General features: G+C 43.0%; 47 protein-coding genes and 1 pseudogene (2 of these 48 running past the window's edge). 14 read left to right on the top strand and 34 right to left on the bottom strand.

Annotation, left to right across the window (positions count from 1 at the left end):
* The 7 genes from AC4PGZ_RS00810 to AC4PGZ_RS00780 form a co-directional block, all read right to left on the bottom strand.
* On the bottom strand, nucleotides 1-1,435 hold the 5' portion of the coding sequence (locus AC4PGZ_RS00810; protein WP_492159198.1) for a type I restriction-modification system subunit M. 131 nt of this gene lie to the left of the window's left edge; the window shows 1,435 of its 1,566 coding nt (coding positions 1-1,435); it begins with the start codon at nucleotides 1,433-1,435; its stop codon lies off the left edge, out of view.
* Between the two features lie 125 nt (nucleotides 1,436-1,560).
* Entirely contained in the window at nucleotides 1,561-3,255 is a 1,695-nt protein-coding gene (locus AC4PGZ_RS00805; protein ID WP_492159197.1) for a [FeFe] hydrogenase, group A, read from the bottom strand.
* Between the two features lies 1 nt (nucleotide 3,256).
* The gene (locus tag AC4PGZ_RS00800) at nucleotides 3,257-5,134 is read right to left on the bottom strand and encodes an NADH-ubiquinone oxidoreductase-F iron-sulfur binding region domain-containing protein (RefSeq protein WP_492159196.1); all 1,878 of its coding nucleotides are present in this window, start codon (nucleotides 5,132-5,134) and stop codon (nucleotides 3,257-3,259) included.
* A complete protein-coding gene (nuoE, locus tag AC4PGZ_RS00795; RefSeq protein ID WP_492159195.1) occupies nucleotides 5,121-5,615 on the bottom strand; it encodes an NADH-quinone oxidoreductase subunit NuoE in 495 nt (164 codons plus the stop codon). Before nuoE ends, AC4PGZ_RS00800 begins: the two co-directional genes overlap by 14 nt.
* Nucleotides 5,616-6,047: 432 nt before the next feature.
* The gene (locus AC4PGZ_RS00790; protein ID WP_492159194.1) at nucleotides 6,048-7,742 is read right to left on the bottom strand and encodes a diguanylate cyclase; all 1,695 of its coding nucleotides are present in this window, start codon (nucleotides 7,740-7,742) and stop codon (nucleotides 6,048-6,050) included.
* 23 nt (nucleotides 7,743-7,765) lie between these two features.
* A complete protein-coding gene (locus AC4PGZ_RS00785) occupies nucleotides 7,766-8,566 on the bottom strand; it encodes a class B sortase (protein ID WP_492159193.1) in 801 nt (266 codons plus the stop codon).
* Nucleotides 8,563-14,241, bottom strand: a complete 5,679-nt coding sequence (locus tag AC4PGZ_RS00780) for a DUF7601 domain-containing protein (protein ID WP_492159192.1) — start codon at nucleotides 14,239-14,241, stop codon at nucleotides 8,563-8,565. Before AC4PGZ_RS00780 ends, AC4PGZ_RS00785 begins: the two co-directional genes overlap by 4 nt.
* Nucleotides 14,242-14,459: 218 nt before the next feature.
* Between AC4PGZ_RS00780 and AC4PGZ_RS00775 the strand changes: the two genes are divergently transcribed.
* Nucleotides 14,460-15,914, top strand: coding sequence for an AcpB/EbpR/MafR family transcriptional regulator (locus AC4PGZ_RS00775; protein ID WP_492159191.1), 1,455 nt, complete (start codon nucleotides 14,460-14,462; stop codon nucleotides 15,912-15,914).
* A gap of 12 nt (nucleotides 15,915-15,926) precedes the next feature.
* The gene (locus AC4PGZ_RS00770; protein ID WP_492159190.1) at nucleotides 15,927-16,637 is read left to right on the top strand and encodes a DUF6873 family GME fold protein; all 711 of its coding nucleotides are present in this window, start codon (nucleotides 15,927-15,929) and stop codon (nucleotides 16,635-16,637) included.
* Between the two features lie 87 nt (nucleotides 16,638-16,724).
* On the opposite strand, the gene ltrA is transcribed toward AC4PGZ_RS00770, so the two are convergent.
* A complete protein-coding gene (gene ltrA / locus AC4PGZ_RS00765; protein WP_492159189.1) occupies nucleotides 16,725-18,137 on the bottom strand; it encodes a group II intron reverse transcriptase/maturase in 1,413 nt (470 codons plus the stop codon).
* A gap of 395 nt (nucleotides 18,138-18,532) precedes the next feature.
* Between ltrA and AC4PGZ_RS00760 the strand changes: the two genes are divergently transcribed.
* Nucleotides 18,533-19,831, top strand: coding sequence for an IS110 family RNA-guided transposase (locus tag AC4PGZ_RS00760; protein WP_492157849.1), 1,299 nt, complete (start codon nucleotides 18,533-18,535; stop codon nucleotides 19,829-19,831).
* A 570-nt stretch (nucleotides 19,832-20,401) separates the two neighbouring features.
* Here AC4PGZ_RS00760 and AC4PGZ_RS00755 read toward each other — a convergent pair.
* The gene (locus AC4PGZ_RS00755; RefSeq protein WP_492159188.1) at nucleotides 20,402-22,243 is read right to left on the bottom strand and encodes a heavy metal translocating P-type ATPase; all 1,842 of its coding nucleotides are present in this window, start codon (nucleotides 22,241-22,243) and stop codon (nucleotides 20,402-20,404) included.
* 174 nt (nucleotides 22,244-22,417) lie between these two features.
* Nucleotides 22,418-22,783 (bottom strand): ArsR/SmtB family transcription factor, encoded by a 366-nt coding sequence (locus tag AC4PGZ_RS00750; protein WP_492159187.1) that lies wholly within the window; start codon nucleotides 22,781-22,783, stop codon nucleotides 22,418-22,420.
* 492 nt (nucleotides 22,784-23,275) lie between these two features.
* On the opposite strand from AC4PGZ_RS00750, the gene speD reads away from it, so the two are divergent.
* Genes speD through speB form a run of 4 tightly spaced genes read left to right on the top strand, consistent with a single transcriptional unit; the run spans nucleotide 23,276 to nucleotide 27,270 of the window.
* Nucleotides 23,276-24,121 (top strand): adenosylmethionine decarboxylase, encoded by an 846-nt coding sequence (speD, locus tag AC4PGZ_RS00745; protein ID WP_492159186.1) that lies wholly within the window; start codon nucleotides 23,276-23,278, stop codon nucleotides 24,119-24,121.
* Nucleotides 24,114-25,568: an aminotransferase class I/II-fold pyridoxal phosphate-dependent enzyme gene (locus tag AC4PGZ_RS00740; protein WP_492159185.1), complete on the top strand. Its 1,455-nt coding sequence runs from the start codon at nucleotides 24,114-24,116 to the stop codon at nucleotides 25,566-25,568. Before speD ends, AC4PGZ_RS00740 begins: the two co-directional genes overlap by 8 nt.
* Nucleotides 25,569-26,423, top strand: a complete 855-nt coding sequence (gene speE, locus AC4PGZ_RS00735; RefSeq protein ID WP_492159184.1) for a polyamine aminopropyltransferase — start codon at nucleotides 25,569-25,571, stop codon at nucleotides 26,421-26,423.
* The gene (gene speB, locus AC4PGZ_RS00730; protein WP_492159183.1) at nucleotides 26,416-27,270 is read left to right on the top strand and encodes an agmatinase; all 855 of its coding nucleotides are present in this window, start codon (nucleotides 26,416-26,418) and stop codon (nucleotides 27,268-27,270) included. The genes speE and speB overlap by 8 nt, the downstream gene beginning before the upstream one ends.
* A 34-nt stretch (nucleotides 27,271-27,304) precedes the next feature.
* Here speB and AC4PGZ_RS00725 read toward each other — a convergent pair whose 3' ends face one another.
* The 11 genes from AC4PGZ_RS00725 to AC4PGZ_RS00675 all read right to left on the bottom strand — a co-directional run bounded on the left by AC4PGZ_RS00725 (nucleotide 27,305) and on the right by AC4PGZ_RS00675 (nucleotide 35,591).
* A complete protein-coding gene (locus tag AC4PGZ_RS00725) occupies nucleotides 27,305-28,408 on the bottom strand; it encodes a hypothetical protein (RefSeq protein WP_492159182.1) in 1,104 nt (367 codons plus the stop codon).
* Between the two features lie 45 nt (nucleotides 28,409-28,453).
* The gene (locus tag AC4PGZ_RS00720) at nucleotides 28,454-29,038 is read right to left on the bottom strand and encodes an HDIG domain-containing metalloprotein (RefSeq protein WP_492159181.1); all 585 of its coding nucleotides are present in this window, start codon (nucleotides 29,036-29,038) and stop codon (nucleotides 28,454-28,456) included.
* A 32-nt stretch (nucleotides 29,039-29,070) separates the two neighbouring features.
* Nucleotides 29,071-29,481, bottom strand: coding sequence for a CGGC domain-containing protein (locus AC4PGZ_RS00715; protein WP_492159180.1), 411 nt, complete (start codon nucleotides 29,479-29,481; stop codon nucleotides 29,071-29,073).
* A gap of 44 nt (nucleotides 29,482-29,525) precedes the next feature.
* Nucleotides 29,526-30,218 (bottom strand): DUF5714 domain-containing protein, encoded by a 693-nt coding sequence (locus AC4PGZ_RS00710; protein WP_492159179.1) that lies wholly within the window; start codon nucleotides 30,216-30,218, stop codon nucleotides 29,526-29,528.
* An 82-nt stretch (nucleotides 30,219-30,300) separates the two neighbouring features.
* On the bottom strand, nucleotides 30,301-30,771 hold the full coding sequence (locus tag AC4PGZ_RS00705) for a flavodoxin family protein (RefSeq protein ID WP_492159178.1): 471 nt from the start codon (nucleotides 30,769-30,771) through the stop codon (nucleotides 30,301-30,303).
* 43 nt (nucleotides 30,772-30,814) lie between these two features.
* On the bottom strand, nucleotides 30,815-31,894 hold the full coding sequence (gene rsgA, locus AC4PGZ_RS00700) for a ribosome small subunit-dependent GTPase A (protein ID WP_492159177.1): 1,080 nt from the start codon (nucleotides 31,892-31,894) through the stop codon (nucleotides 30,815-30,817).
* A gap of 392 nt (nucleotides 31,895-32,286) precedes the next feature.
* Nucleotides 32,287-32,568 carry a hypothetical protein gene (locus tag AC4PGZ_RS00695; RefSeq protein WP_492159176.1) on the bottom strand — a complete coding sequence of 94 codons (282 nt, stop codon included), beginning with the start codon at nucleotides 32,566-32,568 and terminating at the stop codon, nucleotides 32,287-32,289.
* A gap of 116 nt (nucleotides 32,569-32,684) precedes the next feature.
* A complete protein-coding gene (locus tag AC4PGZ_RS00690) occupies nucleotides 32,685-33,200 on the bottom strand; it encodes a cob(I)yrinic acid a,c-diamide adenosyltransferase (RefSeq protein ID WP_492159175.1) in 516 nt (171 codons plus the stop codon).
* Nucleotides 33,201-33,235: 35 nt separating this feature from the next.
* Nucleotides 33,236-34,243 carry a phosphotransferase family protein gene (locus tag AC4PGZ_RS00685; RefSeq protein WP_492159173.1) on the bottom strand — a complete coding sequence of 336 codons (1,008 nt, stop codon included), beginning with the start codon at nucleotides 34,241-34,243 and terminating at the stop codon, nucleotides 33,236-33,238.
* Nucleotides 34,210-34,914: a TIGR04282 family arsenosugar biosynthesis glycosyltransferase gene (locus tag AC4PGZ_RS00680; RefSeq protein ID WP_492159171.1), complete on the bottom strand. Its 705-nt coding sequence runs from the start codon at nucleotides 34,912-34,914 to the stop codon at nucleotides 34,210-34,212. The genes AC4PGZ_RS00685 and AC4PGZ_RS00680 overlap by 34 nt, the downstream gene beginning before the upstream one ends.
* Entirely contained in the window at nucleotides 34,911-35,591 is a 681-nt protein-coding gene (locus tag AC4PGZ_RS00675; RefSeq protein ID WP_492159169.1) for a TIGR04283 family arsenosugar biosynthesis glycosyltransferase, read from the bottom strand. Before AC4PGZ_RS00675 ends, AC4PGZ_RS00680 begins: the two co-directional genes overlap by 4 nt.
* A 178-nt stretch (nucleotides 35,592-35,769) precedes the next feature.
* Between AC4PGZ_RS00675 and AC4PGZ_RS00670 the strand changes: the two genes are divergently transcribed.
* Together AC4PGZ_RS00670 and AC4PGZ_RS00665 are read left to right on the top strand one after the other, a co-directional pair.
* Nucleotides 35,770-36,981, top strand: coding sequence for an EAL and HDOD domain-containing protein (locus tag AC4PGZ_RS00670; protein ID WP_492159168.1), 1,212 nt, complete (start codon nucleotides 35,770-35,772; stop codon nucleotides 36,979-36,981).
* A gap of 141 nt (nucleotides 36,982-37,122) precedes the next feature.
* Nucleotides 37,123-38,859 (top strand): IS1182 family transposase, encoded by a 1,737-nt coding sequence (locus tag AC4PGZ_RS00665; protein ID WP_492159166.1) that lies wholly within the window; start codon nucleotides 37,123-37,125, stop codon nucleotides 38,857-38,859.
* A 189-nt stretch (nucleotides 38,860-39,048) separates the two neighbouring features.
* Here the strand turns inward: AC4PGZ_RS00665 and AC4PGZ_RS00660 are convergent, their stop codons facing one another.
* The 5 genes from AC4PGZ_RS00660 to AC4PGZ_RS00640 all read right to left on the bottom strand — a co-directional run bounded on the left by AC4PGZ_RS00660 (nucleotide 39,049) and on the right by AC4PGZ_RS00640 (nucleotide 43,136).
* Complete coding sequence (locus AC4PGZ_RS00660; RefSeq protein ID WP_492159165.1) at nucleotides 39,049-39,894, bottom strand: universal stress protein; 846 nt, start codon at nucleotides 39,892-39,894, stop codon at nucleotides 39,049-39,051.
* Nucleotides 39,895-40,022: 128 nt separating this feature from the next.
* On the bottom strand, nucleotides 40,023-40,331 hold the full coding sequence (locus AC4PGZ_RS00655) for a hypothetical protein (protein WP_492159164.1): 309 nt from the start codon (nucleotides 40,329-40,331) through the stop codon (nucleotides 40,023-40,025).
* 121 nt (nucleotides 40,332-40,452) lie between these two features.
* Nucleotides 40,453-41,868 (bottom strand): sensor histidine kinase, encoded by a 1,416-nt coding sequence (locus tag AC4PGZ_RS00650; protein ID WP_492159163.1) that lies wholly within the window; start codon nucleotides 41,866-41,868, stop codon nucleotides 40,453-40,455.
* On the bottom strand, nucleotides 41,868-42,554 hold the full coding sequence (locus tag AC4PGZ_RS00645) for a response regulator transcription factor (protein WP_492159162.1): 687 nt from the start codon (nucleotides 42,552-42,554) through the stop codon (nucleotides 41,868-41,870). Before AC4PGZ_RS00645 ends, AC4PGZ_RS00650 begins: the two co-directional genes overlap by 1 nt.
* A gap of 33 nt (nucleotides 42,555-42,587) precedes the next feature.
* Nucleotides 42,588-43,136 carry a guanylate kinase gene (locus AC4PGZ_RS00640; protein WP_492159161.1) on the bottom strand — a complete coding sequence of 183 codons (549 nt, stop codon included), beginning with the start codon at nucleotides 43,134-43,136 and terminating at the stop codon, nucleotides 42,588-42,590.
* A 168-nt stretch (nucleotides 43,137-43,304) separates the two neighbouring features.
* Between AC4PGZ_RS00640 and AC4PGZ_RS00635 the strand changes: the two genes are divergently transcribed.
* Nucleotides 43,305-44,288: a sodium:calcium antiporter gene (locus AC4PGZ_RS00635; protein ID WP_492159160.1), complete on the top strand. Its 984-nt coding sequence runs from the start codon at nucleotides 43,305-43,307 to the stop codon at nucleotides 44,286-44,288.
* On the opposite strand, the gene AC4PGZ_RS00630 is transcribed toward AC4PGZ_RS00635, so the two are convergent.
* Entirely contained in the window at nucleotides 44,285-45,439 is a 1,155-nt protein-coding gene (locus AC4PGZ_RS00630) for an MFS transporter (protein ID WP_492159159.1), read from the bottom strand. The two genes, AC4PGZ_RS00635 and AC4PGZ_RS00630, sit on opposite strands and share 4 nt — an antisense overlap.
* Nucleotides 45,440-45,566: 127 nt before the next feature.
* Here AC4PGZ_RS00630 and AC4PGZ_RS00625 point away from each other — a divergent pair, with 127 nt between their 5' ends.
* A complete protein-coding gene (locus tag AC4PGZ_RS00625; protein ID WP_492159158.1) occupies nucleotides 45,567-46,742 on the top strand; it encodes a cation:proton antiporter in 1,176 nt (391 codons plus the stop codon).
* A 59-nt stretch (nucleotides 46,743-46,801) separates the two neighbouring features.
* Here AC4PGZ_RS00625 and AC4PGZ_RS00620 read toward each other — a convergent pair whose 3' ends face one another.
* The 7 genes and pseudogenes from AC4PGZ_RS00620 to AC4PGZ_RS00590 form a co-directional block, all read right to left on the bottom strand.
* Entirely contained in the window at nucleotides 46,802-48,571 is a 1,770-nt protein-coding gene (locus tag AC4PGZ_RS00620) for a putative bifunctional diguanylate cyclase/phosphodiesterase (RefSeq protein ID WP_492159157.1), read from the bottom strand.
* 44 nt (nucleotides 48,572-48,615) lie between these two features.
* Nucleotides 48,616-49,041: pseudogene (locus AC4PGZ_RS00615) on the bottom strand (GGDEF domain-containing protein); the annotation flags it as partial.
* 120 nt (nucleotides 49,042-49,161) lie between these two features.
* The gene (gene tnpB / locus AC4PGZ_RS00610; protein ID WP_492159148.1) at nucleotides 49,162-50,235 is read right to left on the bottom strand and encodes an IS200/IS605 family element RNA-guided endonuclease TnpB; all 1,074 of its coding nucleotides are present in this window, start codon (nucleotides 50,233-50,235) and stop codon (nucleotides 49,162-49,164) included.
* A 5-nt stretch (nucleotides 50,236-50,240) separates the two neighbouring features.
* A complete protein-coding gene (gene tnpA / locus AC4PGZ_RS00605) occupies nucleotides 50,241-50,648 on the bottom strand; it encodes an IS200/IS605 family transposase (RefSeq protein WP_492158253.1) in 408 nt (135 codons plus the stop codon).
* 267 nt (nucleotides 50,649-50,915) lie between these two features.
* The gene (locus tag AC4PGZ_RS00600; protein WP_492159156.1) at nucleotides 50,916-52,040 is read right to left on the bottom strand and encodes a tyramine oxidase subunit B; all 1,125 of its coding nucleotides are present in this window, start codon (nucleotides 52,038-52,040) and stop codon (nucleotides 50,916-50,918) included.
* Between the two features lie 172 nt (nucleotides 52,041-52,212).
* The gene (locus tag AC4PGZ_RS00595; protein WP_492159155.1) at nucleotides 52,213-54,213 is read right to left on the bottom strand and encodes an oxidoreductase; all 2,001 of its coding nucleotides are present in this window, start codon (nucleotides 54,211-54,213) and stop codon (nucleotides 52,213-52,215) included.
* A 162-nt stretch (nucleotides 54,214-54,375) separates the two neighbouring features.
* On the bottom strand, nucleotides 54,376-55,269 hold the full coding sequence (locus AC4PGZ_RS00590) for a LysR family transcriptional regulator (protein ID WP_492159154.1): 894 nt from the start codon (nucleotides 55,267-55,269) through the stop codon (nucleotides 54,376-54,378).
* A 152-nt stretch (nucleotides 55,270-55,421) separates the two neighbouring features.
* Between AC4PGZ_RS00590 and AC4PGZ_RS00585 the strand changes: the two genes are divergently transcribed.
* The 3 genes in view from AC4PGZ_RS00585 to aroD are tightly spaced (at most 38 nt apart) and all read left to right on the top strand, a layout consistent with a single transcriptional unit that may run on beyond the window.
* A complete protein-coding gene (locus AC4PGZ_RS00585) occupies nucleotides 55,422-56,294 on the top strand; it encodes a shikimate dehydrogenase (RefSeq protein WP_492159152.1) in 873 nt (290 codons plus the stop codon).
* A 38-nt stretch (nucleotides 56,295-56,332) separates the two neighbouring features.
* Complete coding sequence (locus AC4PGZ_RS00580) at nucleotides 56,333-57,550, top strand: MFS transporter (RefSeq protein WP_492159150.1); 1,218 nt, start codon at nucleotides 56,333-56,335, stop codon at nucleotides 57,548-57,550.
* Nucleotides 57,551-57,574: 24 nt separating this feature from the next.
* A protein-coding gene (gene aroD / locus AC4PGZ_RS00575) for a type I 3-dehydroquinate dehydratase (protein WP_492159149.1) crosses the window boundary here: on the top strand, nucleotides 57,575-57,671 show its beginning. Its footprint extends 665 nt past the window's final position; only the first 97 of its 762 coding nucleotides appear in the window; its start codon is at nucleotides 57,575-57,577; its stop codon lies off the right edge, out of view.

Here is a 57,671-nt window from a genome sequence, read left to right as displayed (position 1 = left end):
CATAGGTTGATACTGAAAGGTTGTAATCCTGATCGGCGATTTCGCTGTTTGCCACTTTTTTTGCAAAATGCTCGTGATCATTTCTTTTCGTATAGGCATCTATTATGGCTTCAATATTTTTCTGTGTCAGCTTGTTGCTGTTGGTGACCTTGACACACTCTTTTGAGGCGTCGATGAACAGGGTGCTGTTTTCAGTTTTGGACTTTTTGAGCACCATTATACATGTAGCAATGCTTGTCCCGAAGAAAAGATTGTCCGGGAGCTGTATCACACAGTCGATGTAGTTGTTATCTATCAGATATTTTCTGATCTTCTGCTCTGCTCCTCCTCGGTACATTACCCCCGGGAAGCAGACGATAGCTGCAGTTCCATTTGTTGCCAGCCATGAAAGTGAATGCATTACAAATGCGAGGTCTGCCTTGGATTTTGGTGCAAGCACCCCGGCAGGTGAAAACCTCGGGTCATTTATCATAAGCGGATTGGCATCGCCATCCCATTTTATGGAATATGGTGGATTTGATACTATAGCCTCAAATGGCTCATCATCTCCGTGCATCGGGTCAGTCAGGGTATCTCCATGACCTATGTCAAACTTGTCGTAGTCTATGTCATGCAAAAACATATTTATACGGCAGAGGTTATAGGTGGTGATGTTTATCTCCTGACCGTAAAAGCCCTGTCTTACATTCTCCTTGCCGAGTATTTTTGCAAAATTGAGCAAAAGTGAACCCGAGCCGCAGGCTGGATCATAGACTTTGTTTACTTCCGTTTTATCTACAAGGGCTATTCGTGTAAGCAGTTCACTAACTTCCTGAGGAGTGTAGTACTCCCCTCCGCTTTTTCCTGCGTTGGACGCATACATTCCCATAAGAAATTCATAGGCATCGCCAAAGGCGTCGATGGTGTTGTCCTGATAATCTCCCAGTTTCATTTCGCCCACGCCATTCATGAGCTTGAGCAGTTTTTCGTTACGCTTTGCTACGGTTGCTCCAAGCTTGTTGCTGTTTACATCTATATCGTCAAACAGGCCCTTGAAGTCATCTTCGCTTGGGGCTCCCTGAGCTGAGCTTTCTATGTTGCGAAATGCTCTCTCCAGAGTCTCGTTGAGATTATCGTCTCCTACGGCCTTTTTTCTTACATTTTCAAAAAGCTCGCTTGGAAGCATGAAAAAGCCTCTGGTATGCACAAGGTCTGCCCGTGCTTCTTCGGCTTCGCTGTCCATTAGATCTGCATAATCAAAGTCCTGGTTGCCGGCTTCATGCTCCCCTCTGTTTATATAGACTGTAAGGTTTTCTGATATATATCTATAAAAAAGCATCCCGAGAACATACTGTTTGAAATCCCAGCCGTCCACGCTGCCTCTAAGGTCATTTGCAATGCTCCAGATAGTACGGTGCAGTTCTGCACGTTCCTGTTCTTTCCTGTTATCAGCCATTATTCTGTTTCTCCTTTTTCTTTCAATTATCTTTTTATCTCTATTATATCGTTAATCTGAGCAAATAACAATTGAATTGAGGACAAGAAAAAGGCATAACCGCTGTAAACGATTATGCCGAAATTTTATCTGTGTATATGCATTATGTGCTCGTTGTCCTTGAGAATTCCTTCGTAAAGCTCGTTTATAACATAGTTGTCCTTTGAACGCTTTAGCTTTTTCTTCTTGTCTATGCTGTACAGCCCTGCTGCTCTGTCTTGTCTTGTCTGTTTTGCCGGAGTTCTGTTTACAGGCTGTCCTCCACCTGATATACATCCTCCTCTGCATGCCATTACCTCTATAAGGTCATACTGTCTCTTGCCTTCCTTTATTTCTTTAAGGATCATGTCTGCATTCTTGAGTCCATGGATTACTGCCATTCTTATTTCCGCTCCGTCAAGATTTACAGTAGCTTCCTTAACTTCCTCAAGTCCTCTTACATCTTCAAACAGAATCTCAAGATCCATCTTGCCAAACTTGTCTCCGGCAACGTCTCTGAGCACTGCCTCTGTAACTCCGCCAGTATTTCCGAATATTATGCCGGCGCCAGATGCAACTCCAAACGGCATGTCCATAGAGTCGTCCTCAAGATCCGTGAATTTAACTCCCATTTCTTTTATCATTATTGCAAGCTCCTGAGTAGTTATAACCGCATCTACATCAGGCTCTCCATTTTTTGTGAACTCTGGTCTTGTTATCTCTTCTTTTTTTGCAGTACAAGGCATTACCGATACCAGGAATGATTTTCTCTTGTCCTGATTTTCAGTGTCTGCATTCTCGATCTCCTTGTAAACTGATCCAAATATCTGCTGAGGAGAACGTGCTGTCGAAAGATTGTGAACGAACTCCGGGTATTTGTTCTCAACAAATTTTACCCAGGCAGGGCAGCATGAAGTGAATAGCGGCATGCCTTCGCCTTTTGTGAACTTCGCAAGAAATTCTCCGGACTCTTCTTTTACTGTAAGGTCTGCAGCGATAGCAGTGTCAAATATCTGCTCTATTCCCATCTTTCTCATGGCCGCAACCATCTTGCCAAGAGTCATCGTTCCTGCAGGCAGTCCGAACTCTTCGCCAAGCGCTACTCTTACAGCCGGAGCTATCTGAGCCACCACCTTTGTGTTTTCATCAAATATAGCATCCCACACTCTCTGAGTGTCGTTCTTTATAGTGATTGCGCCTGTAGGGCATACGATCCTGCACTGTCCGCAGTTCACGCAGTTGCTCTCTGCAAGTTTTCTGCCAAATGCCGGAGATATCTCGACTTCAGAGCCTCTGTGTGCAAATCCGAGAGCTCCTACGCCCTGAACATCTTCGCATACCATTACACAGTCTCCACACTTGATGCACTTGTTTGGATTTCTTACTATGCTTGGGCTTGAGTTGTCTATTGCTTTTTCTTCATAATTGTTTTCAAATCTCAGCTTCTTGATTCCATATCTGAGCGAAAGCGACTGAAGCTGGCATTTCCCTGTTATCTCGCATGATGTACAGTCCTTGTCATGATTTGAAAGAAGCAGCTCAAGAATGGTCTTTCTGTATTTCTGGATTTTCTTAGTGTTTGTAAACACTTCCATTCCGTCTTTTGGTATCTCTGAGCATGACGCAATTATGTTTCCTCGCTTGTCCTCTACAGAACACATCCTGCATGCTCCGTATATGCTCAGCTCTGAATGATAGCAGAATGTAGGAAGATCTATACCTGCATTTCTGATTACTGCCAGAATGTTTTTCTCATCTGTGAAAGGTACTCTCATACCATCTATGATCATAGCATTGCTCATGTTATACCTCCTTGATTGCATCGAATGCACAAGCTTCAATACAAGCTCCGCACTTGATACATTTTTTCGTATCTATTGTAAATGGTTCCTTGATTTTTCCTGTTATAGCATCCGCCGGACAGATTCTTGCACACTTGCTGCAGCCTCTGCAAAGAACAGGATCTATCTCAAGCTTCATCAGTCCCTTGCATGTCTTTGTAGGACATACCTTGTCTATGACATGAGCCTCATACTCATCTCTGAACCATTCAAGTGTGCTCAGGATAGGGTTTGCTGCTGTCTTTCCAAGTCCGCACAGCGCAGTGTTCTGCACAGTGTCTGCTATGTCTTCAAGAAGCTCAAGGTCTGATGCTTCTCCGTTTCCATTTACTATCTTCTCAAGGATCTCAAGCATTCTTCTTGTGCCCTCTCTGCAAGGTACGCACTTTCCGCAGCTCTCGTTCTGAGTGAAGTTCATGAAGAATCTTGCAACCTCTACCATGCATGTATCCTCGTCCATTACAACCATACCGCCTGAGCCTATCATGGCTCCTACTTCGCTCAGTGAGTCGAAGTCAAGCTTCATGTCAAGATGCTGCTTTGTAAAGCACAGGCATCCTCCTGATGGTCCGCCTATCTGCACAGCCTTGAATTTCTTTCCACCTGCTATACCTCCACCGATGTCGAATATTACCTCTCTGAGTGTAGTTCCCATCGGAACCTCGATAAGTCCTGTATTGACTACGTTTCCTGTAAGTGCAAATGCCTTAGTTCCTGGACTTCCTGGAGTTCCGAGCTTTCTGAATTCTTCAACTCCGTTAAGAAGTATTACCGGAACGTTTGCAAAGGTCTCTACGTTGTTAAGCACTGTAGGCTTTGCCCATAATCCCTGCTCTACCGTTCTAGGTGGCTTTACTCTTGGCATTCCTCTTTCACCTTCTATCGAAGCTGTCAGAGCTGATCCCTCGCCGCATACGAATGCGCCTGCGCCCTGGTTTATGTGAAGATCGAAGCTGAAGTCAGTTCCGAATATGTTCTGTCCAAGGATTCCGCACTCTTTCGCTTTTCCTATCGCTATGTTAAGTCTTTCAACTGCCATAGGATACTCTGCTCTTACATATATATATCCCTGATTTGCACCTGTTGCAAATCCTGCTATCATCATTCCCTCGATTACCTTGTGAGGATCTCCCTCCATTATGCTTCGGTCCATGAATGCCCCAGGGTCACCCTCGTCACCGTTGCATACTACATACTTCTGGCTTTCCTTCTGCGCAAGCACCTGTTTCCATTTCTTTCCGGCAAGAAATCCTCCGCCGCCACGGCCCCTTAGTCCCGATGCCTCCAGAGTGTCGCATATCTCCTGCTGAGTCATCTGAGTGATAGCCTTTGCAGCCGCCTGATATCCGCCGTGTGAAATATATTCCTGTATGCTTTCTGCATCCATGTGTCCGCAGTTTTCAAGTACTACCCTGTGCTGAAGCTTGTAGAAAGGTATTTCTTCCTGCTTCTTGTAGTTCTTGCAGTCAAGCTCATATGTCAGCCTGTCCACAGGCTCATCATTTATTATTGATTTTTCGATTATCTCTTCGCAGTCACCAACCTGAACCTTCAGATAAAGGTAGTTCTCAGGCTCAATCCTCACAAGCGGGCCTGCCTCGCAGAATCCGTGACATCCACTTTTCTTAATGCCTACTCCTTCTTCCTCTTTTTCGAGATCTACATCAACAAGAAGGCCTTTTGCCTCAACGAGTCTCTTAAGCTCTGCATAAACATCTAGAGAGCCTCCTGCTATACATCCGGTACCTGCACATACCAGTATTTTCTTCTTCTGTTTGTCAAGAGACGATTTATAAAGCTCTGAAAGCTCTACTAACTTATCATAACTATTTATCAGCATTTTGCGCCTCCTCTTCTTTAATGTTGTTGATTATCTCTACTACATGTTCTGGCGTCATCTTTGGATATACCTTGTCATTTATCGTTATTACCGGTGCCAGTCCGCATGCTCCAAGGCATGATACCGTCTCAAGCGTAAACATCATATCATTCGTAGTCTTTTTCTTATCCGTGAGTGAAAGCTGCTTTCTGAGAGCTTCGAGTATAGGTATGGATTTTCTTACGTGACATGCCGTTCCATCGCATATCTTGATTACATATTTTCCTTTTGGGTCAAGGGAAAAGTTCTCATAGAATGTTGCTACCCCGTATATTTTTGCTTCGCTTATTTCCATTTTTTCTGATATGTATTTTAATGATTCCTCTGGAAGGTAGCGGTATTCCTTCTGGATTGCCTGCATGATGTTTATGAGCTGAGCTTTTTCCTTGCCATATTCTGCAAGAATTTCATCAACTTTTGTAATCATTTCTCCGTTGTTCATATTAATCTCCTTTTTATATCATTGTTAATTCTGTGACATAATAATGCTATTCTATCTTAATTCCCTTACAATTTCAACCCCTTTTTAATATATTTTTTTAATCTCTTAGAACTGATTATCTCTCCTCAAAGTCGTTATTGTAAGAAAATTCAGAACCGTACAAGTCGCTTAACTGTGGGATTTTTTATTAAATCCATTTTTTGTATTTACGCTTTAACCAGGTGCATAAATCTTTGCACCTGAGACCTCGTTTTGTATTGTTAAACTATAAACTATATCAGGGTTGTTTTTGCACGGCAAACAGTTTTTGATTTTCTTTGTAAAAAAACGTTTTTTTGTTAAATTCTGTTTTTTGCAGGAAAATCGTCTTTTTGTAATGTTTGCATGAAAAAACTCCGGAGGTTTCATGCTCCGGAGCCGAATTATCTTATTTTATCTGCTGCTTTTAAATATACTGAAGAAGTCGAAATCATGCTTTACAATGTGTCCAACTATCATGTCCTGAACAAGATACTTGGCTACGTCAACCGGCCTCAAATCGCCACGTTTAAAACTATCCTGCATGGCCAGAGCCTTTTCAAGGAACTGTTCATGTCTGTTCCTGTGCTCTTCAAGCTCTTCATAGTCAAGCTCGGCAAGTATATCCTCCTCATTTTTGAAGTGTCTCTGAGTGTCGGATATGAGCTTGTCAAAAAGTGCCTTAGTATAATTCTCTCTGCCCTCAACGAGGCAGTTTCTTATGATCTCATTTGATATGGTTATGAGCTCGTGATGGTCCAGATCCACCTGTATGTTTCCGCTACTGAAGAAAGGTCCCCATTCTATATTCGACGGTCCGCCGTTATGCATTATGGCTATCTCCTCATCGAATACTACCTTGTTCCTGCCTGTGAGCTTTGCGAGATAAAGCGAATTATCCGCCCTTCTGAATATCTTTTCATGATTGTCATCCTCCTGCCACTGCGTCACTCCAAAGCTTGAGGTGATTCTGCCTACGCTTTCAAATTCATGTCTCTCTATCTCATCCCTGAGCTTCTCCGCTACAATAAGGGCTTTTTCACTATCCGTATGCGGACACATGATAAGGAATTCCTCGCCTCCCCATCTGCATATCGTATCCGATATCCTGAGGTTTCTTGTGAGGATGTCCGCAATCTCCCTGAGCACATAATCTCCCCTTAGATGCCCATACTGGTCATTAATGAGTTTGAAGTGGTCGATATCCATGAGTATCACTGACATCGGCTCGCCGCTTCTTGCTGATTCTGCAGCCTTTTTTTCATAAAGCTCCATGAAATGATTTCGATTGCACAGACCCGTAAGAGTGTCACGGGTAGCCATATTGTAAAGGAGGCTGCTCTTGTGCAGATTCTCCCTGTTCAGCTTGTACTGCTTGAGGCATGATATTATCCTCAGCATGAACAGCTTTGCGTCAAGCGGCTTGAATATAAAGTCATCCGCCCCGATATTGAGTGAGTGCGTTATTATCTTCTGGCTTTCCTGCCCTGTAACGAGTATTATTATGGAATCAAGATTTTCTTCTCTTATATTGTAGATCAGATCTTCTCCGTCAAAACCCGGCATTACATAATCTACTATATATATGTCATAATTCTTCTCTGCCGCCATGAAATCGCTGGAATTCTGATAGTAATCGACATCCTTGATATCGTACATATCGAAGAAATTCTTTATCATTCCGAGCGAGAAGCTGCTGTCATCCACGACTGCTATCCGCAGATACTTCAGCTCATCTATGAGGCTGAGATCGTTTTTTATCGTCTGAATGTATTTTGCAAACCGCTTGTCGCTGAAAGGCGCTTTTGTAAGGTATGACATTATCCCCATATCAAAATAAACAGATTTTTTTTCGTCAGAGTGATCTTCAGATATTACAATGACCGGCGTAAGCGTGCTCTTTTCCAGCTTCAGCTTTTCGATGAAGGCCTTGCAGGAAATCCCATCCATCTGCTCAGTTATTATGACCAGATCAATCTTTATCCCTGTGATTATCTCGCCAGCCTTTTCATATGAATCGCTGGATATATAAACAACATCATTGTCCTCTACGATTTTCTTTATCTTTGCGGAAAAAATTTCATCATTATCAATGTGAAGAAGCCTCATTTCAACCTCCAGGCGCAACCTAATCAATTCAATCTGATTTCATTTGGATCATCTCTGTTTTCCATTTCCCTGCCTATGACTACAAATCGTCCATCATAGTCATGATATGAGCAGGTCACCAGAGTTATGAACCGGTCTCCATAGACCGGATTTGCCGTCATGGGATACAGTGATGCCTCAGAGATTCTTTCTGTAAACTCGTAAAACACCTCTTTATCCTTCAGTATAAGATAATTAAACCACGTAAAATCATTTCTGTCCATATACACATTTGAATAGAAGGCGGCAATGACCTGATACTTTATTTCTCCACTGCTGGTGGTCAGCGTGATCCAAGGATGCTCCCTCATATAGGCTTCCTCGCTGTAACGAGTGAGTTCAGAAAACATGCTTCCATTTTTCATGTTGTGGCCATAGACAATATAGTTATCGGTTTTTTCAGAAGTCCTTCCATCAATAAAAGGTGTCCCTGACATGGAATATTCTCTGCTGAAATCCCTGCGAAGATAATACTCAGGATCATCAGGCGTAAACATTACCGGATATTCTATCCCCGTACCTTCTACATCGATCCAGCCAAACATGTCTTCATTCTGAATCATGAGTGACTCCACTGCTCTTTGGGCAGATGAGCCGGGATTTTCAGTGCTCCCGCCTTCCCGGCTTTCTGCCTTCAGTTCATGGTACTGTGCGGATATTTCTAAAAAGGCCTGCTCAGCTGCTCTGCCCTCCTTCCAGTCTGAAATCAGATTGAATCCGCAGAATCCTGCCAGGAAAAGTAAAAGCAGTGCAGAATAGCTTCGCAGGTTTTTATGTCTCATCATTGCTCGGATTTTTTTCTTGCGGGCCTCATGAGCAATCCCGATCCTGCCAGGCAGGCCGCCATCAGAAGCATCCACATCCCGCTATGGCTCTCATCCCCAGTTTGCGGTATGCCTGGTGATCCAAGCGGCGATCCGTATTCGTCAATATAGATATACTCGCCGTCTGGTGTCTTTACTCTGCTGTAGATTCCTCTTTCAACCCCGTTCTCATTTATAAGAATGAACTTGTCAGGTCCATCCGCTGGTGCAGGCGGTATTATGAATTCTGGAATCTGAGGTGTCTCCGGCTGAACTGTCGGAGGCTCAGGTACCGCTGGAATCTCTGGCAATTCTACCGGCGGCTCTGGTGTAACTGGTATTTCAGGTGTAATTTCCGGCGGTTCTGGCTCAGTTGGGGGATTCCCGCCTCCACCGCCTCCGCCTGAAACATTACGGTTGTTAGTAAATACTACTTTTAAAGCTTCATTCACTTCCACTGTTCCCGAGCTGTCGCCGCTTAATTGTGTAGTATACCCATATAAACGATAATCATCTTCAGTGACAGAATATGCCAGGGCTTTTGGCAGATTTATGGAAAGCCTTTCGCCATGCTTTAATTTGAAAATCGCATGCCCATCCTTAAAATCAAGCTTTATATTATTCAGAATTCCTGATGTCGTATCCACGACTTCAGCCTCATATTCTCCGTCCTCAAGCTCTTGGACCTTCAGACTAAAATTGAATTCTCTTGATCTGTCTCCTCCGTTTCCGGTAACAGATTTCTCAATCACAAGAGTTCCGTGGGTTTCTCTGGTATTTGTAAATACTACTTCCGGAGTGCTCAGACCAACTATTAATCCATTCTCATTTCCAGTCGTTGTGGTTACATAGCCTTCTTCACTTTTCTCGGTCAGACTGTAAGTCACTTTATTTGGAAGTCCTTTAATCTTGAGTGATTCTCCATGCCTTAGTGTGAATGTGGCTTTGTAATCATCGTCAAATGTCATGATCCCTGTTTCGACAGTCTCATTTTCATCATTTAGCAGCTCAAACTCATAAGCTTTAACTTCCAGTGCTCCCATCTGAAGATTGAAGCTGAAAGGTCTGTCAAGCTCACCAAGATTTCCTGTTACAGACTTTCTCACTAGCAGGTTTCCGAATGTGCTTTTTGAGTTTACAAACGAAACCATTTTTTCAGTTTCATCCTGAACAGTCCCTGCTATTTTATTTGAATCTTCTCCGTCTATCGAAACATCATATATGTCTTCGACGTCTATCTGTTCTTCTATGGAGTAGCTCAATCCTTTTGGCAGATCTTTTATCCTTATGGATTCTCCATGCCTCAGTGTAAATGCCGCTTTGCCTTCAGAATCCAAAACAATTGTGCCATCTGATTTTCCACCAAGTCCATCATACAGATATGATCCATAAGACGGGTTCTCAAATTTCAGGATGAAATTGAATCCCTTTTTAACATCTCCCGCATTTCCTGCAACGGCTTTGTTTATCAGCAGGTCTCCATAAGTGTTCTTTATGTTCGTAAATGCTATCTCATGAGTTGTTTCAGATGAAATCTTGCCGGCATATGATCTTCCATCCTGCAAATGATTAGCATCTGCAGCAAGCTTCGTTTCATATCCATCGGCTGCATAATCATTTTCTTCCAGATTGTAGCTTGCATCCTTAGGCAATCCCATAATTGTAATCTTCTCATCATGCTTTAGTGAAAAGCTTGCATGTCCACCACTGAATGTTACAGAGCCATATGATATATTTCCATCTGAATCCGTCCTGATAAAATCTCTTGCTCCAGATATCCCCGCAATGCTTAGCTTGAAACCAAATTCTTTTTCAGCATCTCCGTCATTTCCGGAAACTGTTTTGGATACAGAAAGATTACCCGAGGTTCCACCTGCATAGTTTGTGACTCTGATTTTGTTGCTGTCAGTGCCAGTCTTTTCATCTATCCTTGTTATTACTGTGCCCGATTCCTTGCTTACATTAATTTCGTATTCTCTGTCTGAAAGTGTATAGCCTTCCGGGGCCTTGGTCTCCTTAAGGATGTAGCTGCCTGCAGGAAGTCCTCTCAGTACAAGCTTTCCATTTGAATCAGTGCTTCCCGTTCTGAGTGCAAGTAATTTGTCTGCCCTGAAAACAGTGAATACTGCACCTTTGAGCGAAGCCCCGCTCTGGTCCACTTTCTGGATCTCTATCCAGCCGTTTCTGGTCATTGTAGCGCTTGCATCAAGAGATGCCACCGTGTAGGATTTTGAAGTGTTCACCGCATTCAGGCTTGCCCCCTCCAGGATGACCTTATTTGTAAGGTTGCTTCCTGATCCGGCAGTTATCATAGTCCTGTACTCAAATCTGTACGCCTTATTTTTGTCAGGTACTTCAAATATGAGGCTTCTGCCTAAATTTTCGTAGCTTATGGCATCACGCAGCTGCTGGTCTGTGAATGCAGGACCTGAAACCGAATATCCTGATGGTGTCAGTATCATCTCAGTTACGACAAAGTTTCCTTCCGAGAAATCCAGATTTCCCTGTGAATCTCTGTACAGCTCAAGCCCTTCAGGAATAGTATCTATGAGCCTGTATTCGTCTAAAACCTTAGCATTTGTAAAAACATCGTAAGGTCTGTAGGAAAGCGTCCATTTCAGTATTCCATCCTCAGGCTTTGTCATTGTCTTATCAAGAATCTGGCTTGTTACTTTAACTTCCTGACTTGATCCTGACAGTACAGTTTCTTGTGAATTTTTTAAATTTAAGGTATTTTTTACAGTTGTGGTCTTATTGTCATTAAAATATGAATTTAACGCGTCTTCCGATGGTCTCGCCTTCACAAATATAACATAAGGCTCTTTAAGCTCCTTAAATTTAAATGTTGCCCTGGCTGGTGTTGATCCATTCTCATCTGAAAACGCAGCACTTAAAAAACTATCATACGAATCAATTCGCTCTCCAACCGTCATGGTTCCTGGAGTACCCGAGGCTTTAAACAGATAAAACTTTGTATTTTCTTCTATATCGGCAAATTCCCAGCCTGATGGCAATACATCTTCAGCTGTTAAATCCCCTAATGTCTTACCATCGATTGTGGTTATCCCTCCAGTGGCATCTACACCATTCTGGTTTATGAATAGCCTGAATGTTACCGACTTATCTTTATAGTTAAATCCTTCTGAGTTATTTGTAGTTCCATTGTTTTTATTTAATTCAGGATTTACACCTGCATCTGCCTTTAGCATATCTTTTCTGGTAGATCTTGGTTTTGTTTCTACAGATGCATCACTATGGTTTACTTTATTGTTGGCACTGAACAGCATCGCTGTATTTGTGACCGTTTTATTTGAGCTTGAAAGATACCATGACGGGTCAGTGACGATGGTCTCAAAGCTGAAAGCCTTTGACGCAGGGTTTTGCAAAGTACCTCCACTTACTTTTATACCATTACCGCTTTGATCTCCTGAAACCACTATGAGGTCTGCAATTGCTTTTCCCGAACTGTTTTTTAGTTTATATACTGTGTGGTTTAGCCCATGATTACTAGAAAAACTACCTGGCTTGTATTTTTGCCTAAGACTAGGAGTTAATGAATTTTGTATTGTATCTAGTATTGTTTTATCAATATTTTCTAGTCCATTTCCAGAACCAATATCTTTTTCTATACTAGCTACATCACTATAGTTAAAATTAGCGCCATAAACCAGCAGATCCATTACCCTTAAATCAACAGAAACATCGGATTCTTTAACCGTAACAGTCCATGGTATTGTATGGGATTCAGCATTATAGCTGCCGGCAGCCTTGCTTACAGGATTCATTCCTATCTCTGCATTAATACTTCCACTTCCTACTCGTTGATCCTTGGCGCCCCACTCTAGTATGGCATCATTAGGTATGGTTATTGCATTATGACCGATATTCTTATCCGGATTTACTTTTGTCTTTATCCTTAACTGAACATTCTTATTCAGTTGAGAATTTGGATAGAAGTATTTGTCCTTTGCCGGCCGAGTGGTGTTTACAGTTCCCAAAGGACTCCAGTTTTCACCAGATTTCTCATACCACTGAGATTCAACAAATATAAGATCTTCATTTAAAACATCAATTATCCTTGCATCCGGAAGAGATGCTCCCATATGATTTACCGTAATGAACCATGTGATATATGCAACCCGTTTTCCATCTTCCATAACATATTCAGTAGTTCCGGCTGCTTTTTCTATCCATTTATTCTCAAAAGGGACACTGCCTGAAACCTCAAGCTTTTTCACGTTTCCATCAAATAACTGTGCCGTATTTGTGATTGTTCTATTACCATTTGTGACAAAATCATCCTGTATTTTCGTACTGAAGTATACGTAAACAGGAGCTACAGCATCTTCTGGAAACTCCAATGTATATCTGGAATCTTGCTGACTTATAAGCGAAGAATCAAATTTGACAGCCGTTGCCCGTTCATCGACTGTATTGTAATAAAAATCATCTACATCTGGGGATACGCTAACAAGCTCCCCTACGGAAGCCAGGTCATCTGACAGTTTCAAGCCGCTCAGGCTCAGAGGCTTTCCAGCCTGAGTAGCGTCGATTTTTACTTTCCAGTCAATCTGGGTTCCATTTTTCACACCTGTTTTTTCTCCTGAAAATTCTACAGGCAGAGCCGGAACCTTCACGGTAAAAATCTTATCCAAAATAGTAACTTCATAGTCTTTATCTTCCGTTCCCTGTTCATTTCCAACATACTTGAGGTCGGCACTGAACTGAGCGGTGACTTCACTGAACTCGCCACTGAAAACAGCATCTTCTCCATCAAATATTACTTTGACCTGAGCGGATTTACCATCATCTACAGATGAAAATTCCAGTGTTCCAAGTTTGGTTCCCTCATGAATTAAATCAATTGTCCTGGGGCCTCCCTGAAGTTCAAAACCCTCTATTTTAAATATTGCATAATCATTCCTGTTCACAACATCAGATGGTTCCGAAGTATCTCCAATCACTGGAACATCAAAGGATATGTCGACCATGATTGGATCTGTACTCAGCGTTGCGCCTTCCGATATCTCATTCCCACTTTGGGTTACTTTAACTGCAAGATTCTTCAGAATACCCGTAACATCCTGGCCTGATGAAACCTCTCCTGCGAACAGAGCGATATTTTCCAGAATGCCTGATGGTTGTTTTTCCTTTGCACCCTGCACTTCAAGGATCCCAGTAAATTTATAGCTCCCAGTCAGGTAATTCTCTTCAGTTTCTGCAGGAGAGCTTGACGGAGTAGTGGTCTGCGCTTCGACATCTGGAATCAGTATTTCTGTGCTTTCCCGCCCTGCAATCCCCTCAATTATTTCTTCATCAAAAGAAACTGACAGTCTGCCATCTGCAGATAATCTATATGAGCCTATTTTTATATTTTCATCCTGGCTGATCAGGTCTCCTTCGGCCATGCCATTATCCAGCTCAAGATCCGTTTCAAGCTCAAAGTCAGTATTTCCGCCCGTATTATAGATATATTCCCAGCTCAGCATCGCACCATTTTCTCTGAAGCTGGTATCTGTCACTAAAAAGTCCTGTCCGGCTGAATCCGCAAACGCTGAAAGCGAATCCACCGGTATAGAACCTGAAAATAAGACGACCATAAGAATAAAGCTCAGAAGCCGCCTCTGCCTTTTTTTGAATTCTGACAATCTTATCATGTTATATTACCTTTCCTTTTTTAATTAAAAACATATACTAATTCCATTGTAGCAAAACTGCATATATATATCCGTCCTGTTTTTTCCTATATAAAGGAAATTGTTGCAATGACTTCAGAGACATTTATAAGGTTCAGCTCCGATTGACTGAAAAACTCAAAATCTGATATAATTAAGAAAATATTTATCCTAATGGAAATATTGAAGGAGGTGCTCATATGCGCAAGCTTCTGGATGTTTCATCGCAGAGACTGATCAGTATACTGGAGATTCTGCTCGAAAACGATGGATGGACCACCTTTGCAAGTCTTGGCTCTGCTATTGAAACAAGCGAACGTACTGTTGCAAAGGATATTGCCATGCTGAGAGAACGCTGGGGACACCATCTTAATATTGAAGTCTCCAAGAAAAACGGAGTTCGGCTCATAAATCAGAATATTTCAAGCACCGGAGCTGTTTTTACGGATATATTCAATGACTCGCTTTCACTCCAATGGATCCGGGAACTGCTTTTTCATCCATCCATGTCTATGGAATTTTATGAAAGTCAGCTTTTTACAAGCCGGTCTACGCTTCTGCGTATTCTTCCGAAGATAAACCGCTACCTTTCCGGCAAAGGAATGAAGATAATATGCGAAAACAACAGATATGATTTCATCGGGGATGACGAGCAATATCTAAGAGATTTCAGCGCGAATTTCCTGCTTGAATTGTATGGATTTGATCTGAATAAATTTGATATTAATTTGGACCTTTCCGTATTAAGAAATATAATATTGTCCATCCTGTTTGAAAATGTTGACTCTAATGAATTTTCATGGATTTCAAAAGATGAAATCCTGGTTGTTTATCACATGATGTTCTATATTGTATCCCTTGTACGAGAACAGAATGGATATACTGTTATTTCAAAATATTCCTCGGACATTAATATCCGGACAGAGCATCTAAGCTACATAAAAAATAATTTTCAGGATATCAGAATCCATAATCTGAATCCGATACACGAATATATAACAAACCAGTTCAACGGATGGACCTCTGATGAAGAAAAAATCTCAGTTACTGATGCCATTTCAGCATTTTGCGACAGATTTTTTTCGGATGTACTCTTTGATCCAGATGATGAAACCATAAAAAACCTGAATTATATCTTAAAAAATATATATTTCAATACAAAACTCCGACCATTCAGAACTTCTGAGCTTTTTGACAGGATATATTATTTTTCTCTCTCTCTAAGCAGGGAGAACCCAAAGCTATATGAGGTAACCCATAACTGCCTCGTGCTTTTTTCTGAAAAAGTAGGACTGGATTTATCCGGCCGTGTATCTGATGTCCTTTTCTGGATGTGCCTGATATGTCCCGAACTTAATGATGTAAAAAAATACTACAGAGCTGCTCTCGTATCCGACTTCGGGAATTCCCACGCTGGATTTCTGGCAGAAACGATATCGGCTTTCTTTAATGGCAGGTCATCAGATTTCCTTACTATTGACGTCCTCTCATTTATGGATATATTGACAGGTAAAGATCTAAAATCTTACGATCTCCTCATTACGACTTTCCCTGGGATAAGCTATGCCCATGAGAAATCTATACTTATAAATGACTATCCCGGTACTGATGATTTCTGTACAATATATAAGGCCCTTCAACAAAGACAGCCCTAGAAGGAGAACAATATGAACTGTGTATTCATTTCGCATAAAGCAGGACCTGAGCTCAGAGGTTTCCTCATGGAGCTCGGAAAAACTTTAATAGAAATAAAAGAAACCGGGTGCGTATACAGCGAGATAGCAGATCACCCGGATATATATGTATGCCTGATCGATGAAAGCCTTATAGCTTCCCCTGAGCAATATGAGCACATTACCTCCCAGATTGCGAATGTGCCTGACATCCCAAGGCTCATACTCGGCTCAAAGCCGCTGGGAATGAAGTATCCTGCCAGCGCTGTCTACAATGCCGTTCAGGCAGGGAGATTTCTGATCCACAATACAGGATTTACAGACGATTCCGTACTGGAGGCCGCAGGAATCTCAGGGCTTAAACTCATAAACGTTGCTCAGGGCTACACTAACTGCAGCATAGCAGTTGTGGATGAAAGGTCCATAATAACCTCTGACATGGGCATAGCCTCTGTCATGAGAAAGAATCATCCCGAAATTGATGTGCTCACGGTATCTCCCGGTCATGTAAGGCTCGAAGGATTTGAATATGGATTTCTCGGCGGCACCTCGGGACGAATAGGTGATTATGTGATTTTCAACGGAAATCTGGAAGAGCATCCGGATTTTTTCAAAATAAGGGAATTCATTGAATCCAGAAGCCTGAAGCTGAAATATTTCAGGGAATATCCGCTTACCGATATCGGCTCCATAATTGGATCTTAACTACGAACATCGGGTAGGAGGTAGATAATTATTTTATCTACCGACCTCCCACACCACCGTGCGTACCGTTCGGTACACGGCGGTTCTCTAGTTTTCACATACTTTCAGATAATAGTCAGTCATGGAAATGTTTCCAAGGCTGGCTATTACTTTGTTTGTAAGTACACTATTTAGCATAAGCGCTGCGCGCCATATTCCTTTACGGCAATTTGCCAGTTGGTGTACTTTAGACTTGGGCACCCCGAATTTATTTATCATCCGGTATCTAGTTTTTACTTTCTTCCATTGTTTCCAGTATATCGCTCTCAGCCTCCGGCGTAGCCATTCATCTGTAGTAATGAGCAGCTTCTTCATATCTGCCATCGCAAAATAGTTCACCCATCCTCTAATGAACTGCGTCAATTTCATTGCTCTGTACTCATTTCCCCATCCATTATTTCTTGATGTGAGTTCTTTCAACTTTGCTTTCATTTTAGCTGCTGATTTAGAGTGTACTCTCAGTCTACATTTTCCTTTGTATCTGTAGAAACTGTACCCCAGATATTTCACTTTGCTGATGTGTGACACTTTGGTTTTCTCTCGGTTTACTTTAAGAAAGAGTTTCCCCTCTATATATGGCACGATATTATTCAAGGTCCTCTCTGCACTCTTTCTGCTTTTGCAAAATATCATGCAGTCATCCGCATAGCGCACGAACCTGTGCCCTCTGCGTTTTAGTTCCTTATCCAGCTCATTGAGCATGATATTGCTAAGAAGTGGACTTAATGGTCCCCCCTGAGGCATACCAACATCTGTCTTTTCGAACATACCTTTGCTGATTATTCCCGCGTTGAGATATTTGTGAATGAGTGATATTAACCTGTTATCCTTGATGGTTCGTGACAACAGTTCGATGAGCTTACTCTGACACACGGTATCAAAGAATTTCTCCAAATCCATATCAACCACATATACATATCCGTCGTTAACATTCTGCTGGCACTGTTTCAGTGCATCATGTGCACCTCGTTTTGGTCGAAAGCCATAACTGTTTCCGCTAAACTGTTCCTCATAGATTGGGGAGAGCACCTGTGTTATTGCCTGTTGAAATACGCGGTCAACGACAGTTGGTACTCCCAGCTTACGAAATTCGCCTTTTGTTTCTTTTGGTATTTCTACCCTACGGGCTGGTTTGGGTTTGTATTTCCCTTCCATTAACTTCTGTACAAGTTGCTTTTTGTTGTCTTTGAGAAACGTTAGAAGTTCATCCACGCTCATCCCATCAACACCGCCTGCGCCTTTGTTAGACTTTACCCTTTTGTATGCCTTGTTAAGGTTATCCGGGTGTAATATCTGTTCCATAAGTTTATCCGTCTGAATACATGTGATGGTGTCGTTGTTTTCAGCAATCCTCGAATGATTGGACACTTCTGCATTTTCTTTCTGTTCCGCAGATGCCCTTTGCAGATAGCCCTCAGTATGAAGTTGTCTGTCCTTAAATTCATTCTTAGTTACATTCATTTACTCACACCTCCTTGTATAATGTAGTTAGTAATTTATGGTTTTAATTCAACTAATAAAACCCGAACATTACGAACTACTAATTTTTTTGTATATATTTCAAATCCTGGCGGATTATTGAATATATTATATAAAATTTATTCCTTTTTGAAAATTCAACTTTGCCAAATGTAGTATAATCTTTATTGAATAGAGGATAGATGTACACCTCCTGGGAGGATCACAGTATCCCATACCCGCAAATTAGCGTATCATTCCATCAGTAAAAATTCTATGTTTAGCTGGTTGGATTTCCCGAAGGGAATTATCCGTGTCACAAACAAGGTTGTAGAGTTGCTGATAGAAGGTGGAATCTCTAATTCTATCTCAATATATTAAATAAGGAGATACTGGAAATGAACAAATATATTAATAGACCAGTTGTAGGAATCGATGTTGCCGCAGAATTTTCAATGGTTGCCATTTTGGCACCTGACGGTGAGGTATACAGGAAATCATTCAGGATAAATCATACTTTGGATGGATTTGAATATTTAGCTTCTGAAATAAAAAAAGTGGAAGAAAAATATGACATGAAGGTTGCCTCCTTCATGGAATCCACTGGCGTGTATCATATATCTCTTTTCCACTTTTTAAATGATAATAAGTTTGATGTGTTCACTATCAATCCTCTTATCACTAATTCTAACAAAAATTTCGATATTAGAAAAGTGAAAAATGATAAACAAGATGCACTTGCTATTGCTAAAATATGCAAATTCCAAAATATCAAGGTATCCAATAACTTTGATAAAGAGCTGTATACATTGAAATCACTTTGTCGTGAATATTACAAGCTTACCGATACCAAGTCTACATTCAAGAAAAAATTATCTAATGAATTAAGAATAATTTTCCCTGGCTATTTAAATATTTTTTCTGATACTACATCAAAATCATCTTTACAGATATTGAAGCAGTATCCAAGACCCGACGATATACTTTCAGCTGACAAAACTGAAATCATAAACCTTCTGTTGAAACTTTCCAGGAAAGGCATGAAATACGCTGAAAACAAATATGCTCTTCTGTTTGCTGCCGCAAAAGAATCCCTTATCACTGGAGTATCATCAGATAGTCTGTTTGTTAAGTTGAAAGCTAATATAAGCATTATAGAGAACTTTGAAACTCAAATAGATTTACTTCTCTGCGAAATCAAAAATCTGCTTTCAAGTGGCAGAATACCGACTGATATTCTTAAAAATATTGAGTTGCTTCAATCAATACCTGGTATAGGTGAAGTAACTGCTATAACAATTATAAGTGAAATTGGTGATTTTAAAAATTTTGCAAAATCAAAAAAGCTGGTTGCATTTTTCGGACTTGATCCTTCGGTAAATGAATCCGGAAAATTCAAAGGCTCCAATAATCATATTTCTAAAAGAGGAACACGCACGGGCCGAAGAGCTCTTTACGCTGTCGCTCTTGCTTCGGTTAGAAGCAAACGAAATGGTCTTGCAACAAACAGCGTACTTCTTAACTATTACAAAGAAAATATGAATGGTAAGAGCAAGAAGGTAGGCATTGTTGCTGTCATGAAAAAATTATTGGGTTATATATTTTCCATATTAAAGAATCAAAAGTCATATGAAATTCGTCACCCTGAGCTACACTGTAAGATGTATGTTGAAAATCAATATCTGCAAGTAGCCTAACGGCTGAATACGAACCATTTAAAAGTCAGGCCATTCAAAATTCGAATATTTTTTTGGCCTATTTGTAGTACCATAAAACCATAAATGAATTTTTATCAAAAATCATTGACAATTACTAGCTGGTCTAAAGTTCAGTCCTTCCCGATTCATTTGCAACTGAATTGGTACTATGACCTCTGCTGACTTCTCATGATAAATCTTGTTTCAACCATAACTGCAAAATGTTCTATTGCCCCGTTATGTCCATGAGACCTCCCCAGGTAAGAGCGCAATCTTCCTCTCCATATATCTGCCACATTTACTACAGTTAATCCCGGGTAGTTATTGGACTTTGACTTGTAATGCAGCCTTATCCTTAACTGTAGCCTGATGTGATTTCTGTTCGTCAGACCAGAGATTTGCCTACACCTTCCTTCAGATTCCACCTCGCGATGGACACCCTTGGTGTTCAGCTATGTCTTTCCCACTACCGGGGCAGACTTGGGACTTTAACCCTTGAGATTGCGCCCATGCTGGGCGCACATCAAAAAACCGGCATGAATTTATCACGCCGGTTTCTGTATTTATAAACTACTGCCTGTCTTCATAGCTCATGGCTCTCATGGAATTTATCACTGCGATGAAGGTTACGCCCACATCGGCAAATACAGCTGCCCACATATTCGCGATACCTGCAGCTCCCAGGATCATGACTACCGCCTTTACCCCAAGTGCAAATATTATGTTCTGTCTTGCTATTCCAAGAGTCTTTCTTGATATTCTTATCGCATCGGTTACCTTTAATGGCTCATCAGTCATTATGACAACGTCAGCAGCTTCAATAGCAGCATCAGATCCGAGTCCGCCCATTGCTATTCCGGTATCTGACCTTGCAAGCACAGGAGCATCGTTTATTCCATCACCCACAAAAACAAGCTTGCCTTTTGTGGATAACTCCTTCATCAGCTCCTCGATCTTGTCCACCTTATCCCCAGGGAGAAGCTCCGTATATACCTCGTCTGCTCCAAGAATCCTTGCAACTGAATCCCCTGCGGATTTTGAGTCTCCTGTCAGTATTACCGTCTTTTTCACGCCCAGCCTCTTTAATTCCTGGATTGCCAGCTTTGCATCTTCCTTAAGCTCATCCGAAATCAGTATATGTCCGGCATATTTTCCGTCTACGGCTATATGAACTACTGTTCCTGCAACGTCCTCGCTCTCGAAGCCTATCTTGAATATCTCCATGAGCCGGCTGTTTCCTGCAAACACCGTCCTGCCGTCTACGACCGCCTTCACTCCATGTCCTGCTATTTCCTCTACGGTTCCTATCCGCTTTGCCTCAATTATCTTTCCATAGGCCTTTTTGAGCGAAACCGAAATCGGATGGCTTGAGTAATTTTCTGCATATGCAGCGAGCTCAAGCAGCTCCTCAGGATCTATGCCTGCTGATTCCGGATTTTTTGAAGGCTTTACTCCATGGACCTCAAATACGCCTCTTGTAAGGGTACCGGTCTTGTCAAATACTGCAATTTCAGTCATTGCAAGTGATTCAAGATAATTGCTTCCCTTCACGAGAATACCTCTTCGCGAAGCTCCCCCGATCCCTCCAAAGAAGCTCAGAGGCACTGATATCACTAGTGCGCATGGACATGATATTACAAGGAATATAAGCGCTCTTGATATCCACTGTGAAAAAGCGTCCCCGGTCACAAGCGGCCCGCCGATTGCAAGAAGAGCTGCCATCACTACTACTGCAGGCGTATAATATCTCGCAAACCTTGTTATGAACTTCTCTGATTTGGATTTCTTGCTTGCAGCATTTTCAACCAGATCCAGTATCCTGCTCGCGGTAGACTCCTTGTATTTCCTTATTACCCTTGCCTCTATTACACTGTTTATGTTTATGCTTCCGCTGAGAATCTCGTCTCCCGGCTTGATGTCTCTTGGTATCGATTCGCCTGTAAGGGCTGATGTATCTACAGATGAGCTTCCCTGAGTCACTACGGCGTCAAGAGGCACTCTCTCTCCCGGCTTGATTACTATTATGTCGTCAAGCTCTACCTCTTCCGGTGAAAACACGAGCACTTCATCATTTATCTTAAGGTTTGCATAGTCCGGCCTGATGTCCATGAGGTCTGCAATGGATTTTTTTGAGCGGCTTACTGCATAATCCTGGAAAAACTCTCCGATCTGGTAGAACAGCATTACTGCAACAGCCTCTGGAGACTCGCCTATGGCAAAAGCTCCTACTGTAGCTATAGTCATCAGGAAGTTCTCATCAAAAACCTCTCCCTTGAAAATATTGCTGAGAGCCTTGATTACTACGTCGTATCCTATTATTATATACGCTGTAACGTTGAGCAGAAGTGAAAGGAGCTCATCATTTACCATAAATGCCGCTGCATATATCGCCGCGGCTGCGACTATCCTCATGATAGTCCCCCTGTCCAGCTCGTGAACATGGTAGTGCTGCCTGGAAATAACTATTTCCGTCTTAGCCGCTCAGTCAGAGCATCCTCCATCCCCATGCCCCTGGCTGTGTCCATGTGATTTTTCTGTATCTTCAGTTATTCTTGTCATTATGTTTTCCTCCAGTGATTTACTTTTCTATTCGTTTATATGTTCCATCCCCATCTCCAGGATCTTCTTTACATGATCATCCTTGAGTGAGTAAAATACGTTCTTTCCTTCTTTTCGAAACTTTACGAGATTGGTCTGCTTGAGTGTCCTCAGCTGATGAGATATCGCTGATTTTGTCATCCCAAGGAGTACCGCCATGTCGCATACGCACATCTCGCTCTGCTCAAGGGCCCACAGTATCCTTACCCTTGTGCTGTCTGCAAATACCTTGTAAAGATCCGCAAGTTCATAAAGTACGCCTTCTTCCGGCATCTTTGCTCTTACTTCTTCGAGTATGTCCTCATGTATGGTATCACAGTCACAGTATACAGCTCTCGATAATTCTTTTGCCATTTCTTTTCCCCGCTTTCTACTCCTGCAAATTCTTTATTATATGCACACAGTTGAACAACCATTCAACCGTATGATACATATTATAGTTGAACACACGTTCAACTGTCAACATTTTTTTATCAAAACTTTTGAGAGAACACCCCTTCCTCTAAACTGCCTTACTCGGTTTATCGAGAGTGCAGGCAAGGAAACAAGGTGCAAAAAAGATCTTTTTACAGGTCGTTACTGAGAATAAAAATGCCATTAGTCTTTATCTGAATACCGGCTTTATAATTGACAGCTGCATGGAGTATTATCAAATCTGAAACATTTGAATCAGGCTTCGTTTTTTAACGCGTTAAACCTCATCCAAACCTTGATGGCTCCAAGCTCAAAACATTTTTCTTACTTTAATGAAATCCATTGACATTTGAAAATTTTATTGGTATTATAAACTCTAAAAGTCAATACAATTCTATTAGGTTAATAAAAATATATTAGAGAAAGGTTGTGATGTTAGGGTTGCAAAATAAGCTGAAACTTTACGGCTTTAACAACCTCACAAAAACACTTAGCTTCAACATCTATGATGTATGTTATGCGAAGAGTGAGAGAGAGCAGAAAGATTACATTGCTTACATTGATGAGCAATATAACTCAGAGAGATTAACTAAGATCCTCTGTGATGTCACTGAAATGATTGGAGCACATGTGCTCAATATTTCCAAGCAGGATTATGATCCGCAGGGAGCAAGCGTAACAATTTTGATTGCAGAGGAAGCACTTTCCGAAGAAGTAGTTGACAAATCATGCAATCAGGGTAAAGATTTCTTCTTTGATACGAGAGAAATGAAAGACACGGTGGTAGCACACCTGGATAAGAGTCACGTAACCGTGCACACATATCCGGAGTATCATCCAGATAACTCCATTGCTACATTCAGAGTGGATATTGATGTATCCACATGTGGACAGATTTCACCTATCAATGCCTTGGATTATCTTATCGGAAGCTTTGATTCCGACATAATGACGATAGACTACAAGGTGAGAGGTTTTACCAGAGATGTTGATGGCAAAAAGTGTTATATAGATCATAACATTACTTCCATACAAGACTATATCGACGATGAAACACTTAAAAAATATGATGCCATAGATGTAAATGTATATCAGGCTAATATTTTTCATACAAAAATGCTCATAAAGGATATCGAACTCCAGAATTATCTTTTCAACAAAGACGTATATGAAATCAGTCCAAAGACAAGACTCGAGATCACCAACAACCTCAGAAGAGAGATGATCGAGATCTTCAGCGGATACAATGTATATGGTGGAGGTAGCGAAATTGAATAAGCTTTCCCAGAGCAGTGCCCCTATATATGAGGCACTCAAGAAATACAGGGAACTGAGAATAGTTTCTTTTGATGTTCCAGGTCACAAGCAGGGCTCAGGCAATCCCATGCTGAAGGAGTTTCTTGGCGCTGACTGCATTTCCGTGGATGTGAACTCCATGAAGATGCTGGACAACCTGTGCCACCCGTCTTCAGTCATAAGAGATGCTGAAATACTTGCTGCCGAGGCTTTTGGCGCTGATCATGCCTTCCTGATGGTAGGAGGAACCTCCTCTTCTGTTCAGGCAATGGTAATGAGCGTATGCAAGCCCGGCGACAAGATAATAATGCCGAGAAATGTACACCGAAGCGCCATAAATGCGCTGATAATCGGTGGGGTAACTCCGGTATACCTTAATCCGGGGGTTGACAAGAGACTGGGTATTCCACTTGGAATGTCCATAGCTGACATAAGGCAGGCGATAGCGGATCATCCCGACGCAAAAGCCATAATAGTCAACAATCCAACATATTATGGAATCTGCTCAGATCTGAAATCAATAGTAAAACTGGCTCATGAAGCTGGCATGAAGGTGCTGGTTGATGAGGCTCACGGAACGCATTTCTACTTTGGGGACAATATGCCAGTTACAGCTATGGCTGCAGGCGCAGATATGGCTGCAGTAAGCATGCACAAGACCGGAGGATCGCTCACTCAGAGCTCCTTCCTTCTGACAGGCCCTGCCATGAATCCTGAATACGTAAGGCAGATAATCAACCTTACCCAGACGACAAGCGGTTCATATCTTCTCATGTCATCACTTGACATATCAAGAATGAATCTCGCGCTGAATGGAAAGCAGATATTTGCAAAGGTTCAGGAGCTTTCAGAATATGCAAGAAAAGAGATAAACAGCATAGGTGGATACTATGCATTTTCAAAGGAAATCATAAATGGGGATACTGTATATGATTTCGACATCACAAAACTTTCAATCCATACGAGAGAGATGGGACTTGCAGGGGTCGAGGTTTATGACATCCTCAGGGACAACTATGGAATACAGATAGAATTCGGCGACGTAGGAAACATCCTTGCCATAATATCTGTAGGAGACAGGCTTCTCGATATCGAAAGGCTTATCGCCGCACTGTCTGAAACAAAGAGACTCTATCAGAAGGACCCTGCCGGAATGTTCGATCATGAATACATCGAGCCTGACGTTGTGGTTTCTCCTACAGAAGCTTTTTACGGACACAAGCGCTCAGTTCCTATAGAAGAAAGCGAAAACCTGGTTTCAGGTGAATTTGTGATGTGTTATCCTCCTGGAATTCCAATACTTGCGCCTGGCGAAAGAATATCAAGGGACTCCCTTGATTACATCGCCTTTGCAAAAGAAAAAGGAAGCCTCCTCACGGGAACAGAGGATATGAATATTGAGAGAATAAATGTTTTGGAGGGAAAATAAATGGAACTATGGTATACAGAGCAGCATACAGATGACGTACGCTTTTCAATAAAAGTAGAGAATCAGCTTTACTCAGGTCAGAGCGATTTTCAGAGAATAGATGTTTTTGAATCAAAGGAGTTCGGCAAGTTCTTTACGCTTGACGGCCTTATGATGGTTACAGAAAAGGACGAGTTCATATATCACGACATGATAGTTCACGTTCCGATGGCTACAAACCCTGATATAAAGAAGGTTCTTGTTATAGGAGCCGGAGACGGCGGTACTGTAAGAGAGCTTACAAGATACAAGACTGTGGAGCAGATCGACATGGTTGAGATTGACAAGAAGGTAGTTGATATATCTCTTGAATTCTTCCCGCTGACTTCATCACAGCTTAACGACCCGAGAGTAAACCTCTTCTATGAAGATGGCCTCAAGTTCGTAAGAAACAAGGTGAATGAGTATGACCTTATAATAGTTGACTCTACAGATCCATTCGGACCTGGCGAAGGACTTTTCACAAAAGAGTTCTACGGCAACTGCTTCAAGGCTCTAAACGAAACGGGAATCCTCGTTAATCAGCATGAAAGCCCATACTACAGCAGCTATGCCGCTTCTATGCAGAGAGCTCACAAGAGGATAAGAGAATTCTTCCCTATATGCAGCGTTTATCAGGCTCACATCCCGACATATCCGTCAGGACACTGGCTGTTTGGATTTGCATCAAAGAAATTCAATCCAGTAGCAGACCTTGATGCTGCAAGATGGAATGCGCTTGGACTTAAGACAAAATACTACAACACTGACCTTCATACAGGATGCTTTGCACTTCCAAACTACGTGAAGGAGATGCTGGAGCAGGCCCATGAATAGAAATGTATCCACATTCATAGGATGTGAAAATGAATACAGCGAATCAGAAATAGTGCTTTTCGGAGCTCCATTTGACTGCACTACCTCATTTCGCCCTGGAACTCGTTTCGCAAGCAGCGCAATGAGAACCGAATCTATCGGAATAGAGACATACAGCCCTTATCAGGATATGGATCTTGAAGATATTGCAGTATTTGATGCAGGCGATCTTGAGCTTACTTTTGGAAACGCGGCGGCAACGCTTGACACTATAACTGAATTCACTCAGAAAGTCCTCAGCGACTCAAAGGTGCCATTCATGATAGGTGGAGAGCACCTCGTAACTCTTGGAACAGTAAGAGCTGTGGCTGAAAAATATCCTGATCTTCATATAATACACTTTGATGCTCACGCAGACCTCAGGCAGGACTACATGGGAGAAAAACTCTCTCATGCGACAGTAATGAGGAGATGCTGGGAGATAATCGGAGACGGCAGAATATTCCAGTTCGGAATCCGTTCAGGTGAAAGAGCTGAGTTTGAATGGGGAAAAGATCACGTTCAGACAAACAAGTTCAGCTTCACGAGATTTGATGAGGCAATAGAGCTTCTTAAAGGAAAGCCGGTTTACTTCACTCTGGACCTCGATGTCCTCGACCCCTCTATATTCCCTGGTACAGGTACCCCTGAAGCCGGAGGAGTCACATTCAATGAACTCCTTGGCGCAGTTATGAAGCTAAGCCAGCTTGATATAGTAGGACTGGATATAAATGAACTTTCACCGGTATATGACCACAGCGGCACTTCTACAGCAGTGGCATGCAAGCTAGTAAGAGAGCTCATAATGACGGTTTCAAAAGAAAGATAACATAAATATAAAAAAAAGAGCCTCGGCTCTTTTTTTATATCCTGAACAGGTCTGCTACGAGTATTATATAGATGACCAGGGTCACCCATTTTATCATGGCTGCATAACCTGCTTTCTTTAGATATTCATCCTTGCCTTCAGAGGCTCCCTTTAACCTGTATTCTGCTTCCCTGCGGTTGGCCTCCAGCAATATTATTATCGCAGCGAGCCTTGCAAATGTCATCGAGGTATTCCTGCTCTGCGCAGCCGCCTGACTCGAATAAGCTCTCACTCTGTATACGCCTTCATCTGGAAACAGGGAATACACATGACCGTTTTTATCTTCTTCAGTCCTCAGTGTGTATCCCGTGTCAGATATCTTAAGTTCGGTGTCAGGATGAGGCTTTATGCTTATGCTTCTGGAAAATCCTCCATCGAGCACCTCAAGCCTTGCATATATATTTCCGGTTGCCATGCCATCATGGTATTCGATGAAATTTACATATACATCATACAGTTTTTCATCAGATATATTCGTTATTTCTACTCTGGCCGTCCTCTGGCCGGATTCTTCTGATACAGTTATCTCTCCTGTCCTGATTTTTTCTATATCCTCAGTGAGGACTGCAAATTCGGTTTTCAGATTCGGCTTTACGGTTATGCTGCGTTCCTTGCCGTCATCAGATGATGCGGATATGAAAATGGCATTACCCTCGCTGTCCCTGTATGTCACCTCTTTTACCATCAGCGGCTGATCCCTGTCCACATTCTCGTGCTGAGTGCTGAGGAGGGCTGATTCACCTGATCTGAGGATGCTTATATGGTATGAAGGTATGAGAAAGCTGTTTCGCTGGGATGTCTGCTGTTCAGCGAGCTCTATGCTTATGTCATATAGCGTTTCATCCGATACATTACTTATCTCAAGCTGTGAATAGGATGAATTTTCATCATATTCCAGATTGTAGTCTCCAGTCTTTATATCTTCAAAATCCACATACACAGGCATCCCTGCCTCAAGCTTCTCAGTGAGCTCCACATCTTCTATGAGAGCATCCTGAAAATTGCTTCTGGCAAAGTTGTAGGATGCCATTACAGCCGTTAATATTATAATTACGGCAATCGCAATTCTCAGCCTTTTGATTGCACTGATTCTGTCCATATATCTTCCTCCTTTCAGGATGATATGCAGTCCCTGTCAGCTCTGTTATCTTTCTTTGTCCATCTCGTTATCCACATGCTCCTCGCATGATCTCATTGCCATTATGGTCTGCTCGAAAAGACTGTCGAGCTCCCATCCAAGCATCTCCGCGCCCTGTATTATTACGTCACGGGAACATCCCGCCGCAAATTTCTTGTCCTTGAATTTCTTTTTGAGGCTCGATACCTCCATGTCCATGACGCTTTTTGAAGGTCTCATCCTTGCAGCTGCGCCAATGAGTCCCGTAAGCTCGTCTGTAGCAAAAAGCACTTTCTCCATAATATGCTCCGGCTTCGGCTGAGGCTCTCCGCACAGACCGTATCCATGACTCGCTACCGCTCTTATGAATCTCTCGTCAAAGCCTCTGTCTCTGAGGATTTCCTGAGTCTTGCTGCAGTGCTCATCCGGGTAGATCTCAAAGTCAAGGTCATGAAGCAGCCCGACAGTTGCCCAGAAATCTGATTCATCGCCAAATCCAAGCTGATCTGCAAAGTATCTCATAGTACCCTCTACCGTAAGCGCATGCTGAAGATGGAATTCATCCTTGTTGTATTCCTTAAGAAGCTTCCACGCATCTTCTCTTTTAATCATATCTGTCCCTTTCCTCTCTTATGCCTGTATTTCTAATATACCTTATATATACCCTTTTCTCGCTTGAATGCTGCAGCCTTGCTTATATATGATCCTTCGACTACATTCTCATATCCCTTCTTGCGCACTATATCTCTTATGTAGTCTAAATGCGGACATCTGTCATAATGATGATGGTCTGTCACCATACATGAAGCCAGGTGAATCGTTACATCCTCTTTTGCTATATCTCCGTATTTTTTGCACTTCGCCGCAAAATGCTCCAGCTTGGCTGATACGCTCTTTCCGCAGCATCCTCCGCACGTAAATGATATATATCTTACCCCGTCCTCATAATTTTCGAACATGCCTTCCCTGTTATAGAACGACTCTGTGCATGCGTATCCGCTGCATCTGTTGTGCGCAATGTCACACTGTATTATTGCTACATATTTGTTACCCATATTATTCCTCCTGTAAATTTTCTGATTGATCTGATTATATCATATTATTCATCAATTGGATGATAAAATCTGCAAAGCTCCCTTCGGCATCCATGCGGATGTCTGTCGCTGAAGCTGCATATGAAATCCGCCTGATAGTCAAGCGTTGTATTAAGATATCTGCCAGCATTCCTGCATGCCGCCTCCAGTGCAGTAAATACGAAGTTCTTGCAGCAGCATGGCCCCGCCTCCTCAGATATGGCATAGATCACTTCAGATACCACTTTCATGGTAGCCGATGTCTCCTCATTTTTTGGGCATGCAGCTCCCAGTATCACGCTGTATACGCTGCCGATTGCAGGTGCAATGCCGCACACGCCTGTCAGCCCGCAGTAAGCCCCAACTGCCTGGCGCCTTGTTCTCATGAGCACCTCCTCCAGATAGCCTTCATCCAGGTTCAGGCTTCCATGGTTCCTCAGAGCTGCAATCAAAGCCCCGCCGGCTACCCATGCATGCTCACATCCAAGCATGGGCAGCTGGGCTTCGTTTATGATCCTTTCTGCAATCTCAAAAGGATTTTCATCTTTTGAATCTGATATCATCTTCTTTACAGTTTCAAATGATCTTTCTCCGTGGCATGAATCACAGACATAATGTCCTCTGCTGCAGTTCACATATCCAGTTTCTATGTTTCCGCATTCAATGCATGTGAATTCATGCCCTGTATCATAATACTCAAGATTTTCTCCACATATCATGCAGTTCTCAAGGATTTCATGCTGCGCAGCCGCGCCGCCTTCATCCGGAGCTCAGCATCCGGCGTTTATGCTAATCTTATCTTTATTCAACTTTAATTCCTCCATCTGTCAGTCTTCTTGCGAACTCTCCGGCATTCTCAAGGTCCGATTGATTCGGCCGTCCTTTGTTAATGCCGCCAAATATCTTTGTAAAGCCGTAATCCATGAATCCTCTGCAGGCAAAATCCCCTATTATGTCAAAGCCTTTTTCAGATGCTTTTTCAAGAAGCTTCCTGTTCATGGCTTTTACTGGTATAGTTGCTGTCGAGAATATGAACGCCGGCTTTCCGGTCCTGGCAGAAATCCGGTCAAGTGACGAAATCAGCCCTTCGTGATGGCTGCCATTGTATATACCCGAGCCAAATCCAACGAGGTCGCATTCCTCCAGAGCGGAGTCCGTAAGCTCGCCCGGTTCAATGATCCGTGCTCCGAGAACCTTCGCCATGGCTTCTGCGATCCTGAGGGTATTTCCATGATGAACCGAAACACACACTATAAGGACATTCCTGTACATAAAGCTACATCTCCTTTCAATGAGGACAAGCCGTTTTAAGGCTTTATCTCTTCTTCCTTGATTTATACATTTCCTTCTGTAGCTTTGCAATATTTTTTTCAAATGCCTTCTTGTTCATGAGGGCAGCCTGCTTTTCCTTGCTCTCTGCAAACCGGGATTCCTTCTGGAGCTTGAGGTAGTTATTCCACCTTTGCTGTGAAAGCGCTCCTGATTCAATCGCCTCTCTCACCGCGCAGCCCGGCTCTCCCTCATGCCTGCAGTCGCTGAACCTGCAGCCTTCAAAAAGCTCCTCGACATCTTCAAATGTCGTGCTCATGCCCTCTGAAGAGCTCCACATTCCAAGCTCTCTCATTCCCGGAGTGTCTATTATCATGGTTCCTCCAGGCAGCATTATCAGCTCTCTGTGAGTCGTGGTATGCCGTCCCTTGCTGTCATCTTCGCGTATCTGATTTACTTTCATTATTTCTTCTCCGGACAGCGCATTCACCAGCGATGACTTTCCGACTCCTGATGATCCCAGCAGAACAAGCGTCTTTGATGGTCCCATATATTCTCTCAGTTCATCCATGCCTTCTCCTGTGTGCGCGCTCACTGCCAGCACCCTTACTCCTGCAGATATATCATGAAGCTGGTCAAGATATTGCTCCCTGTCCTCACATGCGTCTGCCTTTGTAAGGACTATTACAGGGGTACCTCCGCTCTGCCATGCGATTGAAAGATATCTCTCTATTCTCTTTATATTGAAATCCCTGTTCATGGATGTGACGATAAAAACATAATCAAAGTTGGTTGCCACCACCTGCTCCCTGCTGTTGAATGTATCCATTCTTGAAAACTTGCTCTTTCTATCTAATACCCTGTATATTATGTCTTCTCCCATAGGATTGTGCTTTATCAGCACAAAATCTCCCGTGGCCGGATAAATCTGCGCGCTGTCGGGGCTGAAGAAGATCGAGCCCTTTAGCTTTGCATTTTTTTCTCCCATGTCTGATACCACCGTATAGCTTTCCCTGTGTACCTGAGTTACTCTGGCAACGACCAGCTCGCCGCTCCTGTCCCAATCATTCTTCTGTTTCCTGAAAAAATCGTTATATCCGTAATCTTCAATCCTTAGATTATTCATTTCTTCCTCCATATTTCTGAAATAGGGCAAAAAAATACCATAGCAAACAACCCCTGCAAAAAAGGTTGCTCTCTACGGTTATATACTCAATTTTCTATGAGCTTACCATGCTGCCTGTATCTGAAAGGTTGTTACAGCTATCAAGTTTTAAATCACGATCACCTTTAAAGTATTTTCAATCATCAACATCAGCCCCTTTCAAAAATATATTTATGGTTAGTATTATACACTATCCTCTATGATTTACAATTATTTTTCTGATTTTTCTCGATTTATTTCAAAAAAAAACAGTGCAGCTGAATCTGCATCTGTTTTAATCACGAAGCCCGGGATATAAAAGGGTGGGGGGTTATACTGGGCATATGTAGATATGTTTTAATTCGATTTGTCTTTTAGAGCGAATTGAGTTTTTTATATGTGCTATATGAGCCTGTGTTCAGATTTTTGCCTGATGAGGATGAAGGCCTTTTCCTCAGAGCTTTCCTGTTTGCTGAACGGGTCTGAGGCGCAGTCTTTCTCTGTTTCATTTTGTTGCCGGAAACAGTCTCTGCTATCCCTCCACAATAAAAGCCATCGTCACAGAGCCCTGCTCTGAAAAGGCTTAAGTAAATCATGTGGAATACCTTTAAAGAAATAATCACGAATGCAATAAGCATAAAGAGTCTTGGGATCATATCGTCACCTTCTTTTCTGAACTTCTCATGCATTAGATTATACCGTTAAAGCATTCATATGTCTACGTTTCAACAGTCCTTTTTTCAGAGGATGATTGTCCTTTTTAATATTAAGGTCAACAATCGATGCCTTTTCGTGACATTACGCCCTGGCTCAAATAATGCTTTATTTCCTTTATGTCACTTACGAGATCCGCCGCCTGAATCAGCTTCTCAGATGCATACCTCCCTGTAAGTACTGCTTCTACGTTATTCTTTCGCTTCTTGATTGCTTCGATCACCTCATCGTCCGAGAGAAGTCCGAAATATATGGCTATAGTAATCTCATCCATTATGACCATTTCATATTCTCCGCTGCAGAGCGCATTCATGCATTTTTCAAGGCCTTTTCTCGCAAGCCGGATGTCCTCATCGCCGGGTTTTCTGTCTATGAAGCAATCTGTCCCAAACTGCTCGATCTTTATCTGAGGGATTATCTGAGCGCATTTCGTCTCTTCATATGCCATTCCTTTTATGAACTGGCCTATATATACCTTTTTCCCAGACATAGCAGCACGAAGCGCCAGCCCAAAGGCAGCCGTGGTCTTTCCCTTGCCGTTTCCGGTGTATATATGCACATATCCTTTTTCCATGAGGTTCTCCTCCCTTTGTCAGAAATAATTCCGTGTTAGAAATAATCCCGCTCTATCCTCTGCAGAAACTCCATGTCCAGATACTGATCCAGCTTTATCCTGGTAGACTCATTTGCGATCAGCCTCTGCGGGTCTTTGTACTGAACCCAGGCCATGGCGCACCAGGTTATTCCTCTGAGGCAGTTTATCGGGATATATACATTAACTCTGTCTCTAAGCCCACAGGTATCAAACCTTCCTGCAACTGATTTTTCATAGACCGAAATGAAATCGTCCATCTCGTCTCTCCCAAGGATCACATCAGTCTTCCAGAAGGTAGTGGTGGGAGCAAGGAAATGACCTATGTCCTGAGCGGGGTCCCCATATAGTGGCTTTTCCCAGTCCACCAGAAAGTCCTGTCCCTCGCTTTCGTTAATCAGGAAATTGGTTGAATTCAGCTCCGTGTTTATGCAGCATCTGTATCCTTTATAGCTGTGGTATTCTCTTATCTTTTTGCTTCCGCGCTCCAGCAGATCTGCAATCAGCGCTTTCTTTTTTTCATCTGCAAACGGAGATTCATAGTAGGTTTTTATCATTTCTCTGCATTCTTCCATTACAGCCTCAAGCGGGTCCTCCGGGGATATGAGATGACTTTCCTCATTTACCCTTACGCTGTGTATGTCTGCCAGGCAACTGGCCGCCGATACAAGATCCGATTTGTAGTCAAGATGCCTCCCCTTCAGGAAGTCCATCACTATGACACCATACTCCATATTTTCAGGTGCCGGGTCAAAATAAAGGACCTCAGGAGTTCTCCCTGATTCCTCAAGGAGCTTAAGAGTTCTGTATTCATATTCAACCTGATTCTCCAGATTCATCTGACTTGCGGTATTTATCCTCAAAACCAGCGCCCTTTGCGTCACAGGATGAACGAAATGGTAGTTTATGTTGTACTCGCCCTGGGCAAGCATCGTATACTCTGTCTCCATATCTTCAGGAATCCCAAGCGCCTCAAGATATGAGCTCGTTTTTAAATAGTCCCGCAGTCCGCTGATTCTGTCCATATGTCTTCATACTCCTTTACAAGATATTCTATATATTTCGCCGTGTGCGTATTTCTGTCATATTCACCAGTGTCTATACGATTCTTAAGACTGAAAAGGTCCTCCGGCTCGTCTATGTCCATATGAGCATTTATGAGCCTGTAGCTCCTTCCTGCTGATTTTGCTGACTCTATGGTGTTTCTCAGCACGCTCCCGTATCCATATGTCTGATTGTCGAATATCTCTATGCATGGCTTTTTCATGCCGACAAGATAATATCCGTAATCGGAGGTGGGCCCAAAAACCACATCACTCTCTCTCAGGCAGTTGAATGCCTGAACGATATCCGCTCTCTCAAGCTCAGGAATATCTGTTCCTGTAAGCACGCATGAGTCATATCCCACCCCCAGGACATGTTCTATGGCATTATGCATCCTTTCTCCAAGGTTCTTGCCTTTCTGAGGCACATATGTCTTGTCTTTTCCCAGAAGAGGATAGAGCGACTTCTTCATTCCAGAGGGCGTGTAGAATACAAAGCACTTCCTTCCCGAATCCTCGCAGAGCCTTTTGAGATCTTTCAGGAAGCATCTGTGAAGCTGCGCGCACTCTTCAGGCGAAATCATCGCCTCAAGCCGGGTCTTTGTCTTTCCGGCAACCGGCACTCTCGTAAATATTATTATGGCCTCTCTCATCTTATGTCCCTGTACATCCTTGCAATCTCATCTGCGGATATTCCCTTTCTATATAAAAATCTCAGTCTGTGCATATTCCACATAACCCTTAGCCTTCTCACATTTCCGCGTCCAAATCTTCTGTCAGATGTGGATATCCTGTCCCTTGTCCTTACAGGCCTTATCTTCATTTTTCTCAGATTCAGCGAAAACTGATAATCCTCCATAATAGCTATAGCCGGGAACATTCCGGCCTCAAAAAAAAGCTCCCTGTCTATGAATATCCCCTGATCACCGAAAACAATCCCTCTTGTAACGGACCTCAGGTTTGACATGAAAGCACAGGTTTTCATAATAAGGCTGCCTGAGTCAAATCTTATTCCGAAATATCCCGCCCTGCATTTTTCCATGACCTCTTCTATCTGCTCGAGTGCCGAGTCTGGCAGCACGCTGTCGCAGTGAAGAAAAAACAGCACTTTTCCGCTGCTGCTGACAGCTCCCTGATTCATCTGATTGGCTCTCCCCTTAAGTGAGCTTATGACCCTGAATTCATCTGATATCATGGATACCGTTCGGTCCGTCGAGCCCCCGTCAACGAACAGGATCTCACATCTGCCTGTGAGCGGCCGGAGCATCTCCATAGCGTCAGATATCGTATTTTCTTCGTTGTAAACTGGTATTATAACCGATATATCCATAATTACCTCATAATATGTTCTGATTTCCTATATACAATTATATATTATACGGCCTTCACTTTCAATATTTAGACACTATTGAAAATAATTGCATAAAAAATCAAAATGTATTATAATTAAGATATGAGGGTATTTCAAATAAATAATGGCTTTGAATTTCCGGGGGGAGGGAACAGCATTGTACATAGCAAGACAGCCTATATTTGATACAGAAATGAATGTCTACGGCTACGAGCTTCTGTATCGTGATGACCGTGGATCGACTTCGTTCGGCTCTGCGGACAGCGACAGGTCGACGGCGACAGTTCTCGGTGGACTTTTTGAGACGGGCATAGATCAGATTGTAGGTGATAAAAAGGCATTTGTGAACTTTGATCAGAATTTCCTTAATTCAGAATCTATAAGGCTCATCGAACCAGCTACTCTGATTATAGAAATCCTTGAGGATACGGTATTTGACGATGATGTGATTGCCAGGATAAGCGAGCTGCGAAGCTTTGGGTACAAGATAGCGCTTGATGATTTTGAATACAATGAAGATACTTACAGGGCCGAAAATCATGCTGACATGATAAAATTCGACCTCATTCTCACTCCGCTTGATAACATTAAGTCTCAGGTTTCAAGAGCCCTTTCACAGAAAAAGATACTTGTTGCTGAAAAAATCGAAGATCAGGATACCTATCTGAAGGCTAGAAGTATGGGCTTCCAGCTGTTTCAAGGGTATTTCTTCAGCCGTCCAAAGATCGTTGCAGGGCTCCAGTCAAAAAAATCAGGCAAAGCTGTATACCAGCACCTGCTCTCAGAGCTTCACTGTGAAGAGCCTTCATTTCACAGGCTCGCAAGCATAATAGAAAAAGACGTTGATATGGCCTACAGAGTCGTAAAGATAGGCGGCAACAATAAATCCAGAGATAATTCCATAAGATCCATACTTACGAGAATGGGTCTTGTAGATCTTGAAAGGTGGGTATCTGTACTTATGCTTCTGGATCTATCTTCAGACAAGCCTCAGGAGCTTATAAGGCTTTCACTCCTTAGATCAAGATTCGGAGAGCTCATCGCACAGCACAGCAGCCTTAGGAACAGGCGTCATGAGGTTTCACTGATGTGCCTTTTCAGCGTGCTTGATGCCATGCTCGACATGCCTATGAACGAAGCCGTTGAGAATCTCAGCGTAAGCGAGGATATAAAGGATGTACTCATCCGCGGGGAAGGTCCGTTTGCTCCTGTTCACGACATCATAAGATTTTATGAAACCGGTGAAGGAACTCCCGTATGCATCAGCTCCGAAAAGCTGGACATTGATCAGGGAGAGCTTTTCAGGTGGTATATTCAGTCCATAGAATGGTCAGACCGCATGATGAAGATAATAAGCAGTAATTCCTGAATAATATAGATAATTAAGAGGGGCTGTCGGGAAATAACCCCCAAAGAAAAAAGCGACTAGTTCGCTTTTTTTAATGCAAAAAAAAAGATGACAAAATAATATTGCCATCTCTTTCCGTTATATTATAAAATATAACTACTTATGATACAATATTATAACCAATTTTTTGAAAAAGGACAACAGGTTATTAATTTTAATTTTTACAATTTAGGTTTATCTGCTGACGATCCAGTCTATACCCTAATAAATATATTGGAGGATTTCGATTTTTCTAGCTTGCTGGCTAGATACTCAAACAAGGGAAGAAAAGGCTATAACCCTATTATGTTATTTGCAGTATTGCTTTACGCAAATATGAGAGGAATTAGAGCTGTTGACCGCATTGAAGAACTTTGCGAAAGAGATATAGCCTTTATTTGGCTGACAAAAGGCGAAAAGCCTCAAAGAGATACTTTCTATGCTTTCTTAAATGAAAAATTAACAAAGGAAATACTCGAAGATCTTCATTATCAGTTCATACGAATATTAGAAAAGAAGGGACTCGTTACTTTAAAAACCCTATTTATAGACGGCACTAAAATTGAAGCAAATGCAAATAGATATACATTTGTATGGCGGGGAACTGTAAATTATCATTTAGCAGGACTTCTGGATACTATTGATAAGCTGTACCTAAGATATAATCAGTTTCTGCAATCTCAAAATTATAACAAAGCCTATAACTTACCTTTAGAAACCATGTTTGTTGTGGAAGGAATTGATAAAGTTAAGGATATTATTGCTAAAAATAGAAAGCGAAAATCATTAAATCTGGAAAAGCTTTCAAACAACTCAATCATTGAAATTGGGAATATATGTCCATTGAAATTAATTGAGCTTCAAGCAAACTTAAGTCGCATTGCTGACGCAGAAAAAATTCTCTTTGTTCATGGAAAGAGAAATAAAAAAAGCGAGCTGCAAAAACTCTATGAGGCAATTGAAGAAGCTTCAACAAGACTATTGAAATATAAAGAACATTTCAAGCTTATGGGAACTGATAGAAATAGTTATTCAAAAACAGATATAGAAGCAACCTTTATGCGTATGAAAGATGATCATATGCAAAATGGACAGTTGAAACCAGCATACAACGTTCAAATTGCAGTTGAAAACTATTTTATTATCCATACTTACATCAGCAATGACAGAACGGACTATAATACACTTATTCCTGTACTTGAAAAACATAAAAAGTATCTTAAAAAATTTCCGCAGGAAGTAACAGCCGATAGTGGTTATTCCAGTGAAGCTAACTTAGTTTACCTTAAAAACAATAACATAGATTCATACATAAAACTTCAAATGCATGAAAAGATGAAAACCAGGGCGTACAAGAACGATCCCGGCAAGTTTTATAATATGGAAAAAATAATTACAGAAAACGGTGTTCATTTCATATGTAAAGATGGACGGAAACTTCAATATGAACGCTCTGAATACAGAAACCATAATGGTTACAGAAGTAATTTCGAAGTCTACGCTTGCAAAGATTGTAGCGGATGCGAGTTTAAGCCACACTGTTTGTATAAATACAACGAAGAAAAAGATATCCACAAAAACAAAGTTATGAAGATAAATCTGCTTTGGGAAACCTTAAAGACAGAGTCCAATAATAATGTACAAAGTGAAAAAGGTATCTTGTATCGTCAGATACGTTCCATTCAGACCGAAGGTCATTTTGGAGACATCAAAGAAAATGATAATTTTAGAAGATTTAATCACCGGACATCTGAAAAAGTACATAAAGAGTTCTTTTTGTATGCTATAGGCAGAAATTTAAATAAGTATTATCGCTTCTCAAAAGAAATAATTAAGACCTATGAAGCAAAAACTGCTTAATCCTATCGGATTTTTATAAGTCATGAGCAAATATCACATGGCTTTTTTTGCCATACAATAAATATTGAATTAAACAAAAAAATCCCAGATTATTCGATTCTCTACATTCTTGTAGATGTTGAATAATCTGGGATTTTTAATTATTAGAGCTTATGGGTCAAAAAACTTCATTCTCCGACAGCCCCTTTATTATACCAGCATAACAGATGAAGCAGAGTGCCTTGCCATATAATGGCTCACGCTTCCAAGATAAAGCTCTTTTACAAAACCCAGTCCCTGGCTACCCATGATCATGAGCGATACTCCTTCGTCTGCAGCCATATTCATCAGCACTGTAGTGGTAACTCCCTGAACTACCTGGATTTCCACATCACTCGCACCTGCTTCCTCGAGCTCTTTTTTCATGTCCATGAGCTTTGCAAAATCCTCTTCGTTCATCTCATCGAGTTTCTGAAAGAGATCCGAATCCATCCTCGTGGTATCCTGAACGTGAACAAGCGTTATTTTCGTTCCATGACAGGGAGCCAGTGATTTGAGAGCTCCAAACGCCTTTGCTGCATTTTCAGAGAAGTCCGTAGGGAACATTATATGTTTCATTATATCGCACTCAATATCAGCATCAGCCTTGAAATTGGCTCTTACAAGCATTACCGGTTTTTCAGATTTATGAAGAACCTCATATGCAAGCCCTTTGAATACGGCATCACCGATAAGGGATCTGTTGGTGGCCTTAGTCACTATTATGTCCGCATTCTCTTTTTCTGCAATGTCATTTACCTCATTTTCCAGGAAGCCCTTCACGATCCTTGTCTCGACCTCGTATCCCTGCTCTTCAAGAAGCTCCTTCTGCCTTGCGAGATTTTCCTCATAGATTTCTCCAACTATTCCACCTATTGCAGAGGCCTCCTCACCAGGACTGTAGCACTGAAGTAGCAGACATTTTTTTATTCCGAGCTTTCTTATGCTTTTCATGCATCTGATAACTTCCATAGAGCTGTCTGAAGCCCCTGCCGCAAAAACCATCTTCTCAATCATTTCCGCACCTCTCTTATAATAATCACAAAACTCAGCCTGACCATCTGTTTATACTATACCCAAAATTTGATAAATTAAATAGAGAAGCGCACCATACGCCTCTCTATCATTCATATCATTATCAATTATCAGTTGTTCTGAAGTACGCAGGTTCCATTCTGTGCTCTGATTCCGCTTCCGTCCTTAGGGCCTGTTCTGTTTCCCTTGCCCATTCCTCTCTGCTCTCCGGCTCCAAATCCGCTTCCATTCCTCAATCCGCCGGTTCCGTTTTCTCCATCCTGACAGAACTCACACTGGCCGTTTCTATTTCCCTGAAACTGCTGAGCCCTCACTGTTGTCTCTGCAGAGTCAGCAAATACTGCTCCTCCTGATACGCTCGCTGCCATTACTGCTGCTGTTGCAAGTCCTGCAAATGTTCTCTTCATATTATTTTTCATGATTTTTCTCATTTTCAAAAAAAGTACTTTTAATCCAAAGGCTACTTCCGTTCTGCCTTAAGATAATTATAGGAGAAAAATATGATGGAATTGTGATGGAAGTTCAAAATAAATGTGAGATTTAAGAAAATGGCAGCTCAAACCAGAAAACAGCTCCTTTTCCCAGCTCGCTCTCTACTCCATATGGTGCTTTGTGAAGCTCAAGTATTCCCTTTACTATGGCAAGTCCAAGTCCAGTGCCGGAAGAAACCGAATCCTTATCCCGGCTGCCTTTGTAATATCTATCAAAAACATGTCCTATATCTTCGCCGGAGATGCCAGGTCCACTGTCTGCTACCTCTATCCTCATAAAGCCGCCATTTTCGCTTATCCTGACTTCTACAGAGTCCTCAGGTGACGTATGGACAAAGGCATTGCTTATGAAATTGTATAGAACCTGCTCAATTTTTCGCCTGTCTCCTGTGACTTCTCTGTCTCTGAAGTCTTCACCTGATATTTCAAATGCCCTCTTTTCGCTGTTTGCGCCATACATCAGGCGGATTTCTTCAAGTATGTCATACACAGAGAATGGCTCAAGCCTCAGTGTCTCAGTTCCCGACTGAAGCTTTGACAGGCTAAGCATGTCCTCGACTATATTTCCAAGTCGGCCTGACTGCTCGATTATTACTCCAAGCTGCCTGCTCCTTTTTTCAGCATCATCTCCTGTTATATCACGCATCGCCTCAGCATATCCTCTTATTATCGTGAGCGGCGTCCTGAGCTCGTGAGATACATTCGATATCAGCTCCTTCTTCAGCATTTCATTTCGCGTCAGCGCTTCTCCCATCTCATTCATCCGCCTAGCAAGCTGTCCGGTCTCGTCTTCTCCAAGATCAGGAAGTCGCTTTTCGAGCTCACCCCGGCTGTACGCTTCGGCAGCCTCGCTTATGAGCCTTACGGGCTCTGTGAATTTCTTTGAGAGCACTGAGGATATTATCACAGAAACCACCATTATCACAAGAGCTATTATCACCAGCTGCTTCTTGAGTATCTCCGCAGTATCCTCAACCGAGGCAAGAGAAAACGATACTGAAACAGCGCCTTCTATATCATCATCTCTCATGACCGGAAATCCCATGACTGCAATCTTATTCCCAAATCTGTTGTGAACGGTCTGATTTCTGTATTCCTCGCCTCCAAGCGCAGATGCGAGTGCTTTTGCTGTTTCTGACTGCATCATACCCGGCATGCGCTCCGCACCTGACTGGCTGGCATATATGATTCCTTCATCAGGAAGCGCAATCTGTATCTGCATGTTCCTGTCGTATGAAATTCCATCTGCCTTCTCAATTATCTCCGGCGATGCTGTGGCTTCTGTGAGACTGCCATACTGCTCTATTTCCGAAACAAGCTCTGCAACATCCCTGCCTGCAGCACTTATCTCCATTTCAGTGTAAAATCTCTCAAGGAAGACGATCTGAAACAGAAATATCAGCAGTATCACCACTGCACTCAGTATCATCATCCCACTCCATAGCCTCATTCTTATGCTCTTCATTATTTCTCACCCGCTTCAAATTTGTATCCGACGCCCCACGAAGTCACAATCCAGTTCCTGTGATGCCTGAGGTTTTCTCTGAGCATCTTGACGTGTGTATCTACCGTCCTTGCATCCCCGACAAACTCATATCCCCATACCTGATTCAGGAGCTGTTCCCTTGAAAATACCCTTCCCGAATTCTTTACGAAGAAGCTCAGAAGATCATACTCCTTGGGCGTAAGATTGAGATGCTCCTCGCCAAGGTAGATGTTCCTTGCATCAAAGTCTATCCTGAGGTCTTCTATCTCAATGATTTCATGGTCCTTCCTTTCATTTACGCTTCCTCTTAAAAGCACAGCCTTCACTCTTGCGATTAGTTCCCTTGGGCTGAAAGGCTTTACCATGTAATCATCTGCTCCGAGCTCAAACCCGAAAAGCTTGTCATACTCCTCGCCCCTTGCCGTCAGCATTATGACCGGCGTAACAGATTCACTCCGGATCTCCCTGCATACCTTCCAGCCGTCCATCTTAGGCATCATTACGTCCAGTATGACAAGATCCGGACCTGCAGACCTGAATATCTCAAGCCCTCTTATGCCGTCCGGAGCCTCGACAAACTCAAAGCCTTCTTGGGTAAGGTATTCCCCTATTATATCTCTTATGGATTTTTCATCATCAATTACAAGCACCTTTTTTCTCATCATTTTATATTCTCCTGTTTCCAGAGCAATTATATTTCAGCGTTTCTGACCGAGTATGCCTTCCTGAATCACAGCTATAAGCCTTGCAGATGTATCCCAGTATTTCTGCGAATTGTTTATTATGAGCTCGCTTATGTCGCAGGCCTCCTGAAGCTCCTTTTCAAAAGAGGCTATCCTCAGATCATTGCCTTCTCCGCCCCTTGACTGCATTCTTGCAATGCACTCTTCCCTGCCCGCGCTCACTCCGATTATGATGGCACTGTCTCCATAAAGCTCCTTTATCTTCCTTGCTCCGCTGGAATCAAGCACAACCGAATAAATATCATCACCTTTGAATACATTCTCAAAGGAATCCATTGAGGTCGCATAAAGATTTCCGTTATATTCGCTGTACTCGAGTAGGCGGCCTTCTTCATTGAGCTTCATGAGGCTCTCCCTGTCAGTAAAATTATAGTGCACTCCGGAGATTTCTCCGGTTCTGGGACTTCTCGTGGTATAGGTTACTATCTTCCTGAAGTCGAACTTGTCTCTTACAGTAGATTTCCCCGAAGCGCTTGGCCCCACAAATACGACTATTCTTATCATGCTCATCCTCCATTTTTAAATTGATTATACCTTATACAGCATAGGCTTTCAATAATACTCCCGCTTCTTATTTTTTGCCTGTCTTCATATACAAAAAAACTTACGGATGTTATAATTAGTACAGTTTGATTTTTAATTAATATTACACTGTTTCTTATCGGAGGAAAAATGATCTATATAATATACCTTGCAATAGCCGCTGCCGTAGTACTTATATCTGTAAAGCTTTCCGAATATGTCGATCTGCTCGACAGGACCACTGATATTTCCGGAGCTTTTATAGGAGGAGTCATGCTTGCTGCGGTAACCAGCCTTCCTGAGCTCTTTACGAGCATAGCCGCCACGCTTTTTGTAAATCAGCCCGATCTTGTCATAGGCAATGTTCTGGGGAGCAATCTTTTCAACCTTGCCATTCTGGGATCTCTCATACTCTTCAGCCTCAGAAAATTCTCATCCAGCTTTCTGTCAGAAAGCCACAGAGGGACTCTGCTTGCAACACTTGCGATGTACGCCCTCGTAAGCATCGCGCTTGCAGTGCCTTCGGGAATGAGCATACTCGGTCTCAATCCGGTATCCATAGCCGTATTTGCGCTCTATATATTTTCCGTAAAGAAAATGTCCTCTGATGACAGCAGCGCTGAAGATGAAAATGAAGAATTCGTCTGCCATCTCAGCAAAAAACAGATTATATCAAGATTTGCGCTGATGAGCCTGCTCCTTGTAATCGCCAGCATTGCACTTACATTTGCTACAGACGTAATAGCCGAAAAGCTCGACCTCGGAATGACATTTGCCGGAGCCCTGCTTCTTGGAGTAGCTACCTCCCTTCCAGAGCTGACTTCATCGATATCTCTCGTAAGGTTTGGTAATTTCAATGCGACCACAGGAAACATAGTGGGAAGCAATCTGTTCAATTTTTCGATACTCTTCATGGCTGACCTGTTTTACCAGGGAGGATCTATCTATGCTTCAAATCCACAGGCACAGAGCCTTCTCTTTTTTGGAGCGGTTGCAGGAATCGCCGGGTTTGCGGCGCTGCATTTCAAATCAAGATCTGCAGTAAAAAGCGCCTCCTCCGCAAATCTGATTTATTCAGCTGCGGCGGCGGTAACAGTCATAAGCTATATAATGTTCATCCAGACTTCGATCTAAGAACCGTTTTTCATGAAAAGGATAAGCATGAGCGCTGCTCCAAGGGACATGCATGCCCCGAACACGAATGGGACTTCTGCTCCAAATTTAGTCCAGAGCTGTCCTGCAAGTACGCTCGCCGGAAAAAGGGCTATGCCTGATACCGTGGAATGCAGCCCCAGCATGGTTCCCTTGAGCTCAGGAGGAGATATCTCTGATACGAATGCTCTCTCTACTCCTGTTATCATGGCCGTATATGCTCCGTACATCACAAACATCAGTGCTACGAAAGGCTTGTTGAGAGAAACGGCAAATCCCAGATAGACGATAGCGAAAACTATATATCCTGAAACCAGCAGCTTCTTGCGTCCTGCTTTGTCCGACATCTTTCCAAAGGGCATCGACAGCGCAGAAGCTGTTATTGTATATATGAAGTACATGAATATTACTCCTGCATCATCAAATCCAACACTCTTTGCCCTGAGCAGAAGGAAGGTATTAGATGAGTTGCCCAGAGTGAACATGAATACGACCACAAGATACATCCTCAGCTGAGAATCCAGTTTTCCTATATTCTTCCAGAACGGCTCTATGATTGCTGAAGAATCCTTCTCCTCCGATTCCCTTACGAAAAAGAACAGCATGAGCCCTAAAATCCCAGGGATCATCGATATAAGGAATATGCGTCTGTAATCTATGTTCCCTGAAGATTCCCTCAGGATAAGATATGCAATCAGTATTCCCAGAGCGGAGCCGGCCATATCGAGTGCCTTATGGATGCCGAACGCCTTTCCCAGCTTGCCCTTTTCTGCAGCCTGGCTGACCATAACGTCTCTCGGCGCAGTCCTTATTCCTTTTCCAATGCGGTCCACCGCCCTTGCGCCAAATACTGCGGTCCATGAACCTGCGAACATTAGAAGCAGCTTGTAGATTATTCCCATTGAATATCCCGCGAATGCGACCTTCTTCCTGTTCCGGTATTTGTCAGTCATATAGCCACTGAATACCCTCAGAAGGCTGGCGAGGCTCTCAGCTGTTCCCTCTATTATCCCCACAAGAGCAGGCGTTGCCCCAAACACGGCGGTGAGATATAGCGGTACTATAGGATAGACCATCTCAGTACCTACATCCGCAAAAAAACTGATCAGTCCAAGTATAATCACATTTCTCATCGAGGGCTCCTCCCTTAATCCTTGTTTTAAGCTTACTCTGTAGATTATACCCACCTTCGGATATATTCATACATATTGCAGAAAATCCGATAATATGATACCATTGTTTAATTAAAAGGAGACTCCCATGCTGTTTTCACTCTCACTAATACTTATAATCGGCTTCTCGCTGAGCGGCATACTTAACCGTATAAAAATACCCGGACTCATAGGAATGATATTCACAGGCGTGCTGCTCGGGCCTCACATGCTTGACCTTATTTCACCGGAAATTCTGGGCATCTCTGCCGACCTGCGCGAGATCGCCCTTATCGTCATCCTCGTAAGGGCAGGGCTTTCCATAGATATCAGCGACCTCAGAAAGGCAGGACGTCCGGCGCTGCTCATGTGCTTTGTTCCTGCAACCTTTGAGATAGCAGCGGTGACATATTTAGCTCCCTTACTCCTTGGCGTGTCCTATATAGAGGCAGCCATAATGGGATGCGTGCTTGCGGCAGTGTCTCCGGCAGTCATAGTCCCACGCATGATCCATCTCATGGAAACAGGCTATGGCAAAAAATCCCGGATTCCTCAGATAATAATGGCCGGGGCCTCTGTCGATGATATCTATGTAATAGTTCTATTCACAGCTTTTCTGGGGATGTATCATGGAGAAGGCTTCAGCGCATCAACACTTGTATCCGTTCCTGCTTCCATACTCTCAGGAGTAATCATGGGGGCAGTTACCGGCATCATTCTGGTGAGCATATTCAAGAGGATACACATGAGAGATACAGTCAAAGTGCTCATAATCCTCAGCATAGCCTTCATGTTCGTCTCAATAGAGGATTTCCTGAATCCATTTTTTCCTGTATCCGGCCTGCTTGCAGTAATGTCGCTTGGCTGCAGCATACTAAGGAGTTATGAGATACTGGCAAAAAGACTCATGGGCAAGTTCTCCAAGATATGGGTGGGAGCTGAGATACTCCTGTTCGTGCTCGTGGGCGCTCAGGTGGATATATCTTACCTCGCCGGCGCCGGAATAAGCTCCGTGCTCCTGATACTTGCAGCACTCTCCCTGAGAATAATCGGAGTAAGCCTGAGCCTTGCAGGGACGAGCCTGAGCCTCAAAGAGCGCCTGTTCTGCTCCATCGCATATATCCCAAAAGCCACCGTACAGGCTGCTATAGGAGCTGTGCCACTGTCAGCCGGAGTAGGTGCAGGAAATACCATCCTTACGGTTGCCGTGCTTGCGATCATAATCAGCGCACCTGTCGGGGCGATTGGCATAGACAGGACATACAAAAAGCTTCTCAGCCAGTAATAAAGCAAAAGACACTGATTCAGCATATTATGCTTCTTCAGTGTCTTTATATTATCGCTCTATGTCTTCTTATTATTATCCTTTATCCAGGTATTTATGCCATTCCTGTCCTGCGGTTTTCCATGGAAGTAACCCTGTATATAGTCGCATCCGAAGGTACCCAGGAGCGTGTTCTGAAAATGCGTCTCCACGCCTTCTCCCACGACTTCAAGCTCCATCCTGTGTGAAAGCTCTATTATCGACTTCACCAGAAGCTGATCCTTGGTATTCCTGTCTATATTCACGACAAAGCTGCGGTCGAGCTTTACCTTGTCTATTGGTATGTTCTTCAGATAGTTAAGTGAAGAATATCCGGTCCCGAAATCATCGAGGGAAAGCTTGAATCCCATCTCCTTTAGCTTGTACAGCATGGCCATTGACTGAGTCAGATTGTTCATGAGTGCGGTCTCCGTAACCTCGAACTCTATCTTATCCGGCTTTACCCTGTGCTTTTCGAGCATAAGCTCAAGATATGATATCAGGTCGTCCTCCATGAGGCCTCTTGCCGAAAGGTTCACCGATACGAACATATCCAGCTCTCCCATGCCAATCCATGCCTCTACCTGCCTGAATACATCATCTATTATCCACCTCTCAAGAGCCTTCATCTGTCCCGAATTCTCAGCAGCGACTATAAACTCTCCGGGCGATATCATTCCCCGCTTTGAGTGATACCACCTTGCGAGCGCTTCTATGCCAACGAGCCTGCCCGTCCTTGAGCTGACAATCGGCTGATAATGCATCTGAAACTCGCTTCTTTCGAGTCCGATCCTTATCTGATTTATGAGATCTATTGTGGTATAGAGCTTTTCTCCGGTACTTGAGTCATATATCCTGAACTGATCTTTGCCGTTGTTCTTGCAGTAATATAGAGCTACATCCGAGCATTTGAGCAGGTCAAAAAAGCTCTCTCCATGGACTCCGTGTATTGCAATCCCCGCGCTTATAGAGGTCCTTATCTCACTGTGCGTCAGGAGCTTTTCGCTTCTGACGGCCGCAAAAAATCTCTCCATGCCTGCCTCAAGGTCTTCGACTGACTCAAAATCTCTGTAGATTATCAGGAATTCATCTGCATTTATCTTTGAAAGAAGATGCGTATCTTCAAAATACTCCGAAAGGAATCCCGAGAACCGCTTTATCATCTGATCTCCTGCAGAATAACCGAAGGTATTGTTTATATAGCTTAGATTGTCGATGTTTATATGAATGAATGCGATGCTTCCTTCTACTGTATTTCGGCTGGTTATGTCACCGAAATCTCCCTTTATCTTCTCCTTGTTCGGTAGCCCGGTAAGCTTGTCATAGTATGCGAGCCTTATTAGCTTTTGCTCCATTTCGATGCTGTCTGTTATATCCAGAACTGAGCCCGCGATAAGCGCAACCCTGCCTTCGCTGTCATGCTTTGCAGCCCCTCTCGCTCTCACCCACCTGTATTCTCCGCTTTCGCTTCTTACCCTGAAGGTGTTTTCAAAATATTTCCTGCTGCTCTTTACAAAATCATCCAGATATCGTCTGAATTGTCCCTGGTCATGAGGATGCACTCTGCTGTTCCAGAGCTCATAGTCCCAGGCGCCTTCAATCACGTTGAGATCCCTGTACCCACTCTTTTTTGTGTAAAAGGTGTACATTCCTTTCTCAACGTCCCACTCCCATATGCTTTCCTGCAGCCCCTCAATCAGAAGCCTGTAGCGGTCACAGGTGTCTCTGAGACTGCTGTTTTCATATCTAAGGCCTGTTATCAAATCATTTCGACTGTCCCTGTCGATTCTTGTCTCCATACTGTTTGTCACTCTGATCCTTCAAATTAATCCAATATATTATAATTATTTATCCATTATACTTGTTTATCTCCAATATCACAATCTTTTTCGCATATACAGTTGCTTCCTTCGAGCAGCTTGCATTCCTTCTTGAGCCGGCTGGCATTTTCGCTCAGATCGTATATAGAAGAATACTGTCTGCTGCCAAGGCATGCCACTGAAAGTGAAGTGAGCGGAAAACACTCTTCTATGCCCCTTCGGTTCCTTGACAGTATATATCCCTTTTCGTAGTCCTCCTCGCGGTAGAACTGCTTTACCCTGCCATCGAACTCGGCTATGACCCTTGCGCACTTCTCCCTGAAATCCTTCTTTTCGCTTATAGCTATGAAGTCGTCTCCTCCGATATGGCCAGTGAACTCATTTTTTGAAAATACATCCTTTAGTATCTCTGCAAGCATTACGATTACACGGTCTCCGTTTTCGAATCCATATACATCGTTATATGCCGTGAACTACCCACCACTTAAGAAGTGGGGGCTTCCTGGTCAATGCTTCTGATGAAGCAAGATTCTCCAGGCTCTAAGGGCGGTACCCTCCCCGACTGACACTGTATCTTGTATTTACATTGTCAGCTTCAGCAAGTTCAGACTTGCATTGTAATCTCTGTCTATCTCAAGACCGCACTCTGGACAGATATATACTCTGCAGGCCAGGTCCTTTGTCTGACTCGACCTGTTACCGCAGTCAGAGCAAAGCTGCGAACTAGGGTAGTCCGGTGGGGCAATTATGAGCTCCCTGCCATACCACCTGGACTTGTAATCCAGCATTTCCCTGAACCTGCTCCACGAAACCTCGGCAATGGACTTCGCAAGATTATGGTTTTTCATGAGATTCTTCACTTTCAGGTCTTCGATAACTATTGCTTGGTTTTTGCGTATTATCTCTGTACTCTTTTTGTGAAGAAAGTCCATTCGCTGGTTGGCTATTTTCTCATGGAGCTTCGCTACCTTGATTCTTGCCTTGTTGCGATTGCTGCTTCCTATCTGCTTTCTTGAAAGGTCTCTTTGAAGTTTGGCAAGTCTCTTCTCGGATTTCCTGAGATGTTTCGGATTTTTGTATGCCTCTCCATTTGAAAGTACGGCAAAATCTTTGATCCCGACATCTATGCCGACTCGCATGTCCGATGCTGGGAGTTTCTGTATTTCAGTTTCAACCAGAATGGATATGTGATACTTACCGGATGGGGCTTTTGAAATTGTGCATGACTTTATTACTCCTTCAAAGCTTCTGTGCTGCCTGATCTTTACAGGTGACTTCAGTTTTGGGAGTTTTATGTATCCGTTTTCAACATATACCGTTCCTTTCTGGTTGTTGGTGGTATAGCTGAAATTATTGTTTTTTTTGCTTTTGAATTTTGGAAATCCATTGGACTTGTCTCTGAAGAAGTTTCTGTATGCTGTATTGAGATTCATCTGAGCATTGGCGAGAGCCAGGCTGTCAACCTCCTTTAGCCAGGTGAATTCTGATTTGTACTGGGCAGGAGTGTTATTCAGGCTTTTTCCCGTGAGATTGTAGTGCTCTATCCTGTCTGAAAGCATCCGGTTGTAGACAAAGCGCACACATCCAAAGCATTTTGCAAAGAACTGCATCTGCTCTGCATCTGGATATATTCTGTACTTGTATGCTTTCAGCATAATGTTCACCTCACTTTTTCACCCTGCGTCTCGATGTAATCTCTGATTATATCTACAGAAGACTCTCCTGTGGTGATAAGAAAAAAACTCTGAGACCAGAATGCTTCTTTCCATAATTTTTCTCTTATGCATGGAAATTCTTTCTTAATAAGTCGGCTGCTTGCGCTTTTATATGCATTTATGAATTTGCTGATTTCACTGTTTGGATGTGCTTTGAAGAGTATATGGACATGATCCATATCGTGGTTCCATTCCAGCAGTGTAATATTATACTTTGGACAAATGTATTCAAATATGTTCTTAGCTCTGTCTGAAATATTTGAATCAAACACTTTTCTACGGTATTTAGTAACCATAACCAGATGATAGTATAAGGAAAATACTGAATGTGCATTATTATCGAATCTATCCATATTATAAGTATCCTTTCCTATTACGACTGATTATATTATACCCTTGCAAAAGTATTATAAACACTCATAAACCGATTCATCCCACCGCCTTCACTCTCGTTAATACGAGCAAGGTAGTTTAGAGGAGGGGGAATTCTCGGTACATGTATTAAAAGATCCATTGACATATTTCCTCCCATTTGATTTTCAGGCCGCTATTTTCATTATAGCCCTTATGAGAGTCTGCTATGTAATGGATCAGTTAATGTAATGTAAATTTTATGTTAATTATGCCCAGTGAGGTTTTTCCCACAGGAGCAGTTTCTGCCCTATGCCCTTTTCGAGCGCGCGGCTGTACACGGTGTGTGCCCATGCCACATCCTCGGCCGGGATTCCTCCTGCTATAAATATTATTGTCTCTTCGCTGCGCTGCCTGCCTGCAGCACGTCTGGTTATTATGTCTCCGAGGCTCACTATATCGGCATTATCCTTCTTTTTTTCAAGATAAAGCTTCATCAGAGGGGCAGCAGGCGCCGAAGCCATAAGGCTTTCTATCCCGTCCGGATGCCTCATGCCATCATCAATCCAGTCAAGGTGCATATTCCAGTTGTCTACTACCACTCTGCTGTTTATGTACATATCCTCGCTCAGCGATGCTGTACCAACAAGATGTATGAGTGCCCCTTTTTTTATCCAGCCATCCTCTATTATAACCGGCGTTCCGCCTGAGGTCGCTACGCTTATAACATCGCTCTCCCTTATAGCCTCTTCTGCTGAAGACACAGCGGTCATCCTGATTCCTGTTTCTTCTGAAAGTTCTCTGCAGAGCGCCTCCGCTTTTGAGGCAGTTCTGTTATATATCTTTACAAGCTCTACGTTTCCAAGTGATTCGCATATTGCTATCAGTGCGGCGCGGTTTATGACTCCTGCACCTATTATTCCTACGACTGATGCAGAGTCCGACTTCAGATACCTTGTTGCAAGCCCTGGCACTGCACCTGTTCTCATCGCACTTACGAGATTTCCGGAGCACATCGCAAGCGGAGCTCCTGTTTCAGGATCATTGAGCGTTATGCTGTGTATCGATCTGGGAAGTCCCCTCTCCCTGTTCGCCACATTTGACCCATACCATTTATTTCCACATACATCATATTCTCCCCCGACATAGGCTATCATCGTCATGGCTCTTCTGTCATCGCCAGCTACCGGCATGTTTCTTCCCCTTTTTTCTTTTGGATACCATAGCTTCATCCCGTGAGAGCTTCCCTTTGGTCCTCCCATGAGGTAGTCATTGTCACTCATCAGAGTGAAAACCTCCTCCATGACATTTATGCATTCCTTCATATCGAGAACGCCCGCCTCTATCATGTCAGGCTCTGACAGATAAAGAAATTCAATTTTTTCTTTGGACATGTTTCATCCCCTTCCGTATTGTATTTTTTACACAATTAATTTTTAAAGTGAATAAAAAACGCACCTGCTGAGCGAGTGCGATTTTTAGTGTTACTTAATATAATATAATAAAAATCGAATATTTGCAAACGTTTTTTGCTGTATATTTCAATTATTATCATATGTTTCCTATCTATTTAATGAATTTCCTGTTTCTGAGGACATTTATTATGTTTCTTCCCTCTGAAACTCCTTCGATGATCCTTCTTGCCCTTACGCTGTCTCCTATGCTTATTATCTCGACATCATCATTTTCAAATTCCGCTCTGAGTTCTTCAAGCACCGGATTGTTGGCTCTCATGCCCAGGCACACAAATCCATAGTCGAATTCCAGAGTCTTTTCTTCGCCTGAGTTCCTTACGATGAATTCTCCCGGTCTTACTTCAAGAAGCGCGGTATCCGGCATCTTTCTTACTCCGTATCTCTTCATAAGAGCATTTATATCGCTCTTTGATACCGGATCTATGTCTCTTCCTATGACAGGCTGCATCTCCACTATTGATACATCCGCATTTCTCGGAGCAAAAAACTCCACTACGTCCAGCCCTACTGCTCCGCCTCCTATTACAACTACCTTCTTTCCAGAAAGGTCCTCCGGATAGCTGCTCAGGTTCTCTATCATATCCAGTATCGAATATACCTTCGTCCCCTCTATGCTTATGTTCTCGCGGAGCCCCTTCACAGGAGGAAGCAGTGGAACAGATCCTGTTGCATTGACTATTATGTCCGGATTCAGCTTTCTGACGAGCGCTGCATCCGCCTCTGTGTCATTCAGTATGAAAAGATTCCTTAGCTTTGAGGCACGGTTTCTCAGATACTGTGGAAAATCCCCGAGCCTGTTCTTGTCCGGAATCTTCGAGATTTCAGCGGCAAGCCCTCCGGTCTGGCTATTCTTTTCTATAAGGAATGCCGTGCAGCCTGCCTCTGCGGCCGTGCATGCGGCTTCAAGCCCCGCAGTTCCTCCCCCTGTTACTACTACGTTGCACGGTCTGAGAAGCTCTACCTCTCTGTAATCTTCCGTCTCATTAACACATGGATTCACAGTACACCTGATAGGGCGGTTTACTCCGATTCTGTTTCCTGCGCATCCAATGTTACAGGATATGCATTTTCTTATCTCGTCTTCTCGTCCTGATATTACCTTGTTTACATATTCAGGGTCTGCTATCAGTCCCCTTCCTATGCCTATCATGTCTGCATCGCCTCTTGCCAGTATGTCCTCGGCAACCTTCGGATCTCTTATATTCCCCATTACGAATACCGGCTTGCCAAACTCTTCTTTTATAGCTCTCGAAAGATATGCTCTCCATCCGTCAGCAAGGTGATTTGCATCTATCTGGTACTGAATGGATGAGTTGAGGCCTGCGGAAACGTCAAACATGTCTACATCCTTCTCAAAGAATCTGAGATACTCGATAGAATCCTGAAGCGTGTTTCCGCCCTCTGCGAACTCATCGGCACTTATTCTTACTATAATAGGAAAAGAAGGTCCGACAGCCTTTCTGACCTCTTCGATCACCATTGCCGCAAAACGGGCACGGTTCTCAGGGCTGCCTCCGAATTCATCAGTTCTCTTGTTGGTTATAGGTGAAAGAAACTGACTGATAAGATATGAATGGCCTGCATGTATCTCAACAGCGTCAAATCCCGCTATCTGGGCTCTCCTTGCCGCCTCGCCGTACTTTCTGGCGATTGCCTCGATCTCTTCTCTCATAAGCGGCCTCGGTATGTCGCCTCCGTCCTTTGTAGGCACGTCAGAAGCCGACACCGGCTGAGCATTTATCCTAGATGCCACTGCCGAAGCTCCCGCATGATTTAGCTGTATCGCAATTGCGGCTCCGTGCCTGTGCACGTTTTCGCAGAGCTTGAACAGCCTTGGCATGAAGTTGTCTGAGTCGATTCTCAGCTGAGTGGTCCCGTTATATCCAAGCGGAAAATCAACACAGGTATTTTCAACTATTATAAGACCCGTGCCGCCTTTCGCCCTCTGCTCATAGTAATTGATATGCAGGAAGCTCATCTCTCCATTCTGCTCTGCATAGTTGGTTCCCATCGGTGTCATTGCAACCCTGTTTTTCAGAGTCATGTTCCTGACTGTCAGTGGGCTCAATAAATTCCTGTAGTCACTTTTCATTCTTTCCTCCATAAATCTCTAACATAAAAATAACATATATATTTGCAGAAATTGTATATAAAATAACGATATGTCTAATTATATTACAGCCGCAAAGATAAATCTAATGTATATTTTATGCTTTATTGATAGCTTTTTGCTATTGATATTCAGGGAGCAAGTCTATTTCAGCGTTGATGCGGCCTGCTTCTTTATGAAGTTTATGAAGTTCTGTACAGCCGGAGCAAGATACCTGTATTTGTGATATATCATGTAGACATCATGATGCATTCCAACGTCCTTAAGTGGAAGTATCTTTACGTTTGCCCTCTCTACCTCCGATACCCTCGCTACTATGGCGACCCCAAATCCCGCTTCGACAAGCGCTACTATGGAACCTTCATCCGAGGATTCGCATATAATCTCCGGATTTATCTCAAGCTCTTTGAAAAGCTTTCTCGTGAATTTGCCAAGACCGGAATACCTTTCATATGCTATAAGGCTGTAATTCTCGATCTGCCTCGCTTCTATCTCATCCAGGCCTGCAAGCTCATGGTCATGTGGAACTATGGCTACGAGCTCCTGCCTTATTATGGGAACGAAGCTGAGATCGCTCTCTCCCTCAGAATAGGAACCAAATACCACGTCAAACCTGTCAGCCTTGAGGCCCTCTATCATCTTTGCCGTATAATCCTGAGAGAATGAGAATGTCACATTCCGGTTCTCCTCGATATCCAGAAATCTCCTGGCCGAAAACGGGATATAATGCTTTGCCAGCGGCGACACATATGCGATGTCTATGTGTCCATCGCTGCTGCTTGCAAGATTTTCCATCCTCTTTTTTGTATTTTCAAGTTCATCTATTATCTTGTTCACATGCTCGGCAAAAATCCTGCCATATTTTGTGAGCACTATGTTCCTTCCCTGTTTTTCAAAAAGAAATAGTCCCAGCTCCTCCTCGAGGTTTGCCATCGAGCGGCTCAGGCTCGGCTGCGATATGTTCAGCTCTGCGGCCGCCTGATGATAGTGCTGAAGCTCAGCAACCATCTGAAAATAGTAAAGCTGATTCAGATTCATATATTCTCCTTTCAGAAAGATAGCTCCAGGCTATCAATATCGTTCACAAGTTATATTGGAAGTTATGTTTTATATATCATATAATAACAATGCAGGAATTGTCAAATTAATAACGAAACTTAATTACTATAAAACTGAGAGAGGTTAAAAAAATGGCAGAAAGAATAACAGGACATACAGAGCTCATAGGGCTCATGGCATACCCGATAAGACACTCAAGTTCCCCGGCGATGCAGAACGAGGCATTCGCAAAGATGGGCTTTGACTATGCATATCTTGCATTCGAGGTTGACAATGACAATCTTGAGGATGCGATAAGATCGATAAGAGCACTGAAGATGAGAGGCTCAAATGTATCGATGCCCAACAAGACCGTAGTTCACAAATATCTTGATCATCTGTCTCCGGCTGCAGAGCTTACCGGAGCTGTAAATACCATTGTAAACGACGATGGAGTCCTTACAGGGCACATAACTGACGGAACAGGCTTTATGGCTGCACTGAGAGACAACGCTATCGATGTTATAGGAAAGAAGATGACCATCGTGGGCGCAGGAGGAGCAGCAACAGCAATCGAGATACAGGCCGCGCTTGATGGAGTAGCCCAGATATCAGTATTCAACAGAAAAGATGAATTCTGGGAAAGAGCTCAGAGAAATGTAGATGTCATAAATGAAAAAACTGACTGCAGGGCTGAGCTCTTCGACCTTGATGACCTTGAAATACTCAAGGCAGAAATAGCTGACAGCTGCCTGTTTGTGAACGCTACAGGCATGGGCATGAAGCCCCTCGAAGGAAAGACCTATATTCCAGATGCTTCATATCTGAGACCTGACCTGATAGTTGCAGATGTAGTGTACTCACCTGCCGAGACAGCGCTCCTCAAGATGGCAAAGCAGATCGGCTGCAAATGCATGAACGGATTCGGAATGATGCTTTTTCAGGGCTCTGCTGCATTTGAGCTGTGGACAGGAAAGCCGATGCCGATTGAATATATGAAGGAAACCTTAGGCATAAAATACTAAAAAAGGCGTAAAATACTAAAAAACAATTGGAGGATAAGATGGAGACTATTAACTACAAGAAGTATTACCCGACAGCCCTTGTCATGTATATAAGCTTTTTCATTCACGGAATAGGGGTATCGATTTTAGGTCAGTACAAACAGAATTTTGCAGGTCAGTGGGGAGCGGCAAAGCTCGCAGACGGATCATTTGACGTAGGAAACGTGCTTATCGTTATAGCCGCGCTCGGACTCGGAAGACTTATCACGCTTCCATTTGCCGGACCGATATCAGACAGGTTCGGAAGAAAGACCTCCGCACTGATCGGAGTGCTGTGCTACGCTGTATATTTCGTAGGAATCGTGTTCTCACCGAACATGTACGTGGCCTATGCCTTCGCAATCATGGGCGGAGCTGCAAACTCATTCCTTGACACAGGAGTAATCCCTGCATGCCTTGAGATCCTCGTTGAATCAAGCGGGCTTGCGACCATATTCACAAAGCTTGCCGTGTCGCTTGGACAGCTTCTGCTTCCGACTATGATCGGCTTTGTTGCGGCAAATGAGCTCTCATTCAAGTCCATCTTCTTCCTTATGGCTGCACTTATAATAATTGACGGAATACTTATCGCTTTCATGCCGGTGCCTCCAATGAACAGCAACGTGAAATCCGGAGAAAATGCCGCATCGCAGAAGATGAAGTTCACTCCGGCTGCAATTGCACTAATATCTATCGGTTTTACATGTACCTCTACCTTCCAGCTGTGGCTAAACTGCAACCAGGAATTTGGAAAGCTTGTTGGAATGGCTGATCCAAGCAGGATCCAGTCTTACTATTCTACAGGTACGATAATCGCCGTGCTTCTCACTGCCTTTCTTATGAAGAAGAAGGTGCAGCCGCTGAAATTCCTTGTGCTTTATCCTGCAATAGCAATGACCATGCTGATTATCGTTTATATAGTGAGAACCCCTTTCATATGCCTTCTTGGCGGATTCGTGATCGGATTCTCAGCAGCGGGAGGAGTGCTCCAGATGGCAACCGCAGCCGCGAACGATATGTTCCCTGCAAACAAGGGCAAGATCACTTCAATAATAATGATAGCCTCGAGCCTTGCCAACTATATAATCCTCAACATCGCAGGAATCCTGACAAAAAATGGAGGCGCAGAGGGCCCATTGCATGTTATACTCTTGAATATAGGAATCACTTTCATAGGCATACTTCTGGCTGTATTCGTTAACAGCCAGTACAGAAAAGGCAAAGTAAAGGCAAGCTAAGACCGTTTATATAAGGAGAAAAAAATGAAGACCGTAAAAGTAAGAAATATAGAGCTCGGCAGCGGAATCCCAAAGATATGCGTTCCGATAGTCGCAGTAACAAAAAATGATATCCTGGAGC

This window comes from Proteocatella sp. QWL-06 (assembly GCF_058684135.1).
Note: the sequence above shows the minus strand (reverse complement) of the source record. Positions and strands in the feature narration are given on the sequence as shown.

Coding starts and splice junctions, on each gene's coding strand:
- AC4PGZ_RS00805 (WP_492159197.1), bottom strand. CDS start 3,255: ATGAGCAATGCTATGATCATAGATGGTATGAGAGTACCTTTCACAGAT.
- AC4PGZ_RS00800 (WP_492159196.1), bottom strand. CDS start 5,134: ATGCTGATAAATAGTTATGATAAGTTAGTAGAGCTTTCAGAGCTTTAT.
- nuoE (WP_492159195.1), bottom strand. CDS start 5,615: ATGAACAACGGAGAAATGATTACAAAAGTTGATGAAATTCTTGCAGAA.
- AC4PGZ_RS00790 (WP_492159194.1), bottom strand. CDS start 7,742: ATGAGGCTTCTTCACATTGATAATGATGAAATTTTTTCCGCAAAGATA.
- AC4PGZ_RS00785 (WP_492159193.1), bottom strand. CDS start 8,566: ATGATGAGACATAAAAACCTGCGAAGCTATTCTGCACTGCTTTTACTT.
- AC4PGZ_RS00780 (WP_492159192.1), bottom strand. CDS start 14,241: ATGATAAGATTGTCAGAATTCAAAAAAAGGCAGAGGCGGCTTCTGAGC.
- AC4PGZ_RS00775 (WP_492159191.1), top strand. CDS start 14,460: ATGCGCAAGCTTCTGGATGTTTCATCGCAGAGACTGATCAGTATACTG.
- AC4PGZ_RS00770 (WP_492159190.1), top strand. CDS start 15,927: ATGAACTGTGTATTCATTTCGCATAAAGCAGGACCTGAGCTCAGAGGT.
- ltrA (WP_492159189.1), bottom strand. CDS start 18,137: ATGAATGTAACTAAGAATGAATTTAAGGACAGACAACTTCATACTGAG.
- AC4PGZ_RS00760 (WP_492157849.1), top strand. CDS start 18,533: ATGAACAAATATATTAATAGACCAGTTGTAGGAATCGATGTTGCCGCA.
- AC4PGZ_RS00755 (WP_492159188.1), bottom strand. CDS start 22,243: ATGAGGATAGTCGCAGCCGCGGCGATATATGCAGCGGCATTTATGGTA.
- AC4PGZ_RS00750 (WP_492159187.1), bottom strand. CDS start 22,783: ATGGCAAAAGAATTATCGAGAGCTGTATACTGTGACTGTGATACCATA.
- speD (WP_492159186.1), top strand. CDS start 23,276: ATGTTAGGGTTGCAAAATAAGCTGAAACTTTACGGCTTTAACAACCTC.
- speE (WP_492159184.1), top strand. CDS start 25,569: ATGGAACTATGGTATACAGAGCAGCATACAGATGACGTACGCTTTTCA.
- speB (WP_492159183.1), top strand. CDS start 26,416: ATGAATAGAAATGTATCCACATTCATAGGATGTGAAAATGAATACAGC.
- AC4PGZ_RS00725 (WP_492159182.1), bottom strand. CDS start 28,408: ATGGACAGAATCAGTGCAATCAAAAGGCTGAGAATTGCGATTGCCGTA.
- AC4PGZ_RS00720 (WP_492159181.1), bottom strand. CDS start 29,038: ATGATTAAAAGAGAAGATGCGTGGAAGCTTCTTAAGGAATACAACAAG.
- AC4PGZ_RS00715 (WP_492159180.1), bottom strand. CDS start 29,481: ATGGGTAACAAATATGTAGCAATAATACAGTGTGACATTGCGCACAAC.
- AC4PGZ_RS00710 (WP_492159179.1), bottom strand. CDS start 30,218: ATGATATGTGGAGAAAATCTTGAGTATTATGATACAGGGCATGAATTC.
- AC4PGZ_RS00705 (WP_492159178.1), bottom strand. CDS start 30,771: ATGTACAGGAATGTCCTTATAGTGTGTGTTTCGGTTCATCATGGAAAT.
- rsgA (WP_492159177.1), bottom strand. CDS start 31,894: ATGAATAATCTAAGGATTGAAGATTACGGATATAACGATTTTTTCAGG.
- AC4PGZ_RS00695 (WP_492159176.1), bottom strand. CDS start 32,568: ATGATCCCAAGACTCTTTATGCTTATTGCATTCGTGATTATTTCTTTA.
- AC4PGZ_RS00690 (WP_492159175.1), bottom strand. CDS start 33,200: ATGGAAAAAGGATATGTGCATATATACACCGGAAACGGCAAGGGAAAG.
- AC4PGZ_RS00685 (WP_492159173.1), bottom strand. CDS start 34,243: ATGGACAGAATCAGCGGACTGCGGGACTATTTAAAAACGAGCTCATAT.
- AC4PGZ_RS00680 (WP_492159171.1), bottom strand. CDS start 34,914: ATGAGAGAGGCCATAATAATATTTACGAGAGTGCCGGTTGCCGGAAAG.
- AC4PGZ_RS00675 (WP_492159169.1), bottom strand. CDS start 35,591: ATGGATATATCGGTTATAATACCAGTTTACAACGAAGAAAATACGATA.
- AC4PGZ_RS00665 (WP_492159166.1), top strand. CDS start 37,123: ATGATACAATATTATAACCAATTTTTTGAAAAAGGACAACAGGTTATT.
- AC4PGZ_RS00660 (WP_492159165.1), bottom strand. CDS start 39,894: ATGATTGAGAAGATGGTTTTTGCGGCAGGGGCTTCAGACAGCTCTATG.
- AC4PGZ_RS00655 (WP_492159164.1), bottom strand. CDS start 40,331: ATGAAAAATAATATGAAGAGAACATTTGCAGGACTTGCAACAGCAGCA.
- AC4PGZ_RS00650 (WP_492159163.1), bottom strand. CDS start 41,868: ATGAAGAGCATAAGAATGAGGCTATGGAGTGGGATGATGATACTGAGT.
- AC4PGZ_RS00645 (WP_492159162.1), bottom strand. CDS start 42,554: ATGATGAGAAAAAAGGTGCTTGTAATTGATGATGAAAAATCCATAAGA.
- AC4PGZ_RS00640 (WP_492159161.1), bottom strand. CDS start 43,136: ATGATAAGAATAGTCGTATTTGTGGGGCCAAGCGCTTCGGGGAAATCT.
- AC4PGZ_RS00635 (WP_492159160.1), top strand. CDS start 43,305: ATGATCTATATAATATACCTTGCAATAGCCGCTGCCGTAGTACTTATA.
- AC4PGZ_RS00630 (WP_492159159.1), bottom strand. CDS start 45,439: ATGAGAAATGTGATTATACTTGGACTGATCAGTTTTTTTGCGGATGTA.
- AC4PGZ_RS00625 (WP_492159158.1), top strand. CDS start 45,567: ATGCTGTTTTCACTCTCACTAATACTTATAATCGGCTTCTCGCTGAGC.
- tnpB (WP_492159148.1), bottom strand. CDS start 50,235: ATGCTGAAAGCATACAAGTACAGAATATATCCAGATGCAGAGCAGATG.
- tnpA (WP_492158253.1), bottom strand. CDS start 50,648: ATGGATAGATTCGATAATAATGCACATTCAGTATTTTCCTTATACTAT.
- AC4PGZ_RS00600 (WP_492159156.1), bottom strand. CDS start 52,040: ATGTCCAAAGAAAAAATTGAATTTCTTTATCTGTCAGAGCCTGACATG.
- AC4PGZ_RS00595 (WP_492159155.1), bottom strand. CDS start 54,213: ATGAAAAGTGACTACAGGAATTTATTGAGCCCACTGACAGTCAGGAAC.
- AC4PGZ_RS00590 (WP_492159154.1), bottom strand. CDS start 55,269: ATGAATCTGAATCAGCTTTACTATTTTCAGATGGTTGCTGAGCTTCAG.
- AC4PGZ_RS00585 (WP_492159152.1), top strand. CDS start 55,422: ATGGCAGAAAGAATAACAGGACATACAGAGCTCATAGGGCTCATGGCA.
- AC4PGZ_RS00580 (WP_492159150.1), top strand. CDS start 56,333: ATGGAGACTATTAACTACAAGAAGTATTACCCGACAGCCCTTGTCATG.